This is a genomic window from Pantoea sp. (assembly GCF_028283705.1).
Taxonomy (GTDB): domain Bacteria; phylum Pseudomonadota; class Gammaproteobacteria; order Enterobacterales; family Enterobacteriaceae; genus Pantoea.
The window spans coordinates 1-57,671 of sequence record NZ_JAPWKD010000010.1; the positions used below are offsets into that span (position 1 = coordinate 1).

Here is a 57,671-nt window from a genome sequence, read left to right on the forward strand (position 1 = left end):
CCCTCGTGAACACGGTGATGGTCTTCCTGGCGACCGGGTTTTTCGCGTTTAGTTTGGGTTCGAATTTGCCGCACCGCTGCTTTTTGCGCTTACCGCCTTCTGGTGGTTGCCGTGGCTGCTGTTTACATCCGTACCGCCGCCTGCAATGACGGATACACTTGAGGCCAGACTGAGGGAATTCAATTGCGGGCAACCTGATGTGCCAGCATCCTCCGAAAAGCAGGGACCTGGCACAGAGGTTATCAGAAGTTGCAGCGAATACGGCACCACGCAATAAACTGACCAGCGAGTGAGGGCGACGGTCGCGTCAACGGCACGAATTCAGCAGAAAGAAGAAGGGCGGTCAGCGCTTTCCGGAACTGCCCGACGTCCAGCATCTGCTCGTTGACGGTTTTCCGGAATTCAAGCGCTTCGATTCCGTTGCGGGTCATTCCTTTCATATCACGCATGGGTTCGCCGGGCATGGATATCATCATGAAGTCGTTCAGTGTACCAATAAGAGGAAGCACGACCTGATCCCAGCGGAGTACCTCATCTGGTCGGTGAAAAGCCAGCTGATGCCTGCAATGACGCAGCCTTGCAGGATCTACGGTCCGGTTACTTTCGTCAATCCAGTGATCCAGAGCTGATACCGGAATGCGAAGGTCAGACGGTGTCATCTCCATACCGTACGCTTCGCCTGCCATCCTGAATTGTATCTCAACCTGATGCGCAACGGTTCCCGCGTAATTCAGAAGCTCCGTCAGTACATCGCTGCATTCGGCAGCAATACTCTCCAGCCTAGCGGTGCGGATTTCCAGTGCCTTTTTGCTTATCTCATTGCGTAATGTAAAGCGTGCTGCAAGCGTAACGAGTGGTGTGAGCACATCCTTTAAATCCATTATCCGTCCCTCTGATTATCATTTTGCTCTGACATCCTGGCCTGGCGGGCTATACGCCTCTCACTTCTTCGCAGTCGGATGCTGAAACCATCATGGTACTGCAGTGTTTTTTCTAAAAGCGTTTCCCGTTCCCTGTGCCTCACGGAAGGAGGCATCAGGTCATATTCTGCTCGCAGATCACGGGATAGCAGCGTCGCACGAAATCCCAGTTCTGCAAAGACACGCTGCCTCTCTGCAAAGTATTCATCCAGGGCACCGAAATCCCCCTCAAATGCCTCCTGGAGAACGTCTGAAATATCATTCTGCCTGTGTTCGATGTCCCGTACGCCGTCTGTGTAACGAAGTGGTAAAAGATTCCAGCCCGGAATATCCGGGAGAGCCAGAACCGGATCCGCACACTGTTCTTTTCGGTTACGGTAGTCATTCTACTAGGGGTTCGCCCCCGGCAAGTAACCGTCATCTGATGCAGCAGCACAGTCCCTGACATACCTGTCCAGCACACTGACTAACTTCGAGGCAGCCTCAGCCGTGTGTCGTTGTAGCTGCTTTCTGTTGAGACAGTAATCGAGCAGCTTACCCATAGCAGAGAATACTGATGTGAGAATTCTGGTTGCATCCATATGCGTTCCTGCCAGATACGTCGTTGTGAATACAGGAATTATGCCGAAAAGTGACGTTGTAGCGAAGCGCCTGAGAAGGTATTCAGTTTCATGCAGAAGGCTTAAACCTGCAATGCCCCCGAATTCTGCAGGTAACTGAATACTGTCCTGATGTGCATCGGTTGGGCTCTCCGGCATTTTATGGCAGCGTAAATGAGTCCGGATTGAAGCGAACTGGAACATTGCCAACACCGAATACCCTGGTGAAGCAGGGTCATTCGCTAATGACGTCTTTTATAAAAAAGTAGCTATGATGCCAATGATAACAGATACCTAATTGATGGTGAGTGCTCACTTATTATCACAATCCTCCATCAGACTTCCTGCAAAAGGTATTCACTTGCATGTAAGGGTATTTACTTTCATGCACAGACAGACAAATACGTTCCTCAGCCAATTTAGGGTATTCACTTTCATGACACGACAAGAGCCACTGGAGGAAAAGGTATCTACTTGCATGTAATACCCCTCCCGTTGAGAGATTAAAGGTATCTACTTTCATGGAAGCCATACTCCGGAAAGTAGTCCAGCATGAAAGTGAATACCTTTTCCACCAGGCCTGCATGAAAGTAGATACCTCAGATTCGATAAGCATGAAAGCAGAGACCTACGGACGGGGTCTGCATGAAAGTGAATACCTTTTCGGGAGGGGACAGGAAAGTGAATACCGTTGAAGAGATCAGTGACCGGGTAACGCCTGGAGTTTGGGAGAACGGCTGTTGATAACAAACTGGATCTCACGTCCCTTCTTGAGTTCTGTGAAGTCTATGTAGCCTATCTTTTTAAGATCGGCCATTGCACGCCGTATGATGGAGTTCTGCAGCTTAACGGGAGATCCCATCGCCAGACGCTCCCTGAGGCGCTTCATTGAGATAAACAGGGTACCTGCAGGCATGCTTTCAAAGTAAATATAGAGTGACTGCGCAGCCTCTTTACGGGAGAGTTCAGAGAGAGCCTTCAATCCCAGCAGTACTTTGTGATCGTACCGATACAACTCCCAGAGGTTCTTGTCGGCCGTGATCTCAACGGTATCGGTATTCATGTTGAGCACTGCGCTCTGCACCAGGTGGGAAAACATTGATTTTTTGCCGTCTTTACTGCTGAAGGCAAGCGTCACACTGGAAATGCTGAAGAGGGAGTCATGCAGGCGTTTACGGGATCGGGCATTAAGATCAGAGGATTTGATGCCACACATTTTGGCGAATTCGGTAAATGGCAGACGGATGGTTTCACTGCTGTAACCATATGTTGTAAATGCCATTATGATCCCAATCCATGTCTTGAAATCAGTGGACATGCTCAGTTTTGCGCCCTGGATCTTGATGTCCGTATAGCCTTCGCGCCGGGCAACCTCGAGACTGGAGAGTTCTTCAGAAGCGTCGATCAAAAAGTCACGTTTACCTTTTTCCTTCGGCGCAACGGGCGTGAAGACACTAAGTCGCAGCAGCGCAACCGGCTGAACGGTCTTATTGCTGTTCGGCTCCAGTAGATAAACTGTTTCTGAATCCTTTTTGACAATGGAAAAAGGGTGATTTATGTCTATGACTTTATTGTCGTTTCCCACTTATCCACATCCCCAGGTCTGAAAGATCGAGTATTCATGAAAGTAAATACCCTTATAACATGAAAGTAGAGACCTTTTCCATGAAAGTAAATACCCGACTCATGAAAGTAGAGACCTTTTCCATGAAAGTGAATACTTTAATCATGAAAGTAAATACCCGGAATGACTGTTTTTTATTGAATATCATAGGGATATAAGCTCAGTGATCTTTTAGGATCTTACATTGTCCTCTTATTGATCTCTTATGAACTTAAAAGAAATGATCTATCCAGTGGATATGTTGATAAAAACAGAGTAAGCCACACTCCTGTCTCACTGATAATATAATGGTTCAGCACATCACTGCCCCACTTGCAGAAATGAAAGTGTCCTGATCATTGTCCGGGACGTACTGAACTGAAACATGACCTACCTGAAGCTCAAATAGGTTAATCATCCTCCTGCTTCGTAATGGTTATCTTTAAGCCTCTATGGCTTGCACCAGGAATTTTAATCAGGAAATGGAGGTACAGATTCACCATTCGGGTCAGCATATGCATCCCAGTACCACCAGTGGCCCGGGCCGTATTCTGCATCATAATACGTTACCTTTTCCTGCCTGCGCTTAAGGTACTCTGGTGTGCTCAGTCCGAAAACTTCCATTGGGAGAGCATCGTTTCCGCATACATCAGTCAGAATAAAGTCAGGAAAAACATCGGCTTCACCGTCATAACGCAGTGGCTTTATAAAAGCACGCTGATCCTGCCATAACCGTTCCTCGATCAACCCCTCATAACCTGAATCCAGTGGAATATAACGGTGACTTACCACCATCAGAGCTGCATCGATAACCCTGCAGCTGCTGTGCGGAACGTTACGTCCTTCAATACGTGTAAATGTAGTTTCCGGTGGCTCTGTTTCGCAGATAACGATAACCCGGGCCCCCCGACGCCAGCTTGCGAGCTCGCGCGCATAGCTGTATTTCAGACGCGATAGCACATCTTCCGGCAGTTCCAGTGCCGGGAACCCGGAAAAGAGTCCCAGAGGCAGAGTGTGCTCAATACGTTCATCTGCTGCGTCGCTCCAAGAGGCCAGCTGCGAGATAATTATCAAACGACGTAAGGATTTCTCTGCTGCCCGTACACGCTGACGGTTGTCATCAGCCTGCCGGGTGTTATTCATGGACATCAGCAGCAGCGAATCCTTCAGCGGTAGTCGCCCTATACGGATTCGGGTGGCCGTTTCATTCAGACGCCAGCTGACCCAACCAGAATTACGCTTCTTCCTGTCAAAAGCCGGATGCCAGACATTAATGCCGGATTGTTCCCACAGCAGGTGCAGCAACCCGGTCAGCTGCATTGAGCTTTGCTTCCGTCGTTTACCGGGAATGGTTTTTAGCACTTCCTTTTCAGAACCACTCTCAGGAGCTACTTTTTTCTGAAGGCCGGTAGGTAAACGTATAACGAGTGTGCCGTCTGTCGATGACTTCACCACGTCTGCGGTGTAAATGGCGGCCTGCTGATCATCTGGCCATACAGAGTAAAAACGACAATCCGGTGCATGTTCGTATCCGGTAAACGAGTATGATGAGAGCCAGCACTGGTCTGTGCTCTGCGAAAGGTGCACCTTCAACCTCCGCCGAACCACATCCGTTTCTTCTGGCAGGCAGCAGCAGGTTACCATTGTGGTTGTCTTGTTATCACGCACGTATTTCAGCCAGCGTTGCCATTGCTCGCTGTGTTCCGTTCTGAAGGACGCATCACAATACGTGGTGCCGCGTCGCCCGGTAAATCTCACCGGGTAAATCTGCTTTCCGGCCATTATGAATCTCCTGTGGCATCGTTATTAACACCAGTTTTGGATGAAATAAAAATAAATGAAAATGATTTATATGGATGCTGATTTTTTCCTGTATCAAGGTCAGTAGTTATAATTTTTGCAGGTGACCGGTACCGATTCATTCCATAGACGTTTAAATTTCGTCTGATACTGTGAATATATTCCTGGCTCACCGGAGATCACAACAGCATTTTCCGTATTCCGTTTTTCTGCTGATGATGTGAAATTGAAAGAACCTGTTTCAATTCTGTTATCATCGGCAATAATGAACTTATTATGCATAATACTGAACATACTATTTATTCTTACATTCACGCCTGACCAGAGGCCGCAACTTTTCTTTTCGTCAGCCACAAGCCGGACTGCCACACCATGCTCAGTCGTGTCTGACAGTGACTGCGCGACAGGGACGCTGGTGAGATCATAGGCAGCAATATCGATTGTCGTGTCTGCACCTCTGATGAAAGTCAGTACCAGATCAAGTGCGGTTCCTCCGGGTGAAAATCCTGCAGAAACAGTCGCAGATACATGGTATGAAAATGCGGAAATCGTGATCGTGGCAGATATAATTAACCTTTTTCTCATATTATTAAGAATGTCAAAAATCAGGTGGTTATTATAGGTGTTAATTGATGTTAACAGGTTATTTAGCTACGTTGTCATTAATAAATAATAACATATTTGCACTAAAAGATTTATGAGTACTGCCGATTTATCTCCAGTCAGATAAAGGAGCCTGTTGAATGAATAAGTTTCATGAAATAAATATCCTGACGTCCAGGGGAGATATTCACGGTGCATTTGCACTGATTCGGGGATGGCACGAAGGCGTCGCGCGGAAAATAATGAAAAAAGCAGGTTACAGCGTAACACCGCATACAGGTCGGGCTTTCTGGTTATGGGTGCAGCAGACGTTGTTACAGGCAGCACGGTCCCGCAATAGTGGTTATCAGGCACGGGCAGAGAGAAAAATCCCTGTTCGCAGACATCCGCAGCAGATGCAGGAAGACTGGATAGCCTATGAGGAAATGATGGCGTCACCGGCGCAGTCAGGCCTTATCCCGGAACGGAATGAGTTGCCTGTCAGTAGCAGTCCTGACGTAAGCGCCGGAACTGTCATGAACGCAGAACATCCGACTGCGGAGGATGGCCAGCCTGAGTCTGATGGAAGTGGTACATCCGGAAAACCCGAGCCCGGCGTTGTAAGAAATGCCGATGTCATAACTGATGTGCTCCGGTTTTACATCATGTCTGTCCGCCAGTCAGTTCCGGGTCTGCGGGTTGAGAGAGAACAGGGCAGTCCGGGACGTTTTTTTTCAGATACCTGTCGGCATCAGCAGCACTGCGTGAAGAAGATAACCGGTGATATTGCCTCCTTCCTCAGAAGAGAAACGCTCCGTAACACCGGCATTGTGGTGAGGTGTTCACTGTACTCAGCGTATGCAACGAAGAAGCTAAGATTGCTTAACGACCGAAATAAAGCGGTCATAAGAAGTTATAAAAAGGACTGTGCCTGCGCAGCCGGATACCATCGCAGAAAAGACACTGAGCCGTAGCCCTGATTCAGAATCAGTAAGTGGTGCCGGAAAATGCATCACCGGAAAGCTGTGCACTAAATCGAATGCCGCGGGGCAACTCAAGGCTTACCGGTTTTCCGACCGATAAAGAAACCTTCCGCAACGGTACAGGGACTGATTTGACGACGTCACCCGTTAGTAAACCATTCACATAGTGCTGAGTGTCGTAATAATTAATCTCGCCGCTGATTTCAGCGTTATAACCAGTTTTGTCCTCAACCAGGTCGATATACATTGTGGCGGCAGTGAGTTTTCTCTCGAGGTTATCCTGGAAAGTTTTACACGCCTGAGGTTTCAGTGTGTAAAGCCGTACATGGCGGATGTCGCTTTCCCTGAGCATGTCAGCTACCGGATCGCTGTACCCTGCCAGGCCGGATACAGAAGACTGCATTGCTGTTTTCAGGTAAAGCGTTTTGTGATTAGCGGACTGTGAAGAACAACCGGCAAGAACAAGACCCGCCACAAGAGTAAGACCAGTTAACGCTTTCAATCCTTTTTTCCTTATCAGGTTTCTTACATGTATCCCTGGTATCGTCCATATTGAGAATAAGTTGATGACATTAATGAACAGAGTTCCTGTCAGGCTGGCGAGCAGTGCGCAGCCTGTCCCTGAATGCCGCGTCAGCGGCATGGAGGTGCCAGAAACTGTTGAGGACAGCTCTGAAGTCAGCCGGCACCGGTGACCCGGCAAAGCCGGTCACAGACCCGATGGTTGCGAAATTCACCCCATCTCCTGCCTGACGCTGTTTAAGCAGCGGCCTTTAAGCGGTTAATTTGTCAGATGGTCGAAGACAAAAGAACTGTTCAGCGGTCCGGAATAACAGCGGCTAAAAGTCATAGTTACAGCATCCGTTATGACAGCCACACCAGTTCCGGGCCAGAGGCCCGGGGCGGGGGCGGCTTTTCAATGGAAGAGAGGGGCAAAAGGTATCAGACTTACTCGAGTAAGCTGTTTACAGTGACTTAATGTTTGTTGTAACTAAATACTCTGCCCGGGACCCGCCATCGGCGGGGGCTACTTCTGATTCTGAGCGGCACGGTCGTCTGCGACCGTTGCGAGCGAAGGCATTATTTATCAACGTGAGGAGCCTGAATGAAAACCTTATTTATCTTTTTGATAATTTCTTTCTGACGTAAGTCAGGAATATCTTGCGGGTAGTAAGGGTTCTGTCTGCAGGTAACATCAAGATATTGATTGCGGGTAACTGTGAATAAAAAAATTCAGCGACCTCCGGAGCAGTCACTTTAGTCGTTTCGGCAGGAAAAATACCAGGTTTCAGCGTTCAGACATTCGCATTCGGGACTCGGCACAAACACCTTTACCGCCAGTCAAGGCGGTCTATATTGAGATGGTGCTGTCAGTGAACTAAATCGGGTATGTCACGGGGTACAGGTTCATAGTCCAGACCCAGATCCAGCTGCCGCAGGCATTTCCATACCAGCCGGTCGAAATCTTCCGGGGGAAGATGCATCCACTCACGTGCCGGGCGGGCCCGCAGCAGCTTGGCCATCGCATTGCGCCTGTCGTCAATCGACAGTTTTCCCAGACGTTTACGGCGCTTCTCTTTAGACGCTTTTTCCCGGCGCTTCAGTAACGTGGCCATGCGCATATTTTCGTACCAGCGCCGGCGGGCAGCACGAACGGAATCATACGTACCAGGCTCAATGATACCATCAGCCTCAGCAGCAAGGCGGACGTTACGCTCTGCCAGGAATTTGTTCATGTCGATGCCGCACAGTTTCCAGAACTGGTCTGTCAGCACAATATGTCGCGGCATGCAGTAGCCCGTCACCGGGTCCGTTTCCAGATCCGGTCTTTCAATCAGCCCGAAACGCTCCCATTCCTCAAACAGGCGGGAGAGCCGGCACGGCTCAACGCGCGTTTCAGGAACAACGTCACCGTTTTCATCTTTCGGACTGAGCTCATCAGCCAGCCTGCTGCCATTGAACGTTACGACTGACGTGGCCAGATCGGCACGCTGAACGAGCAGGGGGGTTATTGCGTCATAAAGCGCCTGTTTTTCCGGCCGGAAATCCCGTTTACGTCCGGCGATGTCACGCAGCTGAACAAAGTAAGGATGACGGGACATTCGCTGGCGCAGCGTCATTTTACCGGTGCGCTTGTCTCTGATAACGAGGCGGCTCATGGCATAGCCCATCTGCCCTGGCAGACGCTTGTAATCATCAGGCGCAAACCATTCAGGATTTGTGCATTTACAGGCAACGGAATGATCGCCGCGATGGCGTCCGTCTTTTCCGGAGGTCGGGAGATATAACCCGATTAAAATCTGGTCATTCACTCTGTCCCGGACTTATGGCGGGCAGAGCTTGTCTTATGAATTGCATGCGTTATAATCCTTCACAGGCCAAAGCCTGCTTCGTAACCCCTCGATTCTGACTCTTCCGCCAAGTTGATGACAGAGTCGGGGGGTTCTTGCATTCAGGGTCCGGTAAAACCGGAAGACCCTGTACCCTGGACGTTTTACGGATACGTCCCATCCACGTAAATCTTCCCCGCGCCGCGCATGTCCGGCCACAGGTTTCGCACATCCCTATCGTCAACCACCACAGTATTCCGATAGGGATTAAATTGATCGCCGCCCGGCGAATGATGAAAATCATACCCACCTGATACGGTTAAATCCAGCACAGATTATCCCTGAATGAACTCAGGTGATTAAAAAAACACGCCATTTACAAAATTTGGTCCCGGTTTTACAAGACATATTCACCTTAACCCAAATTCTGACTCCCGGCCTGACTGAGACTGATCCCGTTCATAAGAGAAAATATGATTATTAAAACGGTCTGCCCTTATTTTAAAGCAACGGGCTGTGCGTTCAGGCTGAGGCGTACCGCAGTAAAGCGAGGAACGAACAGCCTGAACGCACAGTCCGCTAAAACAGATAAAAAGTGACCTGTTCAGATCCGGTGTGTTTATGACGCAAAGGTCTTACCAAACGGACGACTTTATTATTGTCAGCGCGACTGCAATTCATCTGTCGCGCAGATTAGGAGGGATATACAGTCCCGCAGCATGAAGAATATACAAATTGGAGGGCATCATTGCCTGCTCAGCAGTTCAGATACGGAGTGCTTCTTCAACCATAGACTCGTCTGCGTTATTTATTAAGCATCGCAATTGCCTGTGTCGCGCCACGATTACCGTCCTGGTTTAAGGAAGAAGCAGTCTGCCAGCTCACCCAGTGGCGTTATTACGTTGCCGATGTTTCCGGACGCCAGGCCGTTTGCACCATCCGTCTGCAAATGGCTCCGCTCTGTCAAACCCGGAGCAAGCGGACAGCACACGCAAGGCATGCGTGGCGAGACAGTCTTTGGCCACCCGCAGCTGCGCGGGTACCGGTTTCGTTTAGGCAGTGAGCAGATTTAGAGTTTTTAATTTACAATTTCCGCCATTTTTTGTGACACTCGGCCGGTGATCCTGTCGGCCTTTGTACCGTCTATTTCGGAAAAATCGTGATTTCCGCTTCACTGAAAGTGCAAATGTTTCGGCTGATGAAAGACAGCGGCGGAATCACTCCATGGCAGCCTTTTCATGCTCGCGGCCGACCACCACATCGATACGGAAATAGCACATTTGTCAGCCAGCCGCTCCTGCATCCTGAGCTTCAGCGTCAGACCGGGACTGATTTACCCGTATGCTCCATGATGATGCCCCCCATAGACTGTGCTGTCCTGCTCTTTGTTGACCAGGATTCCCCCCACATTTCTCACACGGTCGGCACGAGCATTTTTCCTTGTGAGCATCCAGAAAATTCAACAAGAGAGATGTGTGCAGAATGCAGCGCCTCAGACAGGATTGCGACCTTCATTATATTTCGGATTCGGGTAATGCTATTTCATAAAAATACCCGACGAGAGGCTTTTGTGCGCATCAGCCGCAGTTTCACTGGCCATGCCCTGAAGGAATGGAATTCTGTTCCTGAATAGCACGGGGTTCGGGGCAGTGTCACAGGATAATTCATTCCCGGGACGTGCATCAGCGGGCAGTTCAGTCAGCCTCATCGTCTATGCTTTAGGTTCACATGACCTGAAGAAGGAAAAACCATGATGAGCATGAAAACCAGCGACTTCTTTGTTCAGCGCCTGAAAGAGTGGGGTGTTACTCGCATATATGGTTATCCTGGCGACGGTATAAATGGCGTGCTGGGGGCTATTCAGCGTGCTAATGAAAAAGGTAAGGGAATCGAGTTTATCCAGGTACGCCATGAAGAAATGGCGGCCTTTATGGCTGCCGGACACGCCAAATTTACCGGTGAACTGGGTGTTTGCCTCTCTACCGGAGGCCCGGGAGCAACGCATCTCCTGACGGGATTGTATGATGCAAAAATGGATCACGTTCCCGTGCTGGCCATTGCGGGTCAGGCAGAGGCTACAGCCAGAGGTGCCAGCTATCAGCAGGAAATGAATTTAGATCGCGTTTTCTCGGATGTGGCGAACTTCGTACAGGAGGCTGCCTCATCTGCCCAGGTACGTCACCTTATCGATCGGGGCGTGCGCATTGCCAAAGCGCAGAATGGCGTGGCGGTAGTGATTATTCCTAAAGATATTCAGGATGAAGAGTGGCTGGCTCCGCCACATCTTCATGGATTCACTCACTCCGGAAGCGGATACCAGCGGCCAAAGGTCATTCCCTATGACGCAGACCTACAGCGTGCGGCAGCGGTACTCAATGCGGGGAAAAAGGTTGCAATCCTCATTGGCTCAGGTGCGCGTGGGGCCGCCGTTGAGATTGTACAGGCAGCGAATGTACTGGGCGCTGGCGTAGCCAAAGCTTTACTAGGCAAAGATGTCCTGCCGGATGATGCGCCTTTTGTCACAGGCTCAATTGGTCTGTTGGGTACGAAACCTTCCTGGGAGATGATGCAGCACTGCGATACCCTGCTGATGGTTGGCAGCGGTTTCCCCTGGACAGAATTTCTGCCAAAAGAAGGACAGGCGCGTGCCGTGCAGATTGATATCGATCCAGCCATGCTTGGATTACGTTACCCCTGCGAGGTCAATCTCCACGGTGATGCTGCGGAAACCCTTCGCGCATTGTTACCTCTCCTGTCTCATAAAGAAGATCGCAAATGGCAGGAGAGCATTGCACTACAAGTCCAGGAATGGTGGAAACAAATCGAGGAGCGTGCGTTTGCCGCCGCTAACCCTGTTAATCCTCAGCGTGTCGTCTGGGAGATGTCTTCGCAGCTGCCTGACAACACCATTGTCACATCAGATTCCGGTTCCTGTGCCAACTGGTTTGCGCGCGACTATCGCGTCAGGCAGGGACAACGTGCCACATTGTCAGGCGGTCTTGCCTGCATGGGGGCTGCTGTTCCCTATGCCATAGCGGCAAAATTTGCCCATCCTGAACGCCCGGTCGTGGCACTGGTAGGGGATGGGGCGATGCAGATGAATAACATGGCGGAACTGATCACCATCCAGAAATACTGGCAGCAGTGGGCGGATAAGCGCCTCATCATATGCGTGTTTAATAATCAGGATCTGAATCAGGTAACCTGGGAGCAGCGCGTGATGGAAGGTAATCCCCGTTTTGAAGCCACACAGCAGCTGCCTGACGTTAAATATGCCGAGTTTGCCGAGTCGCTGGGGCTGAGAGGCATCTACGTTGACGATCCGGAGCAACTAACCAGCACCTGGCAGCATGCCCTCAGCGCTGATCGTCCTGTATTGCTCGAAGTTAAAACGGATCCGGAAGTGGCTCCTCTGCCGCCGCATATTACTTTTAAGCAGGCTAAAGCGTTTATGTCATCCATGGCTAAAGGCGACCGCGGTGCATCTCAGGTCATCCGGGACACTGCCAGCCAGTTGTTCTCAAAAAAACGGGATCAATAAGTGCATCGTCTCCGGAGCTGGCTGGCAAAAAATAGTAAACCGCCTCTCGGCGGTTTAACAGTCAGTCAGGTTGTTTGTCGCCTGACTCCGGTGCATTTTTTTCATCATCTTTTAGCTTTTTATCAGGCGATTCTTTACGCGGATTGTAGTCCGGGTGGTCACCTTCAACAGGACGATCGGTCATAACGCTCACCTCCTATAAGCTGAATGAAGGGTATGTCAGCCAGGTTAAACCATTAGCTCTTACCGTTTTGCTTCTACTCCAGTCTCTTCACCTCTTATCAGAAATTGCTGAGTGAGTTCAGGCAGATAACTGACCAGCCAGTCCGACATAGCCAGTTCCTGTTCGCATATTTGCTTCAGGAGAGGAATGCTCTCATCGTCACCCACCTGAGCTGCCGTCTCGATAAGGCTCATATAGCTTGCTATTTCCGCATTTTCAAAAACATACCCGCTTATTGCACCCTTCACTACCTCATCCTCGGTAAAAATGCCGCCAAAAGCCTGTCCCATCGCGGCCATTTTTCCCATTACATCCTTAATACTTGAGTGGGCAATACCCTGGCGATCAAGAATAGTTTCAAGCACAGCCTGCTGCTGTCGGGTTTCTTCCAGATGCTGTTCAATGCGAACCCTCAGTTCAGGGTAGTTTTCCAGACGTTTAGCCATTTGCTCAAGCATGGATTCGGCCTGCTTTTCCATTGCATGCGCATCTTTCAGCCAGTCATGATAATGAGAAAGTGAAGAAGACATAATTTACTCCTTGTTAGCAACAGATTAATGCTGCTCGGCTATTTCAGTTAATTTAACATCCGTACTTTTTTCTTCTTCAAGCGTTTCAGCAAGTAAAGTAGCTGCTTTGTTCAGACCCAGTTTTTTGGCCATCGCGATGAGAGTTCCATACGTAGCAATCTCATAATGCTCAACTTTTTGCGCCGCACCAATAAGACCGGCATCCCTTACCGGACCTGCAACAACACTTTCAATAATTTCCTGTGCTTCTTCGGCTAAACCTTCGAGCGCATGGCATTTCATTCTCGTGATGCGCAACTCTTCATGGCTTTCGACAACGTTATCAAGGCGTTCAATGTGTCCCTGCGTTTCTTCCAGATGCAGCTGAAAAGCATTAATAAGGTCGGGGTCGGTTGCCGCTCGCGCCATCTTAGGTAAAGCGCGTGTAATTTGTTTTTCAGCGCTGTAGATATCTGAGAGGTCATGAATGAATAGTTCTATTAATGTTTCCACTTTCATAATAAACGACTCCAGAGGAATAAGCAGAAATGGGAGTGAAGATGGTTTGTTTCCAGGGCTAAAGTGTCTTTCACGATAGATAATGATATGTTTTTAATTTATTTCAAGGTATTGAAAATTATAGTATTTTCATATGACTTTCAGCATCCCTGCCGAAATCTGAACATTACCGGAGCGGTAATTTTATTCAGGAGCCGCGATTACTGTTCTGGCCGCCTTTTTTACCGGCCTCAGAAGCTTTTTCACGGTCGTTTTTGAAATTACCCCCGCTGTGCTGTCCGCCTTTTTTACCCGCTTCAGACGCTTTCTCTTTGTCTTCTGCGAAATTTCCTGAACCGCCTCTGTGCTGAGTCATAATAATACCTCTTCATGAGTATAATATACATGACAATAAATACTCTCTTTGTTGTCATGCGCGTCGTTCAATTTAAAGCCTAACCAGGAAATGATAATACGCAAGTGAAATACCTCATTTATTTTGTTTGTTTTCCATATTATGCCATGCTTGATTTTTAATAGGTTGTGTAAGCAGTATTTTTACTTTGTAAAGATCTTCGCTCCGCTTGTTAATTTATAACGCTGATTTTATTAAATCATCCTGTGAGGAACATAAACCATGAAAGCAATTGTCTATAACGGGCCTTATGACGTAACGGTAAAAAATGTACCGGATGCGAAAATTGTTCGTCCAACGGACGTCTTAGTCCGTATTACCACCACCAATATTTGTGGTTCCGATCTTCATATGTATGAGGGAAGAACCAGCTTTGAAGAGGGAAAAATTTTCGGTCATGAGAACCTCGGCCAGGTCGTTGAAATTGGCAGCGGCGTTGAAAGGATTAAGGTGGGCGATTATGTTTGTATGCCTTTCAACGTAGGTTGTGGTTTTTGTGAAAACTGTGAAAAAGGGCTGACCGGTTTTTGTCTCACGGCGAACCCCGGTTCCGCTGGGGCGGCTTATGGATTTGCTGAAATGGGTCCCTGGGACGGGGGGCAGGCTGAGCTATTGCGTGTGCCTTTTGCTGATTTCAATTGTCTGCTGCTGCCACCGGATGCGGTCGAAAAGGAAGAGGACTATGTCATGTTGTCTGACATTTTTCCCACCGGCTGGCATGCTACCGAGCTGGCAGGGTTACGTCCTGGTGAGAGTGTGGCGATTTATGGTGCCGGACCCGTTGGTTTAATGGCTGCACATTCAGCCATGATCAAAGGTGCTTCGCAGGTTTTTGTGATTGATACCCATCAGGACCGCCTGGCCCTGGCGGAAAAAATGGGAGCCATTACGATTAATGCGCCAGCAGAAGAAGCCGTACAAAAAATTCTGGATCTGACGGAGGGGCGCGGTACCGACTGCGGCTGTGAATGTGTGGGATATCAATGCTGCGATAAACATGGGCATGAGAATAATTCGGTGACAATGAACTGCCTGGTTGCCTCAACCAAAGCCACCGGCGGGATTGGCGTGGTGGGGGTGTTTGTTCCTCAGGATCCCGGCGCGACAACTGAGCTGGCAAAACAGGGTAAAATGCCGTTCGATTTCGGCAGCTTCTGGTTCAAAGGGCAGGCCATTCGCACCGGCCAGGCCAATGTTAAGGCGTATAACCGCCAGCTTGCCCGGTTGATTTCTCAGGATAAAGCGCATCCGGGGCAGATTATTTCCCACCGGCTGGCGCTGGCTGATGCACCTGAGGGTTACAGGCATTTCGATGACCGCTCTGAAGGGTGGACCAAAGTGATCCTTAAACCATGATCAGTTCCTCAGGCGGTCGCTGCTATTGGTCGTGACCGCCACAACATTATCACCCCAGCATCTGCCGCAATTCCTCCAGACAAAAAAGTGTTGCCTGATGGACTACCGCTTCGCTGCTTCCTTCAAATTGTCGGCAGGCGGTATGGACCTCGTCACCGGGTAAGTGCCAGGCAAACCAGACAGTACCTGGCGGGGTGCCATCTTCACCGCCGTCCGGCCCCGCATAGCCACTCACTGCTATCCCGATGTCATCACCCGCGCGCTGTTTTGCCCCCTCAGCCATCTCCCGGACGACCTGTTCACTCACGGCGGTATAGCGGCGCAATGTTTCGCTGCTCACGCCCAGCAGACGCTGCTTCGCCCGATCGGAATAGGTAATAAATCCGCTGCTGTAAAAACGGCGACTGTCAGTCACCGCGGCCAGCGATGATCCTACCCAGCCGGAGGTGCACGACTCTGCGGTGGTCACTGTCAGCCCGTGGGATAAAAGCGTTTTACTTAAGGCCGTTGCAGCATTGATTAATTCCTCATTCATAGTTCACCGAAATAATTTCCCTGTTACCTGTTCGTAAGCAAATTATAGATAAAAAATGAAGCCGGACACTGAAATAAGCGATGCGGTAAATCAACAGATTATTCTTAGTTATCATTTTAGCAACATCTCGTTACTTTCGAATTTTCTTCTTCTCATTTCATAACGTTAAGAGAATGACCGTCAGACGAAATAAAACAACCGGAATGGCCTGGCTGGAAACGCGATTTATTACGACTAAAATCATAGGGTCCACATTAAATAATTAAGATATATGCCAGTCTGCTGGCCTTTTGCATTGTCGTGATGAGGCATTCAATGAGCGAATTGAGTTGCAGTATTTTATTCAATGGTGAGCGATTAATGGGTAAGGCAAATCAACCCTTAATTGACTTTTTGCAGGCCAGTGGGAAAAAACTTCCTCACATTTGTTATCACCCGGCATTACCTCCACTCGAAAGTTGCGATGTATGCTGGGTGGATGCCAACGGGGAACGTGTCCGGGGATGCACCCTGACCACTTATGATGGTCTTGTCATCACCAGTGAAAGTGAAGAATTGCGGGTGGCGCAGCAGGAAGGAATGGATCGCCTTTTAAACCGGCATGAACTTTATTGCACGGTATGCGAACACAATACGGGTGACTGCACGTTACATAATACCGTCGCAGATATGCATATCCCGATTCAGTATTATCCCTACCAGCCTAAGCCTGACGATAAAGACAATTCCAATCCGTTTTATACCTACGACCCGGATCAATGTATTCTCTGCGGCCGCTGCGTTGAAGCCTGCCAGAATGTCGAGGTCAACGAAACGCTGTCGATTGATTACACCGACGCCCATCCACGGGTACTGTGGGATGGCGGCACGCAGATTGCCGGGTCCAGCTGTGTCAGTTGTGGTCATTGCGTCACGGTATGCCCCTGCAATGCATTGCTGGAAAAAACCATGCAGCCAGACGCCGGACCCTTTACCGCGATGGATGAAGGGTTAAAGCGTCCCCTGATCAATTTCATTAAAACGCTCGAACCCAGCATTGGTATGGAACCGATTACCGGTATTTCCCTGATTGATAATGCTCTGCGCCAGGCGGAGATCAGGAGAACCAAAACCGTCTGCACCTATTGTGGCGTAGGCTGTAGTTTTGAAGTCTGGACGCGCGACCGGCATATACTGAAAATACAACCCGTGGCGGAAGCGCCAGCAAACGGTATCTCTACCTGTGTAAAAGGCAAATTTGGCTGGGATTTTGTCAACAGCCCCCATCGCCTGACCACACCGCTGATACGTGAAAAGGGCCGCTTCCGTCCGGCATCCTGGCAGGAGGCGCTGCAACGCGTCGCTGAGGGGTTACGCAACGTTGAACTGCGTTATGGCGGGGATGCCATCGGTTTTATTGGCTCAAGTAAGGCCAGTAACGAAGAAGCCTATCTGACACAGAAAATAGCCCGCTTAATCTTCGGCACCAACAATGTCGATAACTCATCGCGTTATTGTCAGAACCCCGCCACCGAAGGGTTGTTCCGCACCGTGGGGTATGGGGGTGATGCCGGGACCATCCGGGATCTGCAACAGGCTCAGCTGATTATCAGCGTTGGCAGTAACCTGGCAGAAAACCATCCTGTTATTGCGACCCGTATCAAACAAAGCCACAAGCATCACGGGCAAAAGCTGATGGTCGTGGATCCGCGCCGCCATGAAATGGCAGACAGAGCAGACTGCTTTTTGCGTATTCGCCCCGGCACCGACATGGTGTGGGCATCGGCGATGGCGAAATATATGTTTGATCACGGCTATGCTGACCAGACCTTTCTTGCACAACGCGTCAACCAGGTGGATGAATACCGGGCTTCACTCACGCCGTTTACGCTGGAGTTCGCCAGTGAAATCACCGGGCTGACGCTGCAGCAACTGACAGAAGCAGGGGAGATGATTGGGCAGGCGGGCAGCGTCTGTCTGCTCTGGGCGATGGGCATTACGCAGCATAGCCACGGTGCGGATACCAGTACTGCGCTTTCCAATCTGTTGCTGGTCACCGGTAATTATGGCCGTCCGGGCACTGGCGGCTACCCTATGCGCGGTCACAATAACGTGCAGGGAGCCAGTGATTTTGGCTGCCTGAGTAACGTTTACCCGGGGTACGAGAAAGTCAGCGATTCGAGTATTCGTGATAAGTGGGCAAAAGCCTGGGGTGTTGACCCTCAGGCCTTATCGGACAAGCCAGGCGCGGATAACTTTATGATGGTGCAGCATGCGCATGAAGGGAAGCTGCACGCGATGTATGTCATTGGTGAAGAAACCGCTTTTTCAGACGCGGATGCAACCAAAGTTCACGAAGCCTTCAGTCGCCTGGATTTTATGGTGGTGCAGGATATCTTCATGAGCCGTACGGCGGAGTTCGCCGATGTGGTGTTACCCGGGTGTCCGTCCATTGAGAAAGAGGGCACCTTCGTTAACACCGAACGGCGAATCCAGCATTTTTTACCCGCGATGAGTCCGCTGGGTGACTGCCGACCCGACTGGCAAATTCTTACCGAACTTGCGGCGCAGCTTGGGCATGTCTGGCATTACCCGAGTCCCGGCGCGATTATGGCGGAAGCTGCGAGCATCGCGCAGATTTTTGCAGGTGTCAGTTATGAGCGTCTGGTGGGTTGGCAATCGCAAATCTGGCCGGTCACGCCACAGGGCGAGAGCACGCCACTGCTGTATACGAAACAATTTCACTTCCCCGATGGCAAAGCAAAACTCCATCCGCTTGAATGGCAGCCGCCCATGGAGCAGGCGGATGAACAATACGATTTGATACTGGATAACGGGCGTATGCTGGAGCATTTCCAGTCGACCAATCAGACCGGGCAGGGTGGGCGAATGATGTCTCTGTCACCTAACTGGTTTGTCGAGGTCTCCCCCGGACTGGCGGAGCAGAGAGGTTTACAGCAGGGAGACTGGGTGCAGCTGCGGTCCCGCCGGGGCGAGCTGGATGTGCCGGTGGTAGTGACAACACGTGTTAAAGGCAATGTGCTGTTCATACCCATCCATCATGGTAAGCCCGGCATTAACGGCCTCACCGGTGAACATCATGATCCCGACGTGAATACCCCTGCTTATAAAGAAATCGCGGTCAGTATGACCAGACTGTCACGCCGCCCCCAGCCTGATCCCATTCCTCAGCACAATTTTCGCAACGGCAGCCGCACGCCACTTGATCATCTGCCCATCGAGGATAAATGGCAGCAGGAAGGCTATTGTCCGCCCCCGTATCACATCGATCACCCGGAGAAATATTAATGGCTGAACGACTTGAGTATCAGGTTCCGCCAACGCGAACCGAAGCCACCGCACAGGAAGCGCTAGATGAACTGATTGAAAACCTGCATCAGCATGGTTTTCTGCGTCTGGCCAACGATGCGGTCAAGGCTAACAGCGACATCGGGAAGATTCTGGTTGCCGGACTGAACCGGCCAGCGACACAAAACGTGGTACAAAACCTTTCGTTGCTGCTGATGGCGATCGGAACCCTACCGCCGGAACGTTTTAACCATATTTTGCTGGCATTACGCGAGGCGGTAATGGCACTCAAACCCGCCAGTGATGAAGCGAAACAGTCGGAAGCCGCACCCGGCGTTCGCGGTGTTCTGAAGCTGCTCAATGATGAAGCACTGTGGCAAAGCCTGAGGCCATTTTTCGCTGCCGTCGAAACCTTCAGTGAACAGATGCGCCAGGATGAGCAGCCGCCGGTGACACGCTACAGCGGTAAACGTACCCATGAGTAGCGCTGACTGGGTGCTGTTAATTGCACGCGTTCAGTTTGGGCTGACCATGAGCATGCATATCACCCTGGCAGCGCTGACGCTGGGGCTGGCTCCCTTTCTCGTCTGGTTTGAGGCCCGCTGGTTGTGGGGAAAACAAAGCGGTGCCCGTGAGGCGCTGCACTTCTGGTTAAAAATCTTCTCGCTGACTGTCGCGGTGGGAGCCGTGTCAGGCGTAGTGATGGAATTTCAGTTTGGCACGCATTGGGCTGGTTTTGCCCGTCAGGTGGGAGGCATGATCGGCCCGCTGCTGTTCTATGAAGTCCTGGTGGCTTTTTTTCTGGAATCGGCACTGACCGGCGTAATGTTATTTGGCATGGGAAAGATCCCGCCGAAACTCCATTTTGCTATCACCTGCCTCGTTGCCTTTGGGGCTTTTCTGAGCGCGTTCTGGATCCTTGCAGCAAACTCATGGATGCAGACGCCGAGCGGGTTTTCCAGGGATGATGCCGGGCATTTTTTACCACTGAATGGATGGATGCTGCTGGCAGCCCCTTCTTTCCCCTGGCGTTTCATGCATATGGTACTGGCTTCATTAATCGGCGTGGCTTTTTTGCTGATGGGGGTGGCAGCCTGGCGGTTACTCCAGTCACCTCAGGAATCCGCATCCCGTCTTATGCTCTCCGGTGCACTGGCACTCTCGCTCTTTGCGTTGCCATTGCAAATGGTGACGGGCGATCTGCATGGAGAAAATACATTACGCTATCAACCCGCCAAACTCGCTGCTATCGAAGGGGCCTGGCATCCTCCGGGCAACGGTGAAGGTGAACCACTTCGGTTATTTGCTATCCCGGACCAGCAATTACAGAGCAACCATTTTGAAGTCAGCATCCCGGATATAGGTTCACTGTATCTGCGGCACAACCTGACTGGCCACATCAAAAGCCTGAGCGAATTTCCCCGTGACCAATTGCCTCCGGTTGCCCCGGTTTTTATCGCCTTTCGGCTCATGGTTGGACTCAGCCTGGTCATGCTCATGACCAGCTTCGTTGTCGGGTTACAGCGCTGGCGGGGAAAACTGTGGCACGCCCGCCGCATGCTACGCGTGCTGGTGTGGATGTCACCGGCGGGGTTTGTCGCTTTACTCGCGGGATGGATGGTGACAGAAATTGGCCGGCAGCCATGGACGGTCTACGGCATGCTGCGTACCAGCGACAGCGTCTCTCCACTGTCGCTCAGCACCACCCTCGTCATCTTTCTGCTGGTTGTGATGACCTATGGTCTGGGTTTTTCACTCGGGCTGCGCTATCTCCTGCGGCAGGTGGCATCACCGTTACCTCAGGACGATGAAACGGTGGTACTGGTCCTGAAAACGCCAAACTGAGGAGAAAAAACATGCAACCTGCCGAGCTCTCTGCCCTGTTGCTGTGCTTTTCTCTGCTGATGTATGTGTTACTGGACGGCACCGATTTAGGGGTGGGAATGCTTTTCTTTTGGTTCGGTGAAGAAAAGCAACGAGAGCTGATGTCCCACAGTATTCTCCCAATCTGGGATGCGAATGAAACCTGGCTGGTCCTGTTTGCAGGGGGCATGCTGGCATTATTCCCTGCCGTGTATAGCCTTGTGTTGAGTTCGCTCGCAGTGCCGGTATTTATTATATTGCTGTCATTGTTTGGACGGGCACTGGCGCTGGAGTATCGCGCTGAAGCTACAGTCAGGCTGCGACGCTGGCTTGATCGCCTGATGGCAGTGGGTTCGGCACTGGCTGCCTTCACTCAGGGCTGGTGCGCTGGGGTCATCATCACCCCGCAACCGGATGGAAGCATAAATCTTGCTGCCATCATGAGCGGACTTGGCGTCATGACGATTTATATGTTGCTGGCGAGCTGCTGGATACGCTGGCGGATCGGGGATTCAGTGTTTCCTCTGGCAGGCGCACATGCCTGGATGTGGTGGATCATAACGTTACTGCTATCTATCGCTCTGTTGCTGCTCAACCCGTCACTGTGGTTGCAGTGCTGGCAGCGCCCGTTCGGTAAAGTAATCATTATCATGATGGGGCTGTCCTGGGCTTTACAGCTCTTCACGCTGTGTCGCGGTAATGCCCTTTGGCTGTTAATCATGACCCTTACGCTGATTACCACGACGCTGGCCGGTGTCATCTGCGCTGTTTATCCCTGGATAATTCCAGGTCAGGTTAATTTATATCAAAACGCGTCTTCCCTTGTTACCCAACAGGTCATCCTGATCGGGGCTGCAGTCATGATCCCCCTGACGCTGATTTATCACACCTGGTCGTTCTGGATCATGAAAGGCCAACATCCGAAGTAAAACATCTTTAACGTTCACGAGGTTTGTACCCTATGAATAAAGATGAATTCAGCAGCCGGGATTACCCGATAAAAGAAAACATCGTCTGGTTACGCAGAGAGTCATTGATACAGCGCATCGGAGAATATGTGCTCATTATCATTGTCATTCTGGGGGCATGTGGCTTGTTTTCTAAAGGGTTTCTGAGTAATGGCCTGGCGCAATCACCTGATGGCTCGGTAAAGGTTGAATATGAACGCTTTGGTCGGGTACAGAGCAATATGGAAATGAGTATCAGGATTGATGCGCCGCCCAATGAACAATTTACTGTCACGATAGGAAGCGGGGCACTTGATACCTTGCAGATACAGACATTACAGCCCCAGCCAGTCCAGGCCCTTTCTGACGGAAGTGATATGCGGCTGACGTATTCATCCCGCAATACAGGAGAGAGCCATACGGTATGGCTGGGACTTCAGCCACAGCAACCGGGACGGGTAGCAATCAGTGTCAGCGCTGATAACCATCAACCGGTCCACTTTACCCAGTGGATATACCCCTGAAGGAGAGTGATATGGAAACCGTATTGCGAGCGGCTGGCATCTACCTGGTCCTGATGGTGGTTTTTAAAATCGCGGGCAGACGTACGCTTTTGCAGATGACCTCCTTTGATCTGATCCTGTTACTGATAATCAGTGAAGCCACTCAGCAGGCGTTGCTGGGCGATGATTTTTCCGTGACGGGTGCTGCGCTGACTATTATTACCCTCGTTACGATTGATATTTTACTCGGCAAACTTAAAACGCGTTTCCCCTCGCTGGAGCAAATGGCAGAGGGCGGTCCGATTATTCTGGTTGAAAATGGTCACCTGCTGGAAAAACGCATGAAGATGGCGGGAATTAGTCAGGAAGATATTCTGGAATCTGCCCGGTCGTCACAGGGGCTGGAGCGATTAGACCAGATAAAATATGCCGTATTTGAAGTTAATGGCCATATTTCCATCATACCTGCGGCAGAAAAATAAATTGTCTTATGATAAAACGTGGCACCGGTACAGAATGCCCGGTAATTATCCGGGCGCCTGCATTCAGGATTGAGGTTGTCCAACAGGACCGGAACCCAAAGTACCACCCGGTGTGGCCTGCCCGCTCGGCGCATGAGGACGTCCATCATCGCGGACGGCTTCACTTCGGTGCATACATCCTGTCAAAGCGGCAATACTCAATGCGATACAGGTGACTTTAGTCAATAATTTCATATGTGCTCCTTTACGGTGAATGAATGAAAAATAATGTTTACCTGTGAAATCAATATATTTTACAGGATATCGATCTGTTGCAATTTCCGAAATTGTAGTCCATGCATGACGATTATTATTTGGTCTGGCCGATTTGACGCTAAATTTCATCATTATTCAGTGCATTCTTACGGCGAAATAAGCGAGTCCGCTGAGATGAATTTCAGGTCATTTACGGTTATTTGGCATTTCAGCGCTTACTTTTGACGTGATTGCTCTACAGTTAATAAGGTGATAATTCACTGGAGACTTTCGCAATGTCAAAAGATACAGAAGGAAAAAAACTCACCCACCGGGCACCCCATAAAGGGCCTGAAACCGCCAAACCCGGCCTGGGGGGCCTGGCCCCGGCTGATGGCTCACATCAACCGTCAGCCAAACCGACGCCACCGGGTAAAGAACCTACTGCGCCGGGCAGTCTGAAAACACCCGACACCCGAACCCCGAAAATCGATCAGCTGGATCCCTTTAGAAAAAATGGCACGCAGCAGGACCTGACCACCAATCAGGGCACCCGTATCGCCAATGATCAGAACTCACTGCGTGCCGGTACGCGCGGACCGACCCTGCTGGAAGATTTCATCATGCGTGAAAAAATCACGCATTTTGACCACGAGCGGATTCCCGAGCGTATCGTGCATGCCCGTGGTTCAGCGGCACACGGCTATTTCCAGCCGTATCATTCATTAAAAGCGTTAACCAAGGCGGGATTTCTCAGCGATCCGGATACCGTCACCCCGGTGTTTGTGCGTTTCTCGACGGTGCAGGGTGGGGCCGGCTCAGCTGATACGGTGCGGGATATTCGTGGCTTTGCGACCAAGTTCTACACGGAAGAGGGCGTATTCGATCTGGTGGGGAATAATACGCCAGTGTTCTTCATCCAGGACGCCCATAAATTCCCGGATTTTGTGCACGCGGTGAAACCGGAACCGCATAACGAAATGCCACAAGGTCAGAGTGCACACGACACCTTCTGGGATTACGTTTCACTGCAACCGGAAACGTTACACAACGTGATGTGGGCGATGTCCGACCGCGGTATCCCCCGCAGTTATCGCACCATGGAAGGCTTTGGTATTCATACCTTCCGTCTGATTAACGCGGAAGGTAAAGCCACCTTTGTCCGTTTCCACTGGAAACCGGTGGCCGGTAAAGCCTCTCTGCTGTGGGATGAGGCGCAGAAACTTACAGGTCGTGACCCGGATTTCCATCGACGCGACTTGTGGGAGGCCATCGAAGCGGGTGATTTTCCTGAGTATGAACTGGGACTTCAGCTCATACCCGAAGAGGATGAGTTCAGCTTCGATTTCGATATCCTGGATGCCACCAAGCTGATCCCTGAAGAACTGGTGCCGGTAGAGTTGGTGGGCAGGATGGTGCTGAACCGTAATCCCGATAACTTTTTCGCTGAAACCGAACAGGTTGCTTTTCACCCCGGTCATATCGTGCCGGGGCTGGATTTCACCAACGATCCGCTGTTGCAGGGGCGACTTTTCTCCTACACCGATACCCAAATCAGCCGTCTCGGTGGGCCGAATTTTCATGAAATACCGATCAACCGGCCGGTCTGCCCGTATCATAATTTCCAGCGACAGGGCATGCACCGGATGGAGATTGATGCCAATCCGGCCAACTACGAACCCAATTCAATCAACGATAACTGGCCACGGGAAAGCCCCCCGGCTGCGGAAAAGGGAGGGTTTGACAGCTATCAGGAAAGGATTGAAGGGCAGAAGGTTCGTGAGCGCAGCGACTCTTTTGGTGAATATTATTCCCAGCCAAAACTGTTCTGGCACAGCCAGACACCCGTGGAGCAGCAACATATCATCGGTGCTTTCTCATTCGAGCTGAGCAAGGTGGGTCGGGCCTATATCCGTGAACGGGTGGTCGATCATTTGTTGCATATCGATCCTGACCTGGCGCAGGGCGTGGCGGATAATCTCGGCATTGAATTTACTCAGGAACAGCGGAAAGTTGTCACCGCCAAAGAGGTGAATGGGCTGACAAAAGATGACAGCCTCAGCCTGTATGCCGTGCCGGGCGGTGATATCCGGGGGCGGCAGGTGGCATTGCTGGTCAGCGATGGTGTGAAAGCGGCTGATGTGCTGGCGGTGTTGCAGGAACTGAAAGCCAGAGGCGTACACGCCAAACTGCTGGCGGCGCATATGGGACAGGTCCGCGCCGATGATGGCTCGGTGTTACCGATCGATGCGACGTTCAACGGTCTGCCTTCCCTGACGTTTGACGCGGTGCTGGTGCCGGACGGTAACATCGATGCGTTATTGCTGAGTGGGGATGCGCGTTACTTCCTGCTGGAAGCCTATAAACATCTGAAGGTCATTGGTCTGAGCGGAGATGCACGCCGCTTTAAAGCGCAGTTCAGCCTGAAGGACAGTGAAACGGAGGAGGGTCTGGCGGAAGGGAACAAAGCCGAGGGAACGCTAATGGCGGATTTTCTTGCCGCAATGGCGGCCCATCGCGTCTGGTCACGCAGCCAGAAAGCGGCAACAGTGGCGGCATAGCCCTGCAGGCGGACTTCGGTAGTCCGCCTTACTACGGGGTCTTCCCTGACCACTGCCAGTGACGCACTTCAGGAACATCTTCGCCATATTCCCGGACATAGCGGTGATGTTCCGCGATGCGTTCCTGCAGATCATCGAGCAATTCCGGGTGGCGATCGGCAAGGCCAGGGACGCGTAAAATGGCTTCCTGCGCAAGATGATAACGATCCAGCTCGTTCAATACCGTCATATCGAAAGGGGTAGTGGTAGTGCCTTCTTCATTAAAGCCCCGCACATGGAAGTTGCGGTGGTTGTTACGTTGATAGGTCAATCGATGAATCAGGCTCGGGTAGCCATGAAAGGCAAAAATCACCGGTTTATCCGCCGTGAACAACGCATCGAATTCAGCGTCGGATTTACCATGCGGATGCTGCTCACAGGATTGCAGTGCCATCAGGTCCACCACGTTTACTACACGAATACGCAGGCCTGGCAGAGAGCCACGCAGTAAATCCACGGCAGCCAGTGTTTCCATTGTCGGAACATCGCCCGCACAGGCCATCACCACCTCAGGGTCCTCGCTGGTGCTCGCCCAGCGCCATTCACCCATGCCCGCCTCACAGTGCGCAATCGCGCTTTCACAATCGAGCCACTGCGGCGCAGGTTGTTTGCCTGCCACAATCACATTGATGCGATCCCAGGTCTTCAGACAATGATCGCCAACCCATAGCAGGGTATTGGCATCGGGTGGCAGATAGATACGCACAATGTCAGCTTTTTTATTGGCGACATGATCAATAAAACCCGGGTCCTGGTGACTGTACCCGTTGTGATCCTGATGCCAGACGTGTGAGGACAACAGGTAATTCAGCGAGGCGATGGGCTGCCGCCATGCCAGTTTGCGCGTGACCTTCAACCACTTGGCATGCTGGTTGAACATCGAATCGACGATGTGAATAAAAGCTTCATAACAATTGAAAAGACCATGTCTGCCCGTGAGCAGATAGCCTTCGAGCCATCCCTGGCATTGATGTTCACTGAGGATTTCCATCACGCGCCCGTCGCGCGCCAGCTGTTCATCAAAAAGTTTGATTTCTCCCATCCAGCTGCGGCTGGTGACGTCAAACACCGGTGACAGCCGGTTCGACGCGGTTTCATCAGGGCCAAACAGGCGGAAATTATCCTTATTCAGCCGAAATACCTCACTGAGATAATGGCCAAGACGTTCCGTCGCCTGGGCGCTGACAGCACCGGGTGTGGAAATATCTATCGCAAATTCATGGATATCAGGGACGTTTAGCTCGCGGCGCAGCAGGCCACCATTGGCATAAGGTGAAGCCCCCATCCGTTTATCCCCTGCCGGGGCCAGTGCTTTCAGTTCCGGTTTCAGGCAGCCAGCGGTGTCAAACAAATCGTCAGGCTGGTAGCTACGCATCCACTCTTCGAGAATCTGCCGGTGATCTTCGTTTTCCCGGCAGGCTGAGACGGGGACCTGATGGGCGCGCCAGAAATCCTCAACTTTTTTACCGTCCACGGCTGCGGGACCCGTCCAGCCTTTCGGGCTGCGCAAAATGATCATCGGCCAGCACGGTACAGCGTTGTCAGCCTGTCCCGTGCGTGCACGCTGCTGGAGAGCGGCGATTTTATCAAAGGCAGTGTCCAGCACGTCTGCCATCTGCACATGCATGTTGTCCGGTTCATGACCAGTGACAAAAAGCGGTTCGTAGCCATAGCCGCTAAACAACTGTCGGAGATCGTCATCGCTGCTGCGCCCCAGCAGGGTTGGACTGGCGATCCTGTAGCCATTGAGATGCAGAATCGGGAGTACCGCGCCATCACGTTGAGGGTTGAGGAATTTGTTGCCGTGCCAGCTGGCTGCCAGCGGTCCGGTTTCCGCTTCACCGTCGCCAATCACGCAGGGCACAATCAAGTCCGGGTGATCGAAGGCTGCACCGAAAGCATGGGAAAGCGAATAACCCAGTTCCCCGCCTTCATTAATCGATCCCGGCGTTTCTGGCGCCGCATGGCTGGGGATGCCGCCCGGAAATGAGAACTGCCTGAACAACCGTTGCATTCCTTCGGCGTCTTCACTGATGTGCGGATAAATCTCGCTGTAACTGCCTTCCAGCCAGGTGTTAGCCACCATGCCGGGGCCGCCATGACCGGGACCACAAACGTAGATAAGATTCAGGTCACGCTGGCGGATGATGCGATTAAGGTGAGCATAAATAAAGTTGAGCCCCGGTGTGGTGCCCCAGTGCCCGAGCAGGCGAGGTTTGATATGTTCCGCACGCAGGGGTTCACGCAGCAGTGGATTATCCATCAAATAGATTTGCCCGACGGACAAATAATTGGCCGCGCGCCAGTAGCGGTCGAGGAGGGTGAGTTCGTTAGCGGCAGTTAGTGAGATCATGCAGTGTCCTCCAGCGGCGAATGCGTGTGTTTAAACCTGGCTCCGGCGACGAGCGAAAAGGGTCAGACTGACACCAGGCATGCAACGGTATCTTTAAGAATGGATTGATCAGGGCCGCATAACATCACCGGGTATCCGGATTCACGTTCGGCAAGATACTGACTCATCCTGCTGCTGCTGATGCCCGCGCCACACCACATCAAATGATGTTGATGATGTTCCGCAGGGAGCTGCCCTATGTTGGTACCGGAACAGACCTCGACGCAGAATCCCTGCGCGGTCAGACGAATAGCTTCCAGCCAGATTTCGTTACGATCTTTTGTGCTGACAGCTTCAAGGTAAAGCGGGATGGAATCGTTTCGCTGAGAGGCCCGGCTGGTCGTTTCAGCATGAAACCGGACCGAGTCATGGAAGCGCTGATGACGCTGAGGCGACGTTCTATTAGCATCCTGCATCAACCAGCAACTTAACGGGCGCATCAGGCGGTTAATAAAATCATCGCCACTAAAATCACCCGCCAGACTGCGAACGATACGTGAAAGCGAACGCAGGGATCCGTATTCGAGTTCAAATAGCACTTCTCCCCGGCGTGCAGACCAGCCTCCGGTAACCTGGGAAATCCCCTGTCCGATACTGATCGCTAACTCACCGGGTGTCATACCGTTTGCGGTGGCAGCCAGAATGCCCTGTACCTGCTCCATATGGAGGTTATCCCATACTTCGCCAGGGTGCTGCAGAGAGAGTAATCCACTTCGATTCCAGCGACGAAGATTTGCCGGGTGTGCTCCGGTGAGAGAACAGAGTGTGTCCGTTGTATAGAAAAGCATACATGCCCCCTGATGGGGAAATTGATGGTGTAAATACAAAGAGAAAACAAGAAGATCGGCTATCCGATTGCTTTCGCCGCTGTTGATGAAAACGTAATAAATAACGTGATCAGGGAGCTAAAATTCGCGTTTGTCACTCAACGAAGATTATTGAGGTTGTCTTTCCACTATGGGAGGGACTTTCTTGCCAGATTTGATTTTGCTACTGGCGGCGATATCTCTTTCCAGATTATTCTTAAAGCCATTCTTTCTCTCCCTGATTTCAGCACGATTTTCATCGCTTAACAGGGCGGTTAAGTCGTTTAAATTTCCCGCGTCTTTTCTGTGATTTTTCATATGAAATTCCGGATACATTAACTTAATGAATTTTAAAAGTAACATCTAAAATGTAGCTTATGATTTCATTAATGCAAGCGGCAGGGGTAAATAATGCTGCCTTTAAAAAAGTTGCAGAATTTAATTTATTCCGCGCTTCGATTACCCTAGATAATAGTCATTCATGATTTGTCTGGTTGCTATTCGGATAATCAAGGTTAAACTTAATTTATTCGCAATAAATTTTCCATGCGGAGGCGACTGTGCAGAGACGAACGCTTATTTCCCTAATCACCATTCTCGTGACGATATCATGCCAGGGATACGCTGCTGAAAAGGGTGGATTTAATCCTGATGGGCAGCCCCCCGCGCCTCATGAGCAAAAAAGTGGCTATCGGGGAATTACTGATGGACAGCAACAGATAACGACAAAAGAACTGGAAAAATTACCTGACCGGACATGGGTATCACTGAAAGGAAATATCATTAAGCAAAACCAGAAGAATGAGTACCTTCTGCGTGATGAGCAGGGGAGTATCGCTTTAATTATTAAAGATAATGTCTGGCAGGGGCAGGAAGTGAAACCCGATGATCTTGTCTCCGTAAATGGTCAGTTGATGCATGAGCAAACGCATTCAAAAATCATCGTACGGGAAATTCGACGACTTTAAATATCGATTTAGCCGGTTGGTTGTAATTTACCTTCACAGTGCTCTCCGCCTTTCTGTGGAGATTTTTTTTGTTAATTTTCAGGGTCGTCAGGCGTGCCTGCCACGACAATCTCTAAAGCGTTACGTAGTGCATCCTGCTGCAATGCATCATGACTGGTTTCGAGTTTAGCGATTAACCACAGAATAATATCTTTATTCGTCGCATGCTGGCGCGCGGTTTCAATAGACAAAACTGCCGCATCGATCCATTCCGTTTCGCTCAGTACAATGTTGGGGTCTGTCTGATGAAAAAAAGCCTGGAGATTGGTTTCGACTTCAGGTGCCTGAGGCATAGAAAGGTTTCCTGCTATGGCAATCGCTTGCACTGTTGAGGGTTGAGTGAGGTTGCATATAAAATACAGGGTAAGTATCCACCATTAACGACCAGGAAGCAGACCAATCAGCTCCCGATATCTTCTTTCCTCTTCAGCACTACCTGAAACTTCAAGACGATGCACCAGCTTGGTACAAATCGTCTTCCGGTTAAGTCTTTTTCCAGAGCGCAATATTTCAGTCACAATCTGCCCCAGCATTTCGTGTTGCGAGGGCAGAGAGGATTCATAAAAATATCGTGTAATATCGTGCGACGGTGAAGATGACAGATTGTGCTGACGCATAATTAAACCCTATGAAAAAATTGAGGTTATAAAATGTGCAGTTCAAATGTAACTTAATCTTCGTGATGAGATAAAACTGTACAAAAAAAATTGTTAGCGCGCTTATGATTTTTTATCTTTTCATGCTATTCTTTTAAAATCAGTTAGATAAGGGGGGGGCGATCGGACATGTAAGTTTATCACGCAGACTTAAATTATGCCTTATGAATGTTTTTACGCCGATAAATTATTTCGAAAATGTACTCCCGGGCATATTATTTCTGAACGCGAAATTATTTTTAAGAATCATCTGTATTAGGGTGAATTTAACTAAGAACATTGCTTAGATCAGCTTATCGGTTAGCGTTTTTACAGGTATGAACTATAATAAACTGTTCATTTGAAATAATTAGTGCTCAAGCTGAAATTAAAGAGGTAATTATGTCACATGCCACTGGAAATAATCAGCCACATCTGCCAACTCCTCCTTTTAAAGAACAACCGCAAAATGCTCCTGGTCTGGCATCCGATATGATCCCTGTTCCGGATCACGGTGAAACCAGCTATCAGGGGCATGGCCGCCTTAAAGGCAAAAAAGCGCTGATCACCGGCGGTGATTCAGGTATTGGACGTGCTGCGGCGATTGCATTTGCACGCGAAGGGGCGGATGTGGCCATTGGTTACCTGCCCGCAGAGGAAAAAGATGCTGAAGAGGTGATCAAACTTATCCGTGCAGAAGGGCGTAACGCCGTCGCTCTGCCTGGGGATATCCGCAGTGAAGCATTCTGCACCCAACTGGTGGAAAAAGCCGTAAACGAACTGGGTGGGCTGGATGTTCTGGTGAACAATGCGGGTCGCCAGCAGTTCTGCTCATCCATCCACGAGCTTACTACTGAAGATTTTGACGCGACATTCAAAACCAATGTTTATGCCATGTTCTGGATAACCAAAGCGGCACTCAAACACCTGAAAAAGGGTGCCAGCGTTATTAATACGTCATCTGTGCAGGCTTACGAACCGAGCGCTATTCTGCTGGATTATGCGCAGACCAAAGCCTGCATCGCCATCTTTACCAAAGCGCTGGCGAAACAACTGGCTCCGGAAGGAATACGTGTTAACGCCGTTGCGCCGGGTCCTTACTGGACGCCGCTACAACCTTCAGGCGGGCAGCCACAGGAAAAACTGAAACAGTTTGGCGAGCAGGCTCCACTGGGCCGTCCCGGTCAGCCGGTGGAAATCGCTCCTCTGTATGTGCTGCTGGCTTCTGATGAAGCAAGTTACACCTCCGGCCAGGTCTGGTGTTCTGATGGTGGCACCGGCACAGTTTGATTTCATCATAGGTGGCCTCTGACTACGGCCACCGTGTTTGAAATGAATGGCCATTCTTACGTTTACTCCCCATGCTGCCTTTATCAAATTTTCATTGAAAAAACATCGGCTATAAGTCAAGGATTTCCCCGGGGAAGTCTATCCGTTCTCCAATAGACCAATTTTTTTTACCCAGTATATGCTGTGGTGTTTTGTCAGGGACATTAAAATAATAATTATTAATTAAGTCAACTTTGTCACCTGGATCTTCGTGAATGTCATTTTGGCTAATTCCTGTTTCTCTTAACTCTTGTGCAGTAAGATCAAGATATTGTGCTAATGCATCAAGATTCATAAAGTTCCTCCACTCTCAGCCCATATTATTAGTTAAGCACTTATCCATGCTTTTTCCATCTCCTCCTTGCGCAAGAAAATGCCGTGGCGAACACTACCGGTAAATTTATTTGATTTTCATCGTGATAAAAGTTTTATAATTTTCCTTTCATGCTATAGTAAAGAAAATCGTTACAGATATGCGTCTTACCTTATGAGTTATTCTAAAACAGATCGAACAGGTTTAATCGGATGCGCTATTGGTGCAGCAGTGATCACGATCGTAGCAAAAGGGCTTCCGGTAAACAGAGACAACATCATCTATGAGTTGGACCGCATGAAGGCTTCATCCGGTCACTTGCCTGTCAGAGCAATTACTCACGATGCCGCTAAACTACTGCGCAAGACCCGCGAGGGTTAATGTTATCAGGTGAATAAATTGATTTCTTGCTTTGCCCATTCTCCTGCCAGTAAACCTGACGCAAATGATATGCTTTTGTATGGTGACGCTACGCCTTAGCACTCAATGGGCAGAATCATCATGAATAACCTTAATATTTCTCGCCTTGGCTGCATTCTGCTATCTTAAAGAAACAGAGCCGTTATGAGAAACCAGGTTCGCTTCATTATCCCTTAAAGCGATCTTACCTAAGTTATTCTTGGCTGGAAGCTTACAATAAACACAGAGAACCGAACTCACAGGGAAGAGAACGGTACCGCCACGCAGTTTTTGAGAAAGGCTCAGATAAGGGCTGATGGATAGTTGTTTGAAAACCGACAGGAATTCTCTGCGGCTGTACTGAAATAATTTCAGCTCAACGATTCCCTGAGTAGTTTCTTACCTAAGTGCTACAGCGATAAGCCCGGATTCGGTCTCGAAAATGATGACAGAGACTGCCTACAGAATTGGGATAAATCATAACATAATTGATAGAGAACGTCTGAATAGTCATTTGTTAGCTATAATGACTTTGACACCAAGTAATGTTGGAGGCTTATATGACCAATCAAGAAGGTAAAAAAGGGAGTGAAGGAAGCGCTTCTACACCTGGAAAACTTCCGACAGGCAATAAAGAATCAGCCAAGGAAAAAGCGACAAAAAGAGACAGGAATTCAAAGGAATAATAAAAAGCCACCTTAAGGTGGCTTTTTATTTCATGTTATTACAATAACGGTTTGTGTAGACGATATTCATAAAAAAGAAAGGGGGGAGTCTTCTTTATTCTCTTTACTACGCTTAAATCACGCATTCGTTATAATGCTCATAATTATAATCATAACAGCGCTAGAATTTAGATTACCAGTTACGCAACATGGAGATCAGTATGTCAGAACGTCCAGATGATGTTGAACCGCTGCCTGATGAAGGTGAGGTTCATGACAGCCAGTTCCCGGATGAAGATGATGATCCGGATGCAGAGTTTCCTAATGACGAATCGCCTAAGCGATAAACTAATAACCGCCTTTCGGGGCGGTTTCAGTTTTATTAATCTTTGCCACATAAACTAACTGCGCGAATAAAAAAAGCCCCTGAAGCAGGGGCGAAAAGTCCAATGAAAGGAAATAGGATCTTTTTGTAACACCATTTAAAGCATAGCACTCATTGGTAGACATCGTCGGGTGTTTGATCAAGAATCATTTGTAGTGCCATTCGATAAGTATCAAGTAAGTACGGCTCTTTTTCTGACTCAAGCATTACCACTAATTTCTCGATAATTTTTTTATTGCTAATCATATTGTTGGATAACCATAAATCATTCTCAACTTTGATAATCACAGCTTTAGCTTTAACGTAAAGTGGATCGATACTTTTGATATAAGAATCGATTTGCGCCTCGGTTGGGTGTGTAATTGCCATTTAGCTACCTCAGAGGAATGATGGATGTTCAAAGATGAAAGAGCGTTATGCTAAGTCACCTAACACAAGATTAAAGTCAAAAAAAACCTCTGAATAATGGGGGCTTTAGCTTCAGAGGTAGTGCAAAGCACTATTTTATAACAGGGAGTCATCAGTCAGAGTAAGTATGGTCAATATCATGATCTTTGCTTCCATTATCTGTTTGTGGCACCTGCTTTGTGACCGCTGTCGCTTATGCGGCTACTGTTCCATAATAATTTCTCATTCAACACAACCACTCTCAGCGGTATTTTTTATTATGGCGAATGATGTTCCATTAATTCCTAGAGTTTGCCGTAAGAATGGTTGTTCTGGGGTTTGAGTTTTAAGATTTACGGGGTGTTGACAGCGATCCGTTAGGCCATCACGTCATCACTCTGTGCAGATGTGTGAAAAAGATATCACCCCGAGCAGCGGACATTGGTAGTATCAGCAGGTAGCCCAAGCGGTCACTTCAGTTTTGCCAACTTATCTAAATATGATATATTTCAGATAATTGCAAAAGATCGTAAAATGGAAATTATGTTAAATTAGGTACCCAAACACACCCCAGACCGCACCTCGCCCGTCGCGGCGTGATTTATCACGCGGGTGTTGTTCATCTGAATCAATAGGTAATTCTCCCATACCAAGACAATTGTCATGACCGTCAGTCTTATCAAGGCGCTGAGTACATTCTCAACTCAGCGTCTGGATGGGTGGCTGGGTACTTAATGACGCTCCTATGTCAAGAGCGGGCGATTGGCATAAGCGAGGTCCGATAAAATCAATGGATAGAGTTCACGGACAATGTAGCGTTTTAGGCATCTAAGGATCTCTTTGGTCGACAGCCCTTCACCAGTCCGTCTGTCAACATAGATTCTTGTGCGCGGATCGCTACGCATACGCACAAGGGCAATTGTCCACAGGGCGTTGTTTGCTTCACGTGACCCGCCACGGTTTAATCTGTGTCTGACTGTTTTTCCTGATGATGCTGGTAACGGATTTACGCCACAGAGCGATGCCAGAGCCGCTTCATTTTTTAAACGTTCGGGGTTATCACCTGCAACAGCCAGCAGTGTTGCAGCGGTCTGTGGTCCTACCCCAAACTGGCTACGGAGGTTACTGGCATATTTGCGAGTCAGTTTATTCAATGATTCGTCCAGTTCATTCAGTTCTTCAGTCACAGACATCCATCGTTTTGCAAGGCTTCGAAGCGTGCCACACAGGGCTATCCGCAATGGAGAGTGCTCTGACACTTCGCTGTTAATGCAGGCGACTACGCATTCGTGCGGTTTCGATTTCCATAGTTTGTCGCGAACATCCTGTGGGGCACTAACCAGCAACGCACGAAGCTGATTAATCGCCTGCGTGCGGGCTTTTACTGCGCTGCGTCGGCAACACTGATAATTCGGAGAGCTTCACACGCGCCGGACTGCATTTTTGGTATGGCCTTGCTGCTCCCAAAAAGAACTGTCCGGGCAGCATTTACTGCATCCAGGGGATCTGACTTCCCTGCAAGGCGACGTTTTGAGCGATCTGGCCGGTTAACTTCAATCACATAGATTCCATTCTTAATGAGATAACATGTTAATGCTGCACCATAAGTACCAGTTCCTTCGATGCCTGCTCGTTCGAGGATTCCTAAAGAACGTGCCCAGTCAAGTAGTTCCAGATAACCAGCTTGATTTGTTTGAATAATGTGAGTTCCAAGCAGTTTACCTGCCTGACTGATAACAGCACCGACATGAATATCAAGGTGTGTATCGACACCCAAGATCACGCTTTCATAAGATTGGTGGTCGTTTTGCATGGTTTGCCCCCAGATATTGGTAGCACAACCATCCCCACCGCAGGACAGGACACTCGGGATGCAGCACAAAGCTACTATCAGGTCACAAACGCTGGACCCGGTTATGCCCGGGAAATACCAGAATCAGACGACAGGTCAACACAAAGGCATCTGAGCCAATCCCAGCACGGGTCAGTCCGATCCGGTATTTGAAAGTATATTAGAATGAGTGTCCCAACAATACGGGATAATCCAGATTAAACCTTTACAATGGTCAGTCGGTCGCCGTATTGAGTACGCTGTTTAACGGGATGCATATCATCGGTAATGATCATATCGATTTCATCCAAATCGCAAACATAGGACAATGCGCGATATCCAATTTTGCTGCTATCAGCCAGAACCACAGTTTTTTCCGCTGCATGAATCATTGCCTGCTTAACCGGAATTTCAACGGTGTTGATGTTGGTCAGGCCACGTTCATGATGGACTCCTTCGGCACCAAGGAATGCCCAGTCAACATGCATGCTATTAATTTTGCTGATGGTATCCTGGCCGACTAACGTATAGACGTTTTCCAGCATCAGGCCACCTGCAACATGCAAAGTGATTCCGGGATAATGGCTAAGTGTAAAGGCTGTATTGATATCATTAGTCAACACCGTGAGATTCTTCTTTTCCTTCAGCGCCAGTGCCAGTTCAAATACGCTGGACCCATTGTCCAGAATTAGCGACTGACCATCCTGAACCAGACTGGCAGCGTGATGCGCAATAGCGCTTTTCGCTTCACCGTTCATCTGCCGTCGGACGCTATAAGGAGAATCTGCATGCGCTGCGGAACCTACGACAGGTAACAATCCGCCATGAGTTCGCATCACCTGCCCGCTTTGCTCCAGCCGTGACAAATCCCGGCGAATTGTAGAACTGTCCACACCGAACTGGGCCGATAGTTCGCTGGCGTTGAGATACCCTTTCTCATTAATCATTGCAAGGATCTGTTTACGTCGTTCCGTAGCTGACACAGACTTACCTCATAATTTGCACGAATTCGGGCAAATATTATCTTTTTTTTCAAATCACGTCACCTTATACACGTATAAATTTGTTCATAAAATTCATCCCATAACTTTTTCACATGATATCGCGCATTGACCGCACGATTTCGTGTAATGTATTTTGATGGCTATCTAACACACATAGGAAAATTTCGATGATTACCCGCAGTGAATATGAGAAGGATATTTTGCAGCAACCCAATGCGCTCAGTGAACAGTTGCACTATTCACTGCCTGCCGAATTAAGCGAGCTGGATGTACGAAGCTATGAACGCATTGTGCTGGCTGGGATGGGGTCGTCTGACTATGCATTAATCCCGATTGAGCGTCGGTTAATCGAACTTGGACTGCCCGTCTGGCGTATTGATGCAGGTCGACTGCTCGATATGCCCGCACTGGTCACTGAAAACACGCTGCTGTGGATGACCTCACAATCGGGTATGAGTGGAGAAGTGGTTCGTTTGCTCGACTGCATCTGCCAACCACGCACCTTAATTGGGGTGACTAACGATATCGACAGCACTCTTGCTCAACGTGCCGACATTTTGGTCGAGTTGCGCAGCGGCGAAGAAGCCACAGTGAGTGCCAAGAGCTATCTCAATACGCTGGTGGCCAGCTATCGAATTCTTAATGTGCTGACGGGTGAAGCAGAACAGCCTTTGTTGGATCGGCTGTATAACTGCCTTGGTGACATCGCAACCTTGGTTACTGAAACAACATCGGCACAATCGCTGGCTGATACCTTCTTCTGTCGCACTAAGCCAAGACTGGTAATGATCGGTATCGGGGCCGATGCTGCAACCGCGATGACTGGTGCGCTGATCACCAAAGAGTCTTCCAAAGTCAGTGCTGAAGGTTTTATTGGTGGAGAATTCCGCCACGGTCCGATGGAGACTTCTGGTGAGCAAATGACTGCTCTGCTGTTTGGCGATGGTAGCGAACCCACTCTGATACAACTTTCACAGGATTTGAACAGTAATGGCACCCAGGTCATTACCGTTGGGCCATGTGCTTATCCCGGTAGTCAGTTGCTGACCACCCCCGGTGATGATGAGCTGGTACGGTTAATTTTTGCCATGCTCCATGTCCAGCAACTGACGGTCACGTTAGCACGCGGCAACGGTATGGTCCCTGGTGAATTTCTTTACGGCAAAAAGATCACGGTAACGGTATGAGTGATAAACACCGCCCTCTGCGTGCTGGTATTGATATGGGCGGTACCGGGACGCGTTTGATACTGATCGACGGACTTCAGGAAGTCGCTGCGCTCACGCTACCCACAGCTGACTTTGCGGCACTGCCACAGCAGCAGCGCAGTGTAGCGCTGGTTGCTTACCTAAGGCAGATCTGTCCCGTAGACGGACACATTATCAGCCTGGGAATAGGAGCCAGCGGACCGGTTAATAACAAACACGGCGTAATTGAAAATGGGGATACGCTCGCTTGCTTCTCTCATTTTCCACTACTGGAAGAGATGCGACAGCAATTGCAGGTACCTGTCAGCATCGACAACGATGCGGTGACGGCAGCTCTGGGCGAACTCCATGCCGGGGCGGGTACCGGTAGCAGTCGCATGTTGATGGTGACGCTGGGTACCGGTATCGGTGTGGCGATGCTCGATAAAGGGAAACCTTTACGTACTCATGATGGCCGTCATCCTGAAGCGGGCCATATACCTGTCTCTGGTGATTCAGATCGCTGCTATTGCGGTATTACCGGTTGCTGGGAGATGTCAGCATCACGCAGCTGGCTTCAGCAGGCATTAAAACCATTGCTGCCTGATCTTGAATGGCAACAGCTTAGTGTTGAGCTGTTACTCGAAAAAAGTGAGCAGAACAGCCAGTTAGCAGAACTATTCCGACAGTATGGCGAGCGCGTCGGTCGCGGCCTCTCTACCCTGCTGACTCTCTATGGTCCGGAGATCACTGTTCTCAGTGGTAGTGCTGCAGGCCTGCTGCCGCTATTCCACAGTGGACTTCAGCATGCGCTTCAGCGCGCAGGTGGTTACGCATTACATCCAAATATCGTGACTTCATCTCTCGGCGATTCGGCGGGATCGCTAGGAGCAGCTCTGCTGCCAACACTCGGGGAACCCGCTATGCATTATTAACAACTTATAACTGCACAGCCATGTGTATGTGCAGCACTTTCACATAAGCCATTATCTCACCTGTATGGAGAGTCAGAATGAAAAGACGAGTAACTTTGCAGCTCAGCAGCTGTCTTGTCACGCTGCTGATTTCCGGCTACGCCAGCGCAAAAACGGAACTGAGTGCACTTTTTATGTCGCAATCGGCTTATAGCGAGAGCGACATCCGCGCCATGACTACCGATTATGAAAGGGCACATCCTGATGTACAGATCAACCTGGAGTTTGTTCCCTATGAAGCACTGCACGACAAAATAGTTGCAGCCCGTGGCGCCGGCAGCAACGGTTACGATGTCGTGTTATTTGATGATATGTGGCCAGCCGAGTTCAGCAAATTCAACATGCTGAAAGATGTTTCCAGCCATTTTACACCTGAGCTGAAAAACAAAATTTTTGCTGGTGCGCTGAACACTGTCACCTGGAAAGATAAGCAGTATGGTATGCCGTGGATCCTCGACACCAAATATCTCTATTACAACAAGGCGATGTTGGAGAAAGCAGGTATTTCCACACCTCCACAAAGCTGGAAGCAAGTAATGGAGCAGTCACAGATCATCAAACAGAAAGGTATCGTCAAATATCCTCTGGTGTGGAGCTGGTCGCAGGCCGAGGCTCTGGTTTGTGATTACACGACTATGGTGTCGGCATTTAAAGGTGGGTTCAATGACAATGGCCGGCTCACTTTTACGGATCCCGGCGCGCTGAAGGCAATTACTTTTATGAAAGCGTCGCTTGATAAAGGAGTGACGAATCCAAACTCTAATGAATATCTGGAAGAGGATGTGCGAAAAGTCTTCTCCAACGGCGATGCAGCCTTCGCCCTGAACTGGACCTATATGTATAACTTGGCAAACGATCCAAAGAAGAGCAAAGTCGCCGGTGAAATCGGCATTATGCCTGCACCAGGTGATACTCCAGGCGAAGTGGCTTCAATGAATGGTTCTATGGGGTTAGGTGTCTCACAAACCAGCAGCCATCCCGATCAGGCGTGGGATTATATTACTTATCTCACCTCGCAGCCGGTGCAAAACAAATATGCACGTCTGAGTCTACCTATCTGGAAATCCTCCTATCAGGATCCGGCGGTACGAAATGGTCAGGAAGCGCTGATTGATGCCGCAGACAAGGCTCTTGGAGTCATGCTGATGCGTCCAATTATTCCAGATTACTCCCGCCTCTCGAATATGCTACAGCAGCATCTGCAACAGATCCTGCAAGGTCAGGAAACGCCTGAAGCGGGTATGCAGGCTCTGACCAAAAGCGCTGCGCGACTGCGGTAAGGAAAAAAAATGCTCAGTTTGCAACAACGTGAGCATCGTCAGGCATGGGTGCTGCTGGCACCCATGCTATTGATGATGTTTCTTCTTACTGCCTGGCCGCTGTTTCGTACTGTCTGGCTCAGCTTTACCGATGCGGCACTTATTGCCGGAAGCGGTGAGCCAAACTGGATTGGGCTGGATAATTATTTCTACGCGCTGACCGATCCGGATTTTGTCGCCGCAATAGGCCGCACACTTTGGTTTACCATTGCCTCAGTGCTGATTGAGGGGGTCTTGGGTGTGTTGGTCGCTCTGCTGCTTAATCAGCCATTTTATGGCCGTAACATGCTGAGAGTACTGGTCATTCTGCCATGGGCGCTGCCGACAATTGTGAATGCCATGATGTGGCGCCTCAATTTCAACCCAGACTATGGCAGCGTCAATGCCCTGCTGACACAACTGGGGTTGCTTGATCACTATCGTAGCTGGTTGGGTTCTCCTGACTCAGCGCTCAACACTGTAATGCTGGCGGACATCTGGAAGAACTATCCTCTGGTGACTTTGCTGGTGTTGGCGGCGATGCAGTCAATCCCGGAAGATCTCTACGAGGCAGCACGGCTTGATGGTGCTTCGGCATTTAGACGTTTCAACGCTATTACATTGCCTGCTATCGCCGGACCGCTCAGTGTGGCCCTCGTGCTGCGTACCATCGATGCCTTCAAGATCTTTGACATCATTTATGTGATGACGCGCGGTGGTCCGGTAGATAGTACCAAGACCCTGAGTTTCTTTGTTTATCAGGAATCGTTCAGCTATCTGCGTGCGGGAAGCGGTGCCGCCTACGCTATCCTGATGACCTTGATGTGTAGCGTCCTTATTGCGCTGTATATGTTAATGCTGCTACGCCAGCGTCGCCGGAGTAAAGTCAGTGAAACGTAAAATTCGTCTCATCCCGCGCTATTTAGCCGCACTGCTGGTAGCGCTGTCGATACTCACGCCCATGATCTGGCTATTTCTGATGAGTGTGAGCTCGACGGCAGATCTGACCCGAATCCCCCTGGAGTGGCTTCCTCGCCAGTGGGACTTCTCCCGCTACGTCCGTCTGGTATCGCTTGCTCCTGGACAACCGGGTGAATTGTTCTTGCATGCATTGTTAAACAGCCTACTGGTTGCATGTGGCGCAACACTGGTATCACTGATGCTGGCAATCCCTGCTGCGTTTAGTTTTTCACGTTACCCCGGTCGCGATGGTTGGTTATTCGCAAGTCTCGCCATCTATATGGTGCCGCCGGTTGCGTTTGTGCTGCCTCTTTACTTTGTGCTGCAACAACTCAACCTGCTGAATACTCACCTTGGGCTGATTCTGGTCTATTGTTCGCTGATCCTGCCCTTTTTGACATGGATGCTCAAAAACCAGTTCGACACGCTTCCTCAGGATATTGAACAGGCGGCACGGTTGGATGGTCTGCGCTTCTGGCAGGTATTGCTGCGTATCACGCTACCGCTGGCGAAGCCAGTACTGGGTGCTTCAGCACTATTTGGCTGGTTACTGGCATGGGATGAGTTTTTTTACGCGCTTCTTTATACCAGTAATATTGAAGCACAAACCCTGCCGGTAACGATTGCCGGCTTTACCGCCGGGCGTGCAACTGACGATGGTTTAATCGCGGCAGTCGGAATACTTGCTTCGTTACCGCCTCTTCTTATCGCTATCTGGTTACAAAAGTCATTAGTGAGTGGTCTCGCCAGCGGCGGGAGCAAGGGTTAGCAATCCATTTCTGGAATCAATAATTATGGCAAGCATTGAACTGGTAAAAGTTTCTCGCCGTTATGGCAAACAGGTGGTATTGCAGCCGCTGGACCTGACCATCCCTGACGGGAGTTTTACGGTATTAGTTGGGCCATCAGGCTGTGGCAAGTCGACACTGCTGCGTTTGCTGGCAGGTCTGGATGCAGTTTCAGATGGGGACATCCTACTAAATAATAAACAAATTAATGATCTTGACCCTGCCGACCGTGATATCGCTATGGTGTTTCAAAGCTATGCACTTTATCCACACCTGACGGTGGCGGAGAACCTGGCATTTCATATGCAAGTACGCAAAGTTAAACGCGAAAAACAACAAGAGAAAATTTCCCGGATTGCAGCCATACTCGGCATCGACAAACTGTTAACGCGCTACCCCCGCGCGCTATCTGGCGGCCAGCGCCAGCGTGTAGCAATGGGGAGAGCGATGGTTCGCAATCCGCAGGTTTTTCTCTTTGATGAGCCCCTTTCCAATCTGGACGCTCAGCTAAGAATGGAATTACGCGCCGAAATAAAATCACTGCATCAACGTTTCGGAACCACCATGGTCTATGTGACCCATGATCAGGTAGAAGCTATGACGTTAGCTGACCAGATTGTGGTAATGCGGGAAGGTGTTATTGTCCAGCAAGGGAATCCTCTGGAGATTTATGATCGCCCGGCCAATACCTTCGTCGCGCGATTTATTGGTTCCCCTCCTATGAATTTGCTAGATAGCCAACTCACTACCCGGGACAGTGTACCTGGCGTCTCCTGCGGTGATTTCTGGCTCCCTTTACCTGACGAATGGCATCATGCAGCATTACATCAGTGTGATAAAAAAGTCACTCTCGGTGTTCGCCCACATAACTTTTTAATTGACGAGAAGTCAGGAAGTCCAGCGATGGTCAGATTGGTGGAGATTACAGGCGAATCAAGTTTGCTACATCTTGACTGGCAAGGGTTTCCACTGCATGTGCAGGTGAGCAGCCGGGTTCTGGCTCAGCCGGGTGACAGACTGTTGTTGAGTATCGACACCAAACATCTGCATTTATTTGATAAAACCAGCGGTGCACGGCTGTAATAGTCGCTAATCACGACGAAATGATGCCTGATTTATTCACTCCCCGCCGGTGTTTAAGGATGCCGGTGGGTTCGAGCTAAACGCCGCATATTGATGCATATTCCGGGTTTGAATTTTTATTGCCTGAAAGTTGTCATTCTTGTTGAATCGACAAGAAATAGATCGCTATTAAGTTTGACATACATCCACTAACATCTCATCTTAGCCCGACACTCTGGTGAGCCGATTTTGTCATGCTTGCGATGTGGAATCTGTGATTCAAAGGATGTTGCCTATTCCATGATAATATTTTCGTGGAGGGGAACGGATGTGAATATGGGTGATTCAGTTGTGCTCCTGCTGTAATGTACTCAGTAGCGTTTTCATTTTATTCATCTAATATCCCGTAACTTTCTCAGATCCCAGCGTTCTGTCAAAAACCTCCTGCGGAGTGAATGTAAGCCCACTTATGAAACGCTGGTGATATTTTCATGACCAACATCGAGCGCCGCTCAGTTCTTATGAAAGAAAACCGGGCAAGCGTCCGGTTCTGCTTCAATAATTAGCATCTTGCAGTTTACGCCACAGAAAACTGTTTCTGTACGGCTAAACCGGTACGGCGGAAAGCACGCCTTTTTCATCAGACAGGTGCGCATGCTGAGACGGGATCATCAGCCCGACTTCATTAAGATTAAGCCAGAAAAGATCATTTATCATAAAGATCAATATTCCACAAACCAGGCCAATTTGTCTGTACTTAAAAGAAAATGAGTGAGCTATTATTCCTATAACAGGATTTTCATATTACTAATCCCCATCATCTAAACGAGACCGCCGAAAAGAGTTGCGTTCTAAATACTCATCTTCAATTTTTCGCAACTCCTAAGGACCTAAGACGCCGTTAAGCACTGCTTTTTAAGGTAATCAATCTGCTGGCAACGGATTCGGCAGCACGTTTCCCGGCAAGAAATGCATGATCCGAATTATAATACTCCCACTCGCTGTATCTCCCGGAAAGCGTTATATCCTGTTGAAGCAACCAGTCGCGTATGAGTGCCACGTTTTTCCTTCGCTGATGGTCATACACAACGTAAGCGTAAGGCATATCCACCTGATTGGCGCAGATCACCTTATCTTCTGAGGTAAATAGTCCAACGCGAATACAGTCTTCGATGCAACGCTGAATTAATGCCTGGCCTTCAAGCGCCAATGGATAGCCGGGACAATATGTCATTTCGCAGGTCAACCCGAATCCACCATCAGGGTTACAGTGTGGGCTGGCATTCCCCTGAAGAAAAATTCGATGGAATATCGTATCACCTGGATAGTAGATCCAATGCTTATCACTTAAAGCTGGTCGATTAATTCCAAGATTAACGCAGCGCACGGATACATGACGTAGCGTCTGTGCTGCCGCCCTAATCGACGGTGGCGCCTCACCGCCAATCAGCCTGACCAGTTCTGGTAGCGGCAATGTACTGATCAACTGCTGAAAATGGTATTTGTGGCCATTCGCCAGTACCACCATATGCTCACGCGGAAAAATGTTGACGATTTCCGCATCAGTACGTAACTCACCTTTCATATGAGGTAAAAATCCATCCATTAAAGCCTGGAATCCACCTTTAAGGGGATAACCGAACCGCGCGTTTGGCCCCAGCTGCCTGCCCAGAGGGGCCAATGCGCCAGTAATAATCTGGTTCAAATCGGGTAACGGTACGCGTCCACCAAGCCATGATGTATCCATCTCTGACAGTGGGACCTTCCACAGCTTCCGGTTGTATGGAATGGCAAAATGTTCAGCAATTCCTTTACCCCACGTTGAGTAAATAAATCGCTCAAAATTTTCTGTCGGATGTATGTCCGATGTCAGGCGGCACTTCAGTTCGTTCATGCCACCATCCGCACAGCAGTCCTCATGTGCTAACTCATCAGCTTGGCCGGGGTCTGGCTCTGGCTCTGGCTCTTTCGCTTCAACTAAACCGTAACGCGCTTCGATTGCGCCTAAAATACACTCGCTAATGACCTTCGGGGGTAATCCAAACAAAGCAGACTGAAACGGATAGCGTGTATAAACTTCGTGACTATAAACCCAGGCTTCACGCACCTGCCAATGCTGGTTGCTTCCCAGCAACAGGTCATAAAGCTTCAGTACATAAGGATCGTTGGTAAACATAATATGGCCAGCATGGTCAAAGGTGAAACCCCGGTCATAAATAGACCGGCACCAACCCCCGGTATGCGCATTTTTTTCCAGCAAAATCGTATTTTTACCATAATGGTAAGCAGCACTGAGCCCGGTGGGCCCTCCGCCTAAAATCAGGCATTCAACCGTGTTGCCTTCAGGTAGTGAGACACTGCTTCCGGTAATCTTATCAGTAAATGATTCCACACTTTCCGATTCACCACTCAGCACCTTTTTCGAAATTAATTCAAACATGGCGTTGGCAGTTTTGTCCCAGGAAGTATTTGCTAATACCGACGCCATGCCATTAATCATGGTCTCCCGCGCTTGCGGTGTCAGTTGTAAAGCCTCAGCACACAATGTAATAAAACGATCGTGCGAATCGGCAATACTGACCAAATTTGAATAATGTTTTATAACATCGGGGATGGCGCTGCTAACAATTGGCAATCCGGCAGCCATATATTCCAGAACTTTCGTTGGGCTGATATAACGTGTCGCATCGTTTAACGCGAAAGGCATTAAGCAAACATCCCAGTCTGCGAGGAAATGGGGTAAAGCAGCATACGGTTGCTGACCAAACCAGTAGATATTATCACGCTGCGGCAGCGTCGACGGGTCAATTTTTACTATCGGGCCGACCATGATGACCTGCCAGTCAGGATGCATATCAGCCAGTTTTGCGATTAACGCCATATCTAATCTTTCGTCAATAACGCCGTAATACCCGAGCCGCTGGGAAGGCAGCATTTTCTGTAAGGGATGACCATTGCTGCGATCCAAAGCCTGTTCAAAATGCGCGGTATCAACGCTGCTGGGGAAGCAGTATACAGCAGAGTGTCTGGCTTTTTTCGCTTCGTATAAACTACTGCCACCTGTGAACACCAAATCAGCACAGCCTAACAATGCTGATTCACGCTGACGCATCTGACGCGGGGCTTTATCAAAAGCTGATAGCTCATCCATACAATCATAAATAATGGCAGCAGGTTTATAGCTTGTCAGCAGCGGTAAGGCCATCGGGGTATAAAACCAAACCACCGGACGGTCATGTGGCTCTATAAGACCTGAAAATAAGGGCTTTAAAATGGAAATCTGGCTGTCATGGAACCCACATGCGTCAATATTTGAATGCGGCACGATTACATTTATATTTGGTCCTGCCTGATATTGATTTAAATAAGGTTCTCCGCTGTCATACACGGGTTCCTCAATAAAAATGATACGGAAGTATTGCGCCAATCTGGATAAAATATGTTGAGGACGCTGATAAACAAACCCCCAACGCAGATGACTGAACACGATCAAAGTATGATGATTCATGGCTAACTCCTTCTTTTGTTCAGCCCTGATGACAAATCGCTGAAAATGTCGTAGCTGACGCTGACAATTCAATAGGGTATGTGCGTACGAGGCATGCAGAATCCTGGCATGAGCAGCGCCTTCACCAGATGTTACGTCCCAAAGTCCAGCCTGCGGCCAGTGGTCTGGATTTTCCCAAAGCGGCCGATCAATAACTGGATACAAACAGATGCCTGAAATCTCGACACCGTTGAGCTGTGCCTGTGCAACCTGAGCGGTGATATCGTTTAACCATGCAGACCTTCCGCTGCCAAAATGGCTGGTTTCAGCAAGCAATACCGGAGTGTTGTAACGTTGATAAACTTTTTTCAGAAGGGTATGTAACGGCAAGCGACGGGGGTCGCCTAAATGCCAATCCAGCGGTAGCCCCGAATCCGCTTCCCATTGATTACTGTGATAATAATTTGCCCCAACCATATCAAGTAAATGGGGCGCTCCGCCTAATTCAGGATTCGTTCTGCCTGAAAGCATATCCCAGGCCTGGAACTGAGCCTGATTCATTGCTTTTGCATGTTCATGACATGCGGCAGACGATTGGTCAACGACGAGATTAATAATGGGATCGCAGTGCAGAAATCGTGCCCTGTTATCGGCATCTAATATTGCGTGGCATGCTGCCAGAGCAGCACGTACGAGCTGCTGCTTTACCAAATCAGGATCCCTGAGGCGCGCATCATGACCTGCTGGAAATAAACCAACCGAGATCCCCCAACTGAGGAATGAAATCTCATTTATTGGCGAATAGATGGGTGACTGAGTGTAATAATTCTTCAAATAATCAGCTATTTTAAAGCTCCAGTCTGCAAATCTGGAGATGAAATCAGATGAGAAAAATGTGATATGCTCAGGAAATCCGTAATGACATAACGTCCAGTTAATTTGAATGTTATGGTTTAAGGCTGCATGCATCTTCTCCCTGAGAGTTTGGTATTGTGCTTTATTATTGACAGCGGCAATACGCCAGCCAACACTTTCCCGTATCGTATTTATACCGAAACGATTCAGGTTAGCATAATCTTCGGCAAATCGGCTTGCGTGACCGTTTACCTCATTCATTGAAAGCCGGATCCCATGAGGGTTTATATGATCCGCACCTTCAAATCCACCTTGCCAGAAGCTACGAAATGTCGCCATGTTTCCTCCCCCGCAAACAGTAATATTCTCTTGAGAAACCTCAGGAAAGGCAGAAGCATGACAACTTGAACCGGCTGACCTTAAAATAAACAGAGCAATCAGATCCTTATAATTCCCCGGGAGATTATCAATCATCGTCAGCTTCAATATATTAACACTCTTAATAACAGTATATGCATGAAGCTAAAAATAGCCAGAAGGTAAAAAATGAACTTTTACTGCTTTGAGTTAGTCATAAGCCTTTTTTGAAAACTTCCGCATCCCTTTAAAAATCGAAACTCATTCACAACAATATAAAGTGACTGTCGGTTAAAAAATATTGGCAATAAAATTCAGTGTGTTAGGTGAAAAACAACACTCATCTCTAGTTTAAAACGACAGCAACAAAAAACAGGTCCATTTCATAATAAAAAACGCTGACCTAACTGACATTAAGCGCATCATTTAAGTAACCGAAGCGATTTTTACAGGACTGTGCCGTGGTTAAATTATTTATTCCGACTACGCTAATCAATAAGGGCTTTTTGATACAAATTTTACGTTTGGTGGTAAGAGGAGAATGAGGATGATAAGCGAATCATTGGTGAATGATGGCAGACACGGAAATGAAAGCGGGACGGGATTGCCGTTAAAACGCATTTCATGGAGTGCAGTTTTTGCAGGTGTGATAACTGCGCTTATTATAACAATTTTACTGAGCCTATTAGGGACCGCGATAGGCATGACCTTAATCGATCCGCAACAGGAACAAAACGACATTAAGTTATTGGGAACCAGTACATTACTGTGGGCAGGCCTTAGCATGATTACCGCGATCTCGGCAGGAGGTTACATCGCAGGCCGGCTTGCACAACGCGAAGGTGCATTACATGGGCTCATGATGTTCGGTGTCAGCACCCTAGCTACTCTTTGGTTAGCTATATATCTGACAAGCAGCATTATTGGGGGTACGTTTAGCATATTAGGCTATACCGCCAATGCGCTCGGAAGCGGAATAAGTACTGTCGCACCATCAGTAGCAAATATGGCTAAAGAAAAACTCGGAGAAAACCAGATTAATATGAACGACATCCAGAGGGAATTAGAAGCGACTCTGGTTCAGACTGGTAAGCCTGAGCTCCAACCTGAAACTTTAAAAAAGGATGCTGCTAATGAGAAAAATAATGCACAGAATCAGGCTGCTAATACCGCAGCAAATCTTAATAATGCCGATAGTGATATCACAAAATGGATTCAGGGTGTGGCCACCCGCCATGAAGATACTTTACAAGCCGTTGACAGGGATGCCCTAAAAAATATCATCAAAGCGCGAACCGGCAAAAGTGATGAAGAGGCAGATCAAATCGTAAACAAAACCGTTCAGAGTTATGAAAAAGCTTTAACTGAATTCAAAAAAATCAAACAACAGGCTGAACAGAAAGCAAGAGAGGTAGCACAAAAGGCTGCGGCCGCTACCGCCAGAGCCAGCTGGTTTACTTTTTTTATGCTGTTAATCGAAGCTATATTAGCAGCTGTGTTTGGTCGTATCGGCAGGCGAACGCAGCCCCGTCAGGTATTGACCACCAATGCTCACCACTGATATCAATCCCCATCCGCTTAGTTCTGCTGCAGCCAGCAGAATTAACCGGGAGGGAAAAGGAAAATGAGTTTCTTTCCGAGCATTTTAAATCTTTAGCGGCAGTTAGACCCGGTTTGGCCGGGAGGCTGACAGGAGTTGCTCCCGCCCTGGATTCAACCGCCATGAAGTGATGTCGGTTTGTTCCGCGTCGGGCCTTCCGTTTCGTCACTGTGCTGCCTCCTAGCAGAGGATAGCTCATTGATGAAGGTTGACGGCAGTCGGTATAATTCTGCCTCAGGTCATTCATCATTTTTCTGGCGTGACGGGTGGCAATGAATCCGTTGTTATTCAGACATTCTTCATAAAAGTCGCCATAAAAATCTTAAGAAGCCTTTCCCGTGTTGAGTTTACTTGCATAAATCTTCGTTCAGCGTATTCCTCAAAGTACCGTTGCTCATGCGCACGTCAGCTAAATTCGGTCTTCTTAAAGCCCAATATAGCCACAAACAGTGAAATTCTATCTGGAATGCGTAGTATGTGAGAGTCCCCACTCCCAAAGCGGGCGATGATCAGCCACTATGCTTTTTACGCCAATATTTCTGAAGGTTCTTTGACACATCAAGAAAGTTAAAAAGGGAGTGAATAAAGTGCTTCAACACCTGGAAAACTCCCGACAGGCAGTAAAGAAGCGGCCAGGGAAAAAGCGACAAAAATAGTTAGAAACTCTAAGTAATAATATTCATCCGCCTCAAGGTGGCTTTTCATTGCCTGCTTTTTGAAAAACGATCTGTGTAGACGACATTCATAAAAAAGAAAGAGGACTCGAATCTTTAATGTCTTTACTACGCTTAAATCACACATTCGTCTGGATGCTGATACCTATAATCATAACAGTGCTAAGTTTAAATTACCCGCTACGCAACATGGAGATGATTATGTCAGAACGTCCAGATGATGTTGATCCGCTTCCTGATGAGGGTGAGCTTCCTGATAGCCAGTTCCCGGATGAAGATGATGATGATCCGGATACAGAGTTTCCTAATGACGAACCGCACAAAAGATAACTTCATAACCGCCTTTCGAGGCGGATTCACTTTAACAAGCCCCTGGTTTTTAAGTTTCTGCGTATTGATTAACTTTGCCAGTTAAAAAAAAGCCCCTGAAGCAGGGGCGAACAGTCCAAACGAAAGGAAAGAATCTCTTTTTTTCATCACCATGTAAAGTATAGCACTTATTGATAGACATCGTCGGGTGTTTGCTCAAGAATAATTTGTAGTGCCATTCGATAAGTATCAAGTAAGGAAGGATCTTTTTCTGATTCCAGCATTTTGACTAATTCCTCGATGGTTTTTTTATTACTAATCATTTTGTTGTATAAAAGTAAATTATTTTCAACTTTGATAATCACTGCTTTGGCTTTAACGTAAAGTGGATCGAGGCTTTTGATACAATCATCGATTTGCGCCTCGCTTGGGTGTTTAATTACCATTTTAGATACCTCAGGAGAATGATGAATATTAAAAGATGACAGAGCGTTATGCTAAGTCAGTTAATCCAGTAATGATAAAAAATCCCTGAAAAACGGTGGATTCTTTGGCTTCAGGGGCAGAGCAAAGCACTCGTTTTTAACAGGGAGCAAGCAGTTACAGTAAGTATGGTCAATATCGTCTTCTTTGCGATCTTTTTATATGGCGTTCAGTTTGTGAACTCTGCCGCTTATGACCAGACTGCTTCATCGATTATGTCCATAAATTTAGATGGGCAAGCTCGTTGCCAGACAGGAAAACTTTCATAATACATCGAAGATGGTGCGCTTACAGCTTTTGATATTTTATTCCAGAGACAGACAGCACCAAAAAATGCCTCCGCAAAGGGAGGCTTGAAAAGCGTGACATTAAAAGACGCCGCTCAGTCATCTGAGCGAAGCAGACCGGCAAATAATTCAGCACCCTCTTTATATTATGTTAACGTTTTTAACACAGATCCATTGGGGATTTGTTCCCGTACAAACGTTACGGGGCGTGGCTACACGACTAGATTAGCCCCTTAGATCACCAGACACTTCGCCTCTCTTATAATAAGAGGTAGTCTTGGAACTATGTTTAACACCAGTCAGAATAATAAGATGGTTGAAGTGTTATCAGGACCGGAGCGGCGTCGGCGCTATTTTTTAGGCGGTTTTTTCACAGGTCGTTGCGCTGCTGCTTCATTTTCGATGGGCGGAACGGCACCAATATCGGTTCCCGTCACCGGGTTTACCTTCGCATCGGAAGCCGTTCGTGCCGCAAGCGCATCAATTGCCGCCTGTTGTTTCGCTGGCAGCTGAACGCTCGCCGATCCGTCTCCCCCGTCAACGGCTGGCGACGGATCGGCGACATAACTGAAGTTTTCGTCAGAATTCCAGCTTCCACGGACTTCTCCGCCAGCGGACATGTTGTAATAGACGCCCGCGTATTTTTCAATCGGCGGGAGTTTCCCCGGCGGAAAATTATTCTGAATAGAATAAAGCGCCTTTTCGAATGAAATCTGGTGCGCGACTTCCCGGGTCATGAGGAATCCCAGCGCGTCCTTTACCCCCGGGTCGTCAGTCATGTTTATCAGGCGTTCATACAGGATTTTTGCGCGCGCCTCGGCAGCAATATTAGAGCGAAGGTCGGCAGTGACTTCACCAATGGTGTCGACGTAGGCGGCTGTCCAGGGTACGCCACCGGAATTTGTTAAAGCTGGGCCTCCCCCATACAACAGAGCTGTCAGATGGCTGTCGTTACCGTTGCCGGTAATGCTACGGTACAAGTCGCCTTCTTGTTCAGTACCTTCTGCCAGATCCCCTTTTGCGCCTTTGTTGAGCATGCCAACCAGTGAACCGATAATCTCCAGATGGCTCAGTTCTTCGGTGGCAATATCCATCAGCATGTCTTTACGCCCGGCGTCTTCATCGCCCAGTCCCTGAGTAAAGTAGCGGCATGCAGCTGCCAGCTCGCCCTGGGGGCCCCCAAACTGCTCAAGCAATAAATTAGCGAGCCCCGGATTAGGCCCCGCAACGCGTACTGTGTACTGCAGTTGTTTAACGTGTCTGAACATCATTCACTCCTGTTAACCAGTTTTACGGGCGTAAAAATGTCCGCCTTAAGCGGGTTTTAAAGCACAGCTTTATTTTTTTGCTTCCACGCCAGGCGTGGCAGAGCGGATCATAAATTGTTCCGTCACGTCGGGAAGGTGCTGCAGGCACCATTCGGCCATGGCTATTTCCTGCTCGCGGATTTGAGAAAAGATGCGCACGCCCTCCGCATCGCCGACAAGTTTTGCGGAGGCAATCAGGGACGTATAACTGCCGATTTCGAGGTTCTCAAAAACGTAACCGCTGATGGCGCCTTTTACCACTTCATCATCCGCCATCATGCCGCCCATCGCCTGTCCCAAAGCCGACAGCTTGCCCATCGCATCCTTGAGGCTGGAACTTGATGTGTCATAACGTTCAATAACGGACTGGACAAGGACCTGCTGTTCACGCGTTTCTTCAATATGCTGATCGATGCGCGCTTTGAGGTCCGGATAATGTTCAAGCCGGCCGGACATTTTCTCCAGCATGCTTTCTGCCTGCTTTTCCATTGCGTGGGCATCTTTCACCCAGGCCAGATAGTTCTCTTCATGCGTCATGGTGTACCTCTCAGGTTAACGATGTCCCCCTGATCCGGAATCAAGTAGGGTTCAGGGCCTGCGGACCTGATTACTTACCCAGGCTCTGCTCAGTAAGCGTTACGTGCAATGTTCAATCACATGAGGAAATCAGAAAGCGCTAACAGCCTATTGCTGCTCCGCGATGATGGTCAGTTTTTCGTCGGTCGCTTTCTCTTCCTGCAGCGTCTCAGCCAGCAGGCGGGCCGCCTCTTTATATCCAAGCTTTGTGGCAAGCGCTTGCAGGGTGCCGTAAGTGGCAATTTCATAGTGCTCAACCTTCTGCGCGGCACCTATCAGCCCGGCGTCACGTACGGAGCCCGCCTCGACCGAATCAATTATTTCCTGCGCTTCTTCAGCCAGGCCTTCAAGGGCATGACACTTCATACGTTTTATCTTCACGCCTTCGGTGCTCTCTACCAGCTGGTCAATTCTTTCAATCTGCCCCTGGGTTTCTTCCAGGTGCTGCTGAAACGCGGCAATCAGCTTCTCATCCGTAGCTGCCCTGGCCATTTTCGGCAGGGCGCGGGTGATTTGCTTCTCTGCACTGTAGATATCAGACAGATCGTGAATGAATAAATCTTCCAGAGTTTTAATCGTCATAATAATCTCCCAAGACGTATTGTTAACATTGCATAAAATATTTTTCATCCTGACAAATTTTAGACCTTTATTTAAATTCAGGCGCACATCAGGAGGTTCAATTAATCGATTAGGAATAATCCTAGTGGAAGATCATTACAATAAAGCAGGAAAATACATGGAAGACCATACAATTTAAGAAATAGTTAAAGCCTGCAATCACCGGACGATGATTGCAGACTATGGTTAAGCAACTCAGTGCAGCTGACCGGCATTCTCTCGCGTTACCGCTTGGCTTCGGTGGTTGTTCTGTCAGCCTTTCCAACCGCCTTTAGACGCCTTTTCGCGGTCTTCGGAAAAGTTGCCGGAATTACCACAATGCTGAGTCATATTAATGTCCTCTTCGTGTCATAATTTAACACCTCAAATATTTCTCATCTAATCATGATAGCGCTTAGGTGTGCCTTATGCAGTGTTAATGCTAGCAAGAACTTCAAGTGTTCAAATAGGTTATGGAACCTAACATCATTTCGAAAATAATCTCTAATCGCCCGCTTCGTTTATTTTCCACTAATGAGTTAAGTGTGTTTTTTAACAATAACAGGGGGGAGGTATTCACGCTGATGATGCAGGCACCTTTCTGGATTAATATCTCTAAACGATTCCTGCTGGTCAGAACAGGAGGAATAGGCCCCATGCACTGGCTGCTGCGCGGGCAACGCTTTTAGTCATACCGTTGCGCTGGAAGCAGCCATGCCCGGAACGAGTATCACTTTCCGACATTCTTCCTGACGTTTCTCAAATATTTCATACCCGCGGGCGGCATCTTCGAGGGGAAGATGGTGGGTGACGATTTCCTCCGGCTTAAGATGTCCCTGCTCAATAAGGGCAAGAAGATCCGGCAGATAAGCATGCACATGCGTCTGCCCCATTTTGAACGTTAATCCCTTATCGAAGGCGTCTCCAAACAGGAAGCCGTGTATGAACCCTGCATAGACGCCCGGGACGCTGACCGTTCCGCCTCGGCGCACGGCGGCAATACACTGACGCAGCGCTTTGCCACTGCTACCTTCAATTTTCAGGGTCGTCATGATGGTTTCAGTCATGCTCCCCTTGGCTTCAAAGCCCACCGCATCGATAACAGCGTCCACACCCCGGTTGCCACGGGTGTTCTCGATAATCCACGCCGCCGGATCGTCAACTTTGTCAAAGTTAACGGGAATGGCGCCGTAGCGATCACGGGCAAAAGTCAGGCGATAATCGTTGTGATCTATCATAAATATCTGTTCAGCGCCCTCAAGGCGTGCACACGCGGCGCTTAAAAGCCCCACCGGGCCTGCGCCAAAGATGGCAACGCTCGATCCTTTCTTCACCTCTGCGTTTTTAACCGCCTGCCATGCTGTCGGCAGGATGTCCGAGAGAAAGAGCACTTTTTCATCTGACAACGTATCCGGCACCTTAAACGGCCCCGTATTGGCTTTGGGGACGCGCACATATTCTGCCTGCCCGCCGGGGATCCCCCCGTAAAGATCACTGTAGCCGAACAGCGCAGCCGGAGGCGTCATATGCTTAGGGTTAAGGGCTGCGCCGTTTCCGCTGTTAGTCTTCTCACAGGCAGCGTACTGGCTTAGATGGCAGAAAAAACAGTCACCGCAGGCAATCACAAACGGGATAACCACTCGGTCCCCCTTACTGACTGCCGTTACCGCCGCCCCGGCTTCGACCACTTCGCCCATAAATTCGTGACCGAAAATATCGCCATGGTGGGTTCCCGGAATTTTACCCCGGTAGAGATGAAGGTCAGAGCCGCAGATTGCGGTGGCTGTCACGCGCAGAATAATATCATCAGAAGCCTGTATTCCGGGGTCAGGCATGGTGTCTACGCTGACTTTATGCGGGCCATGATATGTAAAGGCTTTCATATTTCTCGATCCTTTCTGAGGTTTTCCGGGCGACCACGCAACCGTGAGTGAGAGATATACCGCTGAAGTCTGCCGAATGGCTGCCTGAAAACGTTATGTCATTAAGGGAATCCTCAGGTATCCAGACTGAACCGCCTGAGTAATCGGGGATATTAATAGGGACTTTACAGCGCTCCGGTACCGCCATCACTGCACCATGTCAACACCACGACTGGCTGGCCGTTTTGGGATGCGGACGACTTTCTGGACTTTCAGGAGATGAATTATGTTTCCCGAAGCGGACCGCAACCTGCCGTGCGCAGCGGATATATCCCCCTTAAAAACCGGCGCGTCACCGGTTTTTTATAACTGACTTACGTTGTCTACCATTTGTACTGATTAGAGTCTTCCCAGTCCTGAAGCTCTTTTTCCGCCTGCTCCTTGCCGTAACCGTAGCGCTCCTGGATACGGCCAACCAGCTGGTCACGCTTCCCTTCCGCCACGTCCATATCGTCATCGGTGAGCTTGCCCCACTGTTCCTTCACTTTGCCTTTGAACTGCTTCCAGTTTCCGCTGATGCGATCTTCGTTCAGGTTGGTCTCCTTTTTTAACTGGCGGGTTGCCACCGGGCAACCTGTGTACAGAGCTTTATGCTAATCAGTATGGTTCAAGAGGATCAACTTTCCTGCACAAAGTCACATTTATGGATTTTCCTTAAGTAATGCCAGCCGAAACGGCAGGATGGCCTTACGGAAAGACTACCTTTCCGGCCGCAGGCCTTTTCCGCAACCGGCATCACTCGCTATACCCACCATGGCGCGCGGAGGAAAGGTGCTCTGCGCGGTTTATGTCTGTTATATTACTTTTCTTTCAGGCAATTAAGGAGTTCAGCTCCGAGTCAAGCCATCAGGAATAGGTCCCCGATAAAATTAGAAATCATCCCTTTATTAGCTGGTTCATCAGCAGCGTTATACTGGTTATGCTGTCGGTCGGTATGACCTGGATGGTACTGAGTGCCACCTCGCTGGGTGAAATGTAGGTGCGAATCGATGTGCGCTTCAATGGAATAGTGCCCCCACAGTTGATGAACTTTGACCCGGGGTTTAATCTGCCCTCTCTAAAAGGGAGAGCTTATAGTCACTTTCGAGAACGTTATGGAAATTCAGATTCTTCATAAGCGGGAAATGAGCATCCGCAGTATTGCTACTCAGCTGGGTGTTTCCCGTAATACCGTAGATTAATACCTTATAAGCCTGCCGGTGCAACCTGTCTATACACCACGTCCGCCGGCAGCGAGTCTTCTCGACTTTTACCGGGATTACATCCGTAAACGGATTGCCGACTCCCTTCCTTACCGGCTTCCGGCTACGGTGCTACATCGGGAAATAAAGTCTCAGCGCTATTCTGGTTCGTTGTCATTATTGCGACATTTTTTGCGTACCGAACCCAAGTCGTTACCTGCCGGACCTGTGATCCGTTTTGAGACCGACCCCGGCCATCAGATGCAGGTCGACTGGGGCACTATGCGTACCGGGCACTTCCCGCTTCACGTCTTCGTTGCCGTCCTGGGTTATAATATCGAGTTCACCGATAACATGCGCTATGAGACGATGAAAAGCTGTCATCGTAATGCCTTCAGGTTCTTCCAGGGCATGCCTCAGGAAATCCTGTGCGACAACATGAAAACCGTGGTGATCCAGCGGGATGCATATCAGACCGGTTATCACCGCTTCCATCCGTTACTGTGGCAGTTCGCGAAAGAAATGGGCTTCACGCCCCGGCTATGCCGACCGTTCCGTGCGCAGACTAAAGCCAAGGGGGAGCGGATGGTGGGTTATACCCGGCAGAGGGCAAAGCTTCTATATCCCATTGATGACCCTGCTCAGGCCCGCAGGTATTGCCGTCGATGTTGAGACAGCTAACCGGAAAGGCCGGCGCTAGCTTAGCGAGGTTGCTAACCAGCGGATGCATCAGACCATCCACTGTCGCCCATACGAACGTCGGCTTGAAGATCATCAGGCAATGCTTGCCCTTCATCATG

Annotated in this window: 50 protein-coding genes and 2 pseudogenes (1 of these 52 running past the window's edge); 23 read left to right on the forward strand and 29 right to left on the reverse strand. The window is 49.2% G+C overall.

Features of this window, described 5'->3' with window-relative positions:
• Positions 1-242: 242 nt before the first annotated feature.
• The 4 genes from PW844_RS06785 to PW844_RS06800 form a co-directional block, all read right to left on the reverse strand.
• A complete protein-coding gene (locus tag PW844_RS06785) occupies positions 243-881 on the reverse strand; it encodes a hypothetical protein (protein ID WP_299449677.1) in 639 nt (212 codons plus the stop codon).
• A gap of 1,338 nt (positions 882-2,219) precedes the next feature.
• The gene (locus PW844_RS06790; protein ID WP_299449678.1) at positions 2,220-3,104 is read right to left on the reverse strand and encodes a RepB family plasmid replication initiator protein; all 885 of its coding nucleotides are present in this window, start codon (positions 3,102-3,104) and stop codon (positions 2,220-2,222) included.
• 489 nt (positions 3,105-3,593) lie between these two features.
• Complete coding sequence (locus PW844_RS06795) at positions 3,594-4,904, reverse strand: DUF1173 family protein (protein WP_299449679.1); 1,311 nt, start codon at positions 4,902-4,904, stop codon at positions 3,594-3,596.
• Between the two features lie 99 nt (positions 4,905-5,003).
• Positions 5,004-5,507, reverse strand: a complete 504-nt coding sequence (locus PW844_RS06800) for a phospholipase D-like domain-containing protein (protein WP_299449680.1) — start codon at positions 5,505-5,507, stop codon at positions 5,004-5,006.
• A gap of 158 nt (positions 5,508-5,665) precedes the next feature.
• Between PW844_RS06800 and PW844_RS06805 the strand changes: the two genes are divergently transcribed.
• On the forward strand, positions 5,666-6,478 hold the full coding sequence (locus tag PW844_RS06805) for a hypothetical protein (RefSeq protein WP_299449681.1): 813 nt from the start codon (positions 5,666-5,668) through the stop codon (positions 6,476-6,478).
• A 13-nt stretch (positions 6,479-6,491) separates the two neighbouring features.
• Here PW844_RS06805 and PW844_RS06810 read toward each other — a convergent pair whose 3' ends face one another.
• From PW844_RS06810 to PW844_RS06820, 3 genes are all read right to left on the reverse strand, one after another.
• On the reverse strand, positions 6,492-6,989 hold the full coding sequence (locus PW844_RS06810; RefSeq protein WP_299449682.1) for a hypothetical protein: 498 nt from the start codon (positions 6,987-6,989) through the stop codon (positions 6,492-6,494).
• An 868-nt stretch (positions 6,990-7,857) separates the two neighbouring features.
• Positions 7,858-8,799: a plasmid replication initiator RepA gene (gene repA / locus PW844_RS06815; protein WP_299449683.1), complete on the reverse strand. Its 942-nt coding sequence runs from the start codon at positions 8,797-8,799 to the stop codon at positions 7,858-7,860.
• Between the two features lie 182 nt (positions 8,800-8,981).
• Positions 8,982-9,149: a hypothetical protein gene (locus tag PW844_RS06820; protein WP_299449684.1), complete on the reverse strand. Its 168-nt coding sequence runs from the start codon at positions 9,147-9,149 to the stop codon at positions 8,982-8,984.
• 1,421 nt (positions 9,150-10,570) lie between these two features.
• Between PW844_RS06820 and PW844_RS06825 the strand changes: the two genes are divergently transcribed.
• Positions 10,571-12,358: a thiamine pyrophosphate-requiring protein gene (locus PW844_RS06825; protein WP_299449757.1), complete on the forward strand. Its 1,788-nt coding sequence runs from the start codon at positions 10,571-10,573 to the stop codon at positions 12,356-12,358.
• A 61-nt stretch (positions 12,359-12,419) separates the two neighbouring features.
• On the opposite strand, the gene PW844_RS06830 is transcribed toward PW844_RS06825, so the two are convergent.
• The 4 genes from PW844_RS06830 to PW844_RS06845 all read right to left on the reverse strand — a co-directional run bounded on the left by PW844_RS06830 (position 12,420) and on the right by PW844_RS06845 (position 13,964).
• Entirely contained in the window at positions 12,420-12,542 is a 123-nt protein-coding gene (locus PW844_RS06830) for a hypothetical protein (protein WP_299449685.1), read from the reverse strand.
• A 59-nt stretch (positions 12,543-12,601) separates the two neighbouring features.
• Complete coding sequence (locus PW844_RS06835) at positions 12,602-13,111, reverse strand: DUF892 family protein (protein WP_299449686.1); 510 nt, start codon at positions 13,109-13,111, stop codon at positions 12,602-12,604.
• A 24-nt stretch (positions 13,112-13,135) separates the two neighbouring features.
• A complete protein-coding gene (locus tag PW844_RS06840) occupies positions 13,136-13,609 on the reverse strand; it encodes a ferritin-like domain-containing protein (protein WP_299449687.1) in 474 nt (157 codons plus the stop codon).
• Positions 13,610-13,796: 187 nt separating this feature from the next.
• Positions 13,797-13,964, reverse strand: coding sequence for a general stress protein (locus tag PW844_RS06845; protein ID WP_021185151.1), 168 nt, complete (start codon positions 13,962-13,964; stop codon positions 13,797-13,799).
• A gap of 261 nt (positions 13,965-14,225) precedes the next feature.
• Between PW844_RS06845 and PW844_RS06850 the strand changes: the two genes are divergently transcribed.
• On the forward strand, positions 14,226-15,359 hold the full coding sequence (locus tag PW844_RS06850; protein ID WP_299449688.1) for a glutathione-independent formaldehyde dehydrogenase: 1,134 nt from the start codon (positions 14,226-14,228) through the stop codon (positions 15,357-15,359).
• 49 nt (positions 15,360-15,408) lie between these two features.
• Here the strand turns inward: PW844_RS06850 and PW844_RS06855 are convergent, their stop codons facing one another.
• Entirely contained in the window at positions 15,409-15,894 is a 486-nt protein-coding gene (locus tag PW844_RS06855) for a CinA family protein (RefSeq protein ID WP_299449689.1), read from the reverse strand.
• A gap of 315 nt (positions 15,895-16,209) precedes the next feature.
• On the opposite strand from PW844_RS06855, the gene fdhF reads away from it, so the two are divergent.
• From fdhF to PW844_RS06885, 6 genes are read left to right on the forward strand one after another with little or no spacing between them, the layout of a single operon-like run.
• Positions 16,210-19,182: a formate dehydrogenase subunit alpha gene (fdhF, locus tag PW844_RS06860; RefSeq protein WP_299449690.1), complete on the forward strand. Its 2,973-nt coding sequence runs from the start codon at positions 16,210-16,212 to the stop codon at positions 19,180-19,182.
• The gene (locus PW844_RS06865; protein ID WP_299449691.1) at positions 19,182-19,667 is read left to right on the forward strand and encodes a DUF1641 domain-containing protein; all 486 of its coding nucleotides are present in this window, start codon (positions 19,182-19,184) and stop codon (positions 19,665-19,667) included. Before fdhF ends, PW844_RS06865 begins: the two co-directional genes overlap by 1 nt.
• The gene (locus PW844_RS06870) at positions 19,660-21,027 is read left to right on the forward strand and encodes a cytochrome ubiquinol oxidase subunit I (RefSeq protein WP_299449692.1); all 1,368 of its coding nucleotides are present in this window, start codon (positions 19,660-19,662) and stop codon (positions 21,025-21,027) included. The genes PW844_RS06865 and PW844_RS06870 overlap by 8 nt, the downstream gene beginning before the upstream one ends.
• A gap of 11 nt (positions 21,028-21,038) precedes the next feature.
• Positions 21,039-21,974, forward strand: coding sequence for a cytochrome d ubiquinol oxidase subunit II (locus tag PW844_RS06875; protein WP_299449693.1), 936 nt, complete (start codon positions 21,039-21,041; stop codon positions 21,972-21,974).
• Between the two features lie 32 nt (positions 21,975-22,006).
• Positions 22,007-22,516, forward strand: coding sequence for a hypothetical protein (locus PW844_RS06880; protein ID WP_299449695.1), 510 nt, complete (start codon positions 22,007-22,009; stop codon positions 22,514-22,516).
• 11 nt (positions 22,517-22,527) lie between these two features.
• Positions 22,528-22,977: a DUF421 domain-containing protein gene (locus PW844_RS06885; RefSeq protein ID WP_299449696.1), complete on the forward strand. Its 450-nt coding sequence runs from the start codon at positions 22,528-22,530 to the stop codon at positions 22,975-22,977.
• Positions 22,978-23,040: 63 nt separating this feature from the next.
• On the opposite strand, the gene PW844_RS06890 is transcribed toward PW844_RS06885, so the two are convergent.
• Entirely contained in the window at positions 23,041-23,364 is a 324-nt protein-coding gene (locus tag PW844_RS06890) for a hypothetical protein (protein WP_299449697.1), read from the reverse strand.
• Positions 23,365-23,507: 143 nt separating this feature from the next.
• Here PW844_RS06890 and katE point away from each other — a divergent pair, with 143 nt between their 5' ends.
• Positions 23,508-25,772 carry a catalase HPII gene (gene katE / locus PW844_RS06895; RefSeq protein WP_299449699.1) on the forward strand — a complete coding sequence of 755 codons (2,265 nt, stop codon included), beginning with the start codon at positions 23,508-23,510 and terminating at the stop codon, positions 25,770-25,772.
• Positions 25,773-25,803: 31 nt separating this feature from the next.
• Here katE and PW844_RS06900 read toward each other — a convergent pair whose 3' ends face one another.
• The 3 genes from PW844_RS06900 to PW844_RS06910 all read right to left on the reverse strand — a co-directional run bounded on the left by PW844_RS06900 (position 25,804) and on the right by PW844_RS06910 (position 29,327).
• A complete protein-coding gene (locus PW844_RS06900; RefSeq protein ID WP_299449701.1) occupies positions 25,804-28,164 on the reverse strand; it encodes a phosphoketolase in 2,361 nt (786 codons plus the stop codon).
• A 62-nt stretch (positions 28,165-28,226) separates the two neighbouring features.
• Positions 28,227-28,991 (reverse strand): hypothetical protein, encoded by a 765-nt coding sequence (locus PW844_RS06905; protein WP_299449702.1) that lies wholly within the window; start codon positions 28,989-28,991, stop codon positions 28,227-28,229.
• A gap of 147 nt (positions 28,992-29,138) precedes the next feature.
• A complete protein-coding gene (locus PW844_RS06910; RefSeq protein ID WP_299449704.1) occupies positions 29,139-29,327 on the reverse strand; it encodes a hypothetical protein in 189 nt (62 codons plus the stop codon).
• Between the two features lie 242 nt (positions 29,328-29,569).
• On the opposite strand from PW844_RS06910, the gene PW844_RS06915 reads away from it, so the two are divergent.
• A complete protein-coding gene (locus PW844_RS06915; RefSeq protein WP_299449705.1) occupies positions 29,570-29,977 on the forward strand; it encodes a YgiW/YdeI family stress tolerance OB fold protein in 408 nt (135 codons plus the stop codon).
• Positions 29,978-30,048: 71 nt separating this feature from the next.
• Here the strand turns inward: PW844_RS06915 and PW844_RS06920 are convergent, their stop codons facing one another.
• Positions 30,049-30,309, reverse strand: a complete 261-nt coding sequence (locus PW844_RS06920; protein WP_299449706.1) for a biofilm development regulator YmgB/AriR family protein — start codon at positions 30,307-30,309, stop codon at positions 30,049-30,051.
• 84 nt (positions 30,310-30,393) lie between these two features.
• Positions 30,394-30,633 carry a regulatory protein YcgZ gene (ycgZ, locus tag PW844_RS06925; RefSeq protein WP_299449707.1) on the reverse strand — a complete coding sequence of 80 codons (240 nt, stop codon included), beginning with the start codon at positions 30,631-30,633 and terminating at the stop codon, positions 30,394-30,396.
• 420 nt (positions 30,634-31,053) lie between these two features.
• On the opposite strand from ycgZ, the gene PW844_RS06930 reads away from it, so the two are divergent.
• A complete protein-coding gene (locus PW844_RS06930) occupies positions 31,054-31,941 on the forward strand; it encodes an SDR family oxidoreductase (RefSeq protein WP_299449708.1) in 888 nt (295 codons plus the stop codon).
• A gap of 109 nt (positions 31,942-32,050) precedes the next feature.
• Here the strand turns inward: PW844_RS06930 and PW844_RS06935 are convergent, their stop codons facing one another.
• Positions 32,051-32,275, reverse strand: coding sequence for a hypothetical protein (locus tag PW844_RS06935; protein WP_299449709.1), 225 nt, complete (start codon positions 32,273-32,275; stop codon positions 32,051-32,053).
• Positions 32,276-33,252: 977 nt separating this feature from the next.
• Here PW844_RS06935 and PW844_RS06940 point away from each other — a divergent pair.
• Positions 33,253-33,378, forward strand: a complete 126-nt coding sequence (locus PW844_RS06940) for a hypothetical protein (protein WP_299449710.1) — start codon at positions 33,253-33,255, stop codon at positions 33,376-33,378.
• Positions 33,379-33,578: 200 nt separating this feature from the next.
• A complete protein-coding gene (locus PW844_RS06945) occupies positions 33,579-33,704 on the forward strand; it encodes a hypothetical protein (protein ID WP_299449711.1) in 126 nt (41 codons plus the stop codon).
• 149 nt (positions 33,705-33,853) lie between these two features.
• Here the strand turns inward: PW844_RS06945 and PW844_RS06950 are convergent, their stop codons facing one another.
• From PW844_RS06950 to PW844_RS06965, 3 genes and pseudogenes are all read right to left on the reverse strand, one after another.
• Positions 33,854-34,111, reverse strand: coding sequence for a biofilm development regulator YmgB/AriR family protein (locus PW844_RS06950; RefSeq protein WP_299449713.1), 258 nt, complete (start codon positions 34,109-34,111; stop codon positions 33,854-33,856).
• 761 nt (positions 34,112-34,872) lie between these two features.
• Positions 34,873-35,942 (reverse strand): annotated as a pseudogene (locus PW844_RS29390) (IS110 family transposase).
• A gap of 236 nt (positions 35,943-36,178) precedes the next feature.
• Positions 36,179-36,943 (reverse strand): DeoR/GlpR family DNA-binding transcription regulator, encoded by a 765-nt coding sequence (locus PW844_RS06965; RefSeq protein ID WP_299449719.1) that lies wholly within the window; start codon positions 36,941-36,943, stop codon positions 36,179-36,181.
• 188 nt (positions 36,944-37,131) lie between these two features.
• Here PW844_RS06965 and PW844_RS06970 point away from each other — a divergent pair, with 188 nt between their 5' ends.
• The 6 genes from PW844_RS06970 to PW844_RS06995 all read left to right on the forward strand — a co-directional run bounded on the left by PW844_RS06970 (position 37,132) and on the right by PW844_RS06995 (position 43,254).
• Positions 37,132-38,151 carry an SIS domain-containing protein gene (locus PW844_RS06970; RefSeq protein ID WP_299449721.1) on the forward strand — a complete coding sequence of 340 codons (1,020 nt, stop codon included), beginning with the start codon at positions 37,132-37,134 and terminating at the stop codon, positions 38,149-38,151.
• Positions 38,148-39,086 carry an ROK family protein gene (locus PW844_RS06975; RefSeq protein WP_299449723.1) on the forward strand — a complete coding sequence of 313 codons (939 nt, stop codon included), beginning with the start codon at positions 38,148-38,150 and terminating at the stop codon, positions 39,084-39,086. Before PW844_RS06970 ends, PW844_RS06975 begins: the two co-directional genes overlap by 4 nt.
• Positions 39,087-39,163: 77 nt before the next feature.
• Positions 39,164-40,405 (forward strand): extracellular solute-binding protein, encoded by a 1,242-nt coding sequence (locus PW844_RS06980; protein WP_299449725.1) that lies wholly within the window; start codon positions 39,164-39,166, stop codon positions 40,403-40,405.
• A 9-nt stretch (positions 40,406-40,414) separates the two neighbouring features.
• A complete protein-coding gene (locus tag PW844_RS06985) occupies positions 40,415-41,323 on the forward strand; it encodes a carbohydrate ABC transporter permease (RefSeq protein WP_299449727.1) in 909 nt (302 codons plus the stop codon).
• On the forward strand, positions 41,313-42,152 hold the full coding sequence (locus PW844_RS06990) for a carbohydrate ABC transporter permease (RefSeq protein ID WP_299449729.1): 840 nt from the start codon (positions 41,313-41,315) through the stop codon (positions 42,150-42,152). The genes PW844_RS06985 and PW844_RS06990 overlap by 11 nt, the downstream gene beginning before the upstream one ends.
• Positions 42,153-42,177: 25 nt before the next feature.
• A complete protein-coding gene (locus PW844_RS06995; protein ID WP_299449731.1) occupies positions 42,178-43,254 on the forward strand; it encodes an ABC transporter ATP-binding protein in 1,077 nt (358 codons plus the stop codon).
• Positions 43,255-44,134: 880 nt separating this feature from the next.
• On the opposite strand, the gene PW844_RS07000 is transcribed toward PW844_RS06995, so the two are convergent.
• Positions 44,135-47,914 carry an NAD(P)-binding protein gene (locus PW844_RS07000; protein ID WP_299449758.1) on the reverse strand — a complete coding sequence of 1,260 codons (3,780 nt, stop codon included), beginning with the start codon at positions 47,912-47,914 and terminating at the stop codon, positions 44,135-44,137.
• Between the two features lie 565 nt (positions 47,915-48,479).
• Between PW844_RS07000 and PW844_RS07005 the strand changes: the two genes are divergently transcribed.
• Positions 48,480-49,493: a hypothetical protein gene (locus tag PW844_RS07005; RefSeq protein ID WP_299449733.1), complete on the forward strand. Its 1,014-nt coding sequence runs from the start codon at positions 48,480-48,482 to the stop codon at positions 49,491-49,493.
• Positions 49,494-50,407: 914 nt separating this feature from the next.
• The gene (locus PW844_RS07010) at positions 50,408-50,536 is read left to right on the forward strand and encodes a hypothetical protein (RefSeq protein ID WP_299449735.1); all 129 of its coding nucleotides are present in this window, start codon (positions 50,408-50,410) and stop codon (positions 50,534-50,536) included.
• A gap of 167 nt (positions 50,537-50,703) precedes the next feature.
• Here PW844_RS07010 and PW844_RS07015 read toward each other — a convergent pair whose 3' ends face one another.
• The 6 genes from PW844_RS07015 to PW844_RS07040 form a co-directional block, all read right to left on the reverse strand.
• On the reverse strand, positions 50,704-50,961 hold the full coding sequence (locus tag PW844_RS07015) for a biofilm development regulator YmgB/AriR family protein (protein WP_299449737.1): 258 nt from the start codon (positions 50,959-50,961) through the stop codon (positions 50,704-50,706).
• A gap of 674 nt (positions 50,962-51,635) precedes the next feature.
• Positions 51,636-52,553, reverse strand: coding sequence for a manganese catalase family protein (locus PW844_RS07020; RefSeq protein WP_299449760.1), 918 nt, complete (start codon positions 52,551-52,553; stop codon positions 51,636-51,638).
• 69 nt (positions 52,554-52,622) lie between these two features.
• Positions 52,623-53,129 (reverse strand): DUF892 family protein, encoded by a 507-nt coding sequence (locus PW844_RS07025; RefSeq protein ID WP_299449739.1) that lies wholly within the window; start codon positions 53,127-53,129, stop codon positions 52,623-52,625.
• A gap of 147 nt (positions 53,130-53,276) precedes the next feature.
• Positions 53,277-53,750: a ferritin-like domain-containing protein gene (locus tag PW844_RS07030; RefSeq protein WP_299449741.1), complete on the reverse strand. Its 474-nt coding sequence runs from the start codon at positions 53,748-53,750 to the stop codon at positions 53,277-53,279.
• Between the two features lie 707 nt (positions 53,751-54,457).
• The gene (locus tag PW844_RS07035; protein ID WP_299449743.1) at positions 54,458-55,651 is read right to left on the reverse strand and encodes a zinc-dependent alcohol dehydrogenase; all 1,194 of its coding nucleotides are present in this window, start codon (positions 55,649-55,651) and stop codon (positions 54,458-54,460) included.
• Between the two features lie 362 nt (positions 55,652-56,013).
• Positions 56,014-56,223, reverse strand: a complete 210-nt coding sequence (locus PW844_RS07040) for a CsbD family protein (RefSeq protein ID WP_299449762.1) — start codon at positions 56,221-56,223, stop codon at positions 56,014-56,016.
• 540 nt (positions 56,224-56,763) lie between these two features.
• Between PW844_RS07040 and istA the strand changes: the two are divergent.
• Positions 56,764-57,671 (forward strand): annotated as a pseudogene (gene istA / locus PW844_RS07045) (IS21 family transposase); it runs 110 nt beyond the window's last position.

Excerpts from the sequence above, each read along its gene's own strand:
- PW844_RS06830 (WP_299449685.1), bottom strand. The coding sequence starts at position 12,542 with ATGACCGATCGTCCTGTTGAAGGTGACCACCCGGACTACAATCCGCGT.
- PW844_RS06905 (WP_299449702.1), bottom strand. The coding sequence starts at position 28,991 with ATGCTTTTCTATACAACGGACACACTCTGTTCTCTCACCGGAGCACAC.
- PW844_RS07015 (WP_299449737.1), bottom strand. The coding sequence starts at position 50,961 with ATGGTAATTAAACACCCAAGCGAGGCGCAAATCGATGATTGTATCAAA.
- PW844_RS06985 (WP_299449727.1), top strand. The coding sequence starts at position 40,415 with ATGCTCAGTTTGCAACAACGTGAGCATCGTCAGGCATGGGTGCTGCTG.
- fdhF (WP_299449690.1), top strand. The coding sequence starts at position 16,210 with ATGAGCGAATTGAGTTGCAGTATTTTATTCAATGGTGAGCGATTAATG.
- katE (WP_299449699.1), top strand. The coding sequence starts at position 23,508 with ATGTCAAAAGATACAGAAGGAAAAAAACTCACCCACCGGGCACCCCAT.
- PW844_RS06935 (WP_299449709.1), bottom strand. The coding sequence starts at position 32,275 with ATGAATCTTGATGCATTAGCACAATATCTTGATCTTACTGCACAAGAG.
- PW844_RS06930 (WP_299449708.1), top strand. The coding sequence starts at position 31,054 with ATGTCACATGCCACTGGAAATAATCAGCCACATCTGCCAACTCCTCCT.
- PW844_RS06970 (WP_299449721.1), top strand. The coding sequence starts at position 37,132 with ATGATTACCCGCAGTGAATATGAGAAGGATATTTTGCAGCAACCCAAT.
- PW844_RS06805 (WP_299449681.1), top strand. The coding sequence starts at position 5,666 with ATGAATAAGTTTCATGAAATAAATATCCTGACGTCCAGGGGAGATATT.
- PW844_RS07000 (WP_299449758.1), bottom strand. The coding sequence starts at position 47,914 with ATGGCGACATTTCGTAGCTTCTGGCAAGGTGGATTTGAAGGTGCGGAT.
- PW844_RS06995 (WP_299449731.1), top strand. The coding sequence starts at position 42,178 with ATGGCAAGCATTGAACTGGTAAAAGTTTCTCGCCGTTATGGCAAACAG.
- PW844_RS06900 (WP_299449701.1), bottom strand. The coding sequence starts at position 28,164 with ATGATCTCACTAACTGCCGCTAACGAACTCACCCTCCTCGACCGCTAC.
- PW844_RS06950 (WP_299449713.1), bottom strand. The coding sequence starts at position 34,111 with ATGGCAATTACACACCCAACCGAGGCGCAAATCGATTCTTATATCAAA.
- PW844_RS06910 (WP_299449704.1), bottom strand. The coding sequence starts at position 29,327 with ATGAAAAATCACAGAAAAGACGCGGGAAATTTAAACGACTTAACCGCC.
- PW844_RS06975 (WP_299449723.1), top strand. The coding sequence starts at position 38,148 with ATGAGTGATAAACACCGCCCTCTGCGTGCTGGTATTGATATGGGCGGT.
- PW844_RS06885 (WP_299449696.1), top strand. The coding sequence starts at position 22,528 with ATGGAAACCGTATTGCGAGCGGCTGGCATCTACCTGGTCCTGATGGTG.
- PW844_RS06785 (WP_299449677.1), bottom strand. The coding sequence starts at position 881 with ATGGATTTAAAGGATGTGCTCACACCACTCGTTACGCTTGCAGCACGC.
- PW844_RS06890 (WP_299449697.1), bottom strand. The coding sequence starts at position 23,364 with ATGATGAAATTTAGCGTCAAATCGGCCAGACCAAATAATAATCGTCAT.
- PW844_RS06920 (WP_299449706.1), bottom strand. The coding sequence starts at position 30,309 with ATGCCTCAGGCACCTGAAGTCGAAACCAATCTCCAGGCTTTTTTTCAT.
- PW844_RS07030 (WP_299449741.1), bottom strand. The coding sequence starts at position 53,750 with ATGACGATTAAAACTCTGGAAGATTTATTCATTCACGATCTGTCTGAT.
- PW844_RS06800 (WP_299449680.1), bottom strand. The coding sequence starts at position 5,507 with ATGAGAAAAAGGTTAATTATATCTGCCACGATCACGATTTCCGCATTT.
- PW844_RS06880 (WP_299449695.1), top strand. The coding sequence starts at position 22,007 with ATGAATAAAGATGAATTCAGCAGCCGGGATTACCCGATAAAAGAAAAC.
- PW844_RS06980 (WP_299449725.1), top strand. The coding sequence starts at position 39,164 with ATGAAAAGACGAGTAACTTTGCAGCTCAGCAGCTGTCTTGTCACGCTG.
- PW844_RS06875 (WP_299449693.1), top strand. The coding sequence starts at position 21,039 with ATGCAACCTGCCGAGCTCTCTGCCCTGTTGCTGTGCTTTTCTCTGCTG.
- PW844_RS07020 (WP_299449760.1), bottom strand. The coding sequence starts at position 52,553 with ATGTTCAGACACGTTAAACAACTGCAGTACACAGTACGCGTTGCGGGG.
- PW844_RS06845 (WP_021185151.1), bottom strand. The coding sequence starts at position 13,964 with ATGACTCAGCACAGAGGCGGTTCAGGAAATTTCGCAGAAGACAAAGAG.
- PW844_RS06855 (WP_299449689.1), bottom strand. The coding sequence starts at position 15,894 with ATGAATGAGGAATTAATCAATGCTGCAACGGCCTTAAGTAAAACGCTT.
- PW844_RS07005 (WP_299449733.1), top strand. The coding sequence starts at position 48,480 with ATGATAAGCGAATCATTGGTGAATGATGGCAGACACGGAAATGAAAGC.
- PW844_RS07035 (WP_299449743.1), bottom strand. The coding sequence starts at position 55,651 with ATGAAAGCCTTTACATATCATGGCCCGCATAAAGTCAGCGTAGACACC.
- PW844_RS06945 (WP_299449711.1), top strand. The coding sequence starts at position 33,579 with ATGTCAGAACGTCCAGATGATGTTGAACCGCTGCCTGATGAAGGTGAG.
- PW844_RS06840 (WP_299449687.1), bottom strand. The coding sequence starts at position 13,609 with ATGAAAGTGGAAACATTAATAGAACTATTCATTCATGACCTCTCAGAT.
- PW844_RS06795 (WP_299449679.1), bottom strand. The coding sequence starts at position 4,904 with ATGGCCGGAAAGCAGATTTACCCGGTGAGATTTACCGGGCGACGCGGC.
- PW844_RS07010 (WP_299449735.1), top strand. The coding sequence starts at position 50,408 with ATGTCAGAACGTCCAGATGATGTTGATCCGCTTCCTGATGAGGGTGAG.
- PW844_RS07025 (WP_299449739.1), bottom strand. The coding sequence starts at position 53,129 with ATGACGCATGAAGAGAACTATCTGGCCTGGGTGAAAGATGCCCACGCA.
- ycgZ (WP_299449707.1), bottom strand. The coding sequence starts at position 30,633 with ATGCGTCAGCACAATCTGTCATCTTCACCGTCGCACGATATTACACGA.
- PW844_RS06850 (WP_299449688.1), top strand. The coding sequence starts at position 14,226 with ATGAAAGCAATTGTCTATAACGGGCCTTATGACGTAACGGTAAAAAAT.
- PW844_RS06870 (WP_299449692.1), top strand. The coding sequence starts at position 19,660 with ATGAGTAGCGCTGACTGGGTGCTGTTAATTGCACGCGTTCAGTTTGGG.
- PW844_RS06940 (WP_299449710.1), top strand. The coding sequence starts at position 33,253 with ATGACCAATCAAGAAGGTAAAAAAGGGAGTGAAGGAAGCGCTTCTACA.
- PW844_RS06835 (WP_299449686.1), bottom strand. The coding sequence starts at position 13,111 with ATGTCTTCTTCACTTTCTCATTATCATGACTGGCTGAAAGATGCGCAT.
- PW844_RS06865 (WP_299449691.1), top strand. The coding sequence starts at position 19,182 with ATGGCTGAACGACTTGAGTATCAGGTTCCGCCAACGCGAACCGAAGCC.
- PW844_RS06825 (WP_299449757.1), top strand. The coding sequence starts at position 10,571 with ATGAGCATGAAAACCAGCGACTTCTTTGTTCAGCGCCTGAAAGAGTGG.